This is a genomic window from Luteolibacter arcticus, from assembly GCF_025950235.1.
In the GTDB taxonomy this organism is placed as follows: Bacteria; Verrucomicrobiota; Verrucomicrobiia; order Verrucomicrobiales; family Akkermansiaceae; genus Haloferula; species Haloferula arctica.
The window spans coordinates 57,672-114,380 of the sequence record NZ_JAPDDT010000001.1 but is presented as its reverse complement, the minus strand read 5'-3'; the positions used below and the strand labels follow the sequence as shown (position 1 = coordinate 114,380).

51 protein-coding genes (2 of these 51 running past the window's edge) are annotated in these 56,709 nt (G+C 63.7%); 28 read left to right on the top strand and 23 right to left on the bottom strand.

Annotation, left to right across the window (positions count from 1 at the left end; all coding sequences use genetic code 11):
• The 4 genes from OKA05_RS00450 to OKA05_RS00435 all read right to left on the bottom strand — a co-directional run.
• Positions 1-679, bottom strand: partial view of a thrombospondin type 3 repeat-containing protein gene (locus OKA05_RS00450; RefSeq protein ID WP_264485111.1) — the 5' end (the start) only. It extends 1,640 nt beyond the left edge of the window; 679 of the gene's 2,319 nt are visible here — the first part of the coding sequence; the start codon lies at positions 677-679; the stop codon falls past the left edge of the window.
• Positions 680-1,063: 384 nt separating this feature from the next.
• Complete coding sequence (locus OKA05_RS00445; protein WP_264485110.1) at positions 1,064-2,035, bottom strand: alpha-L-glutamate ligase-like protein; 972 nt, start codon at positions 2,033-2,035, stop codon at positions 1,064-1,066.
• Positions 2,036-2,130: 95 nt separating this feature from the next.
• Positions 2,131-3,681: a UUP1 family membrane protein gene (locus tag OKA05_RS00440; RefSeq protein WP_264485109.1), complete on the bottom strand. Its 1,551-nt coding sequence runs from the start codon at positions 3,679-3,681 to the stop codon at positions 2,131-2,133.
• A gap of 18 nt (positions 3,682-3,699) precedes the next feature.
• Positions 3,700-4,521: an ATP-dependent zinc protease family protein gene (locus tag OKA05_RS00435; RefSeq protein ID WP_264485108.1), complete on the bottom strand. Its 822-nt coding sequence runs from the start codon at positions 4,519-4,521 to the stop codon at positions 3,700-3,702.
• A gap of 122 nt (positions 4,522-4,643) precedes the next feature.
• On the opposite strand from OKA05_RS00435, the gene OKA05_RS00430 reads away from it, so the two are divergent.
• The 3 genes from OKA05_RS00430 to OKA05_RS00420 all read left to right on the top strand — a co-directional run bounded on the left by OKA05_RS00430 (position 4,644) and on the right by OKA05_RS00420 (position 8,378).
• The gene (locus OKA05_RS00430; protein WP_264485107.1) at positions 4,644-6,038 is read left to right on the top strand and encodes an efflux transporter outer membrane subunit; all 1,395 of its coding nucleotides are present in this window, start codon (positions 4,644-4,646) and stop codon (positions 6,036-6,038) included.
• 85 nt (positions 6,039-6,123) lie between these two features.
• Positions 6,124-7,323 carry an efflux RND transporter periplasmic adaptor subunit gene (locus OKA05_RS00425; protein WP_264485106.1) on the top strand — a complete coding sequence of 400 codons (1,200 nt, stop codon included), beginning with the start codon at positions 6,124-6,126 and terminating at the stop codon, positions 7,321-7,323.
• 101 nt (positions 7,324-7,424) lie between these two features.
• The gene (locus OKA05_RS00420; protein ID WP_264485105.1) at positions 7,425-8,378 is read left to right on the top strand and encodes a LysM peptidoglycan-binding domain-containing protein; all 954 of its coding nucleotides are present in this window, start codon (positions 7,425-7,427) and stop codon (positions 8,376-8,378) included.
• Between the two features lie 162 nt (positions 8,379-8,540).
• Here OKA05_RS00420 and OKA05_RS00415 read toward each other — a convergent pair whose 3' ends face one another.
• The 3 genes from OKA05_RS00415 to OKA05_RS00405 all read right to left on the bottom strand — a co-directional run bounded on the left by OKA05_RS00415 (position 8,541) and on the right by OKA05_RS00405 (position 11,079).
• Positions 8,541-9,026, bottom strand: a complete 486-nt coding sequence (locus OKA05_RS00415) for an Lrp/AsnC family transcriptional regulator (protein ID WP_264485104.1) — start codon at positions 9,024-9,026, stop codon at positions 8,541-8,543.
• Positions 9,027-9,305: 279 nt separating this feature from the next.
• Positions 9,306-10,184, bottom strand: coding sequence for an alpha/beta hydrolase (locus OKA05_RS00410; RefSeq protein WP_264485103.1), 879 nt, complete (start codon positions 10,182-10,184; stop codon positions 9,306-9,308).
• Positions 10,185-10,197: 13 nt separating this feature from the next.
• Positions 10,198-11,079 (bottom strand): sugar phosphate isomerase/epimerase family protein, encoded by an 882-nt coding sequence (locus OKA05_RS00405; protein ID WP_264485102.1) that lies wholly within the window; start codon positions 11,077-11,079, stop codon positions 10,198-10,200.
• Positions 11,080-11,223: 144 nt separating this feature from the next.
• On the opposite strand from OKA05_RS00405, the gene nuoD reads away from it, so the two are divergent.
• From nuoD to nuoF, 4 genes are read left to right on the top strand one after another with little or no spacing between them, the layout of a single operon-like run.
• On the top strand, positions 11,224-12,471 hold the full coding sequence (nuoD, locus tag OKA05_RS00400) for an NADH dehydrogenase (quinone) subunit D (protein WP_264485101.1): 1,248 nt from the start codon (positions 11,224-11,226) through the stop codon (positions 12,469-12,471).
• Between the two features lie 14 nt (positions 12,472-12,485).
• Positions 12,486-13,058, top strand: coding sequence for an NADH-quinone oxidoreductase subunit NuoE family protein (locus OKA05_RS00395; protein ID WP_264485100.1), 573 nt, complete (start codon positions 12,486-12,488; stop codon positions 13,056-13,058).
• A 15-nt stretch (positions 13,059-13,073) separates the two neighbouring features.
• Positions 13,074-13,739, top strand: a complete 666-nt coding sequence (locus OKA05_RS00390) for a Uma2 family endonuclease (protein WP_264485099.1) — start codon at positions 13,074-13,076, stop codon at positions 13,737-13,739.
• A complete protein-coding gene (gene nuoF / locus OKA05_RS00385) occupies positions 13,736-15,142 on the top strand; it encodes an NADH-quinone oxidoreductase subunit NuoF (protein ID WP_264485098.1) in 1,407 nt (468 codons plus the stop codon). Before OKA05_RS00390 ends, nuoF begins: the two co-directional genes overlap by 4 nt.
• Positions 15,143-15,327: 185 nt before the next feature.
• Here the strand turns inward: nuoF and OKA05_RS00380 are convergent, their stop codons facing one another.
• Both OKA05_RS00380 and OKA05_RS00375 read right to left on the bottom strand, forming a co-directional pair.
• A complete protein-coding gene (locus tag OKA05_RS00380; RefSeq protein WP_264485097.1) occupies positions 15,328-16,146 on the bottom strand; it encodes a sterol desaturase family protein in 819 nt (272 codons plus the stop codon).
• Positions 16,143-16,565 (bottom strand): hypothetical protein, encoded by a 423-nt coding sequence (locus tag OKA05_RS00375; RefSeq protein ID WP_264485096.1) that lies wholly within the window; start codon positions 16,563-16,565, stop codon positions 16,143-16,145. The genes OKA05_RS00380 and OKA05_RS00375 overlap by 4 nt, the downstream gene beginning before the upstream one ends.
• 319 nt (positions 16,566-16,884) lie before the next feature.
• On the opposite strand from OKA05_RS00375, the gene OKA05_RS00370 reads away from it, so the two are divergent.
• Entirely contained in the window at positions 16,885-22,218 is a 5,334-nt protein-coding gene (locus OKA05_RS00370; RefSeq protein ID WP_264485095.1) for a LamG-like jellyroll fold domain-containing protein, read from the top strand.
• 91 nt (positions 22,219-22,309) lie between these two features.
• Here OKA05_RS00370 and OKA05_RS00365 read toward each other — a convergent pair whose 3' ends face one another.
• Positions 22,310-24,190 carry an ABC transporter ATP-binding protein gene (locus tag OKA05_RS00365; protein WP_264485094.1) on the bottom strand — a complete coding sequence of 627 codons (1,881 nt, stop codon included), beginning with the start codon at positions 24,188-24,190 and terminating at the stop codon, positions 22,310-22,312.
• A 130-nt stretch (positions 24,191-24,320) separates the two neighbouring features.
• Here OKA05_RS00365 and OKA05_RS00360 point away from each other — a divergent pair, with 130 nt between their 5' ends.
• The 3 genes from OKA05_RS00360 to OKA05_RS00350 all read left to right on the top strand — a co-directional run bounded on the left by OKA05_RS00360 (position 24,321) and on the right by OKA05_RS00350 (position 26,880).
• Positions 24,321-24,716 (top strand): DUF2721 domain-containing protein, encoded by a 396-nt coding sequence (locus OKA05_RS00360; protein WP_264485093.1) that lies wholly within the window; start codon positions 24,321-24,323, stop codon positions 24,714-24,716.
• A 100-nt stretch (positions 24,717-24,816) separates the two neighbouring features.
• Positions 24,817-26,181 (top strand): exodeoxyribonuclease VII large subunit, encoded by a 1,365-nt coding sequence (xseA, locus tag OKA05_RS00355; RefSeq protein ID WP_264485092.1) that lies wholly within the window; start codon positions 24,817-24,819, stop codon positions 26,179-26,181.
• A gap of 66 nt (positions 26,182-26,247) precedes the next feature.
• Positions 26,248-26,880, top strand: a complete 633-nt coding sequence (locus tag OKA05_RS00350; protein ID WP_264485091.1) for a thioredoxin family protein — start codon at positions 26,248-26,250, stop codon at positions 26,878-26,880.
• A gap of 107 nt (positions 26,881-26,987) precedes the next feature.
• On the opposite strand, the gene OKA05_RS00345 is transcribed toward OKA05_RS00350, so the two are convergent.
• The 3 genes from OKA05_RS00345 to OKA05_RS00335 form a co-directional block, all read right to left on the bottom strand.
• Positions 26,988-27,389 (bottom strand): hypothetical protein, encoded by a 402-nt coding sequence (locus OKA05_RS00345; RefSeq protein ID WP_264485090.1) that lies wholly within the window; start codon positions 27,387-27,389, stop codon positions 26,988-26,990.
• A 77-nt stretch (positions 27,390-27,466) separates the two neighbouring features.
• The gene (locus OKA05_RS00340) at positions 27,467-28,540 is read right to left on the bottom strand and encodes a 6-phosphofructokinase (RefSeq protein ID WP_264485089.1); all 1,074 of its coding nucleotides are present in this window, start codon (positions 28,538-28,540) and stop codon (positions 27,467-27,469) included.
• A 56-nt stretch (positions 28,541-28,596) separates the two neighbouring features.
• Positions 28,597-29,550, bottom strand: a complete 954-nt coding sequence (locus OKA05_RS00335) for a D-alanyl-D-alanine carboxypeptidase family protein (RefSeq protein ID WP_264485088.1) — start codon at positions 29,548-29,550, stop codon at positions 28,597-28,599.
• A gap of 418 nt (positions 29,551-29,968) precedes the next feature.
• Here OKA05_RS00335 and OKA05_RS00330 point away from each other — a divergent pair, with 418 nt between their 5' ends.
• From OKA05_RS00330 to OKA05_RS00280, 11 genes are all read left to right on the top strand, one after another.
• Positions 29,969-30,898 carry an RNA recognition motif domain-containing protein gene (locus OKA05_RS00330; RefSeq protein ID WP_264485087.1) on the top strand — a complete coding sequence of 310 codons (930 nt, stop codon included), beginning with the start codon at positions 29,969-29,971 and terminating at the stop codon, positions 30,896-30,898.
• 102 nt (positions 30,899-31,000) lie between these two features.
• Positions 31,001-31,870 (top strand): tRNA (adenosine(37)-N6)-dimethylallyltransferase MiaA, encoded by an 870-nt coding sequence (gene miaA, locus OKA05_RS00325; RefSeq protein WP_264485086.1) that lies wholly within the window; start codon positions 31,001-31,003, stop codon positions 31,868-31,870.
• 72 nt (positions 31,871-31,942) lie between these two features.
• A complete protein-coding gene (locus tag OKA05_RS00320; RefSeq protein ID WP_264485085.1) occupies positions 31,943-34,477 on the top strand; it encodes a circularly permuted type 2 ATP-grasp protein in 2,535 nt (844 codons plus the stop codon).
• A gap of 92 nt (positions 34,478-34,569) precedes the next feature.
• A complete protein-coding gene (locus tag OKA05_RS00315) occupies positions 34,570-35,442 on the top strand; it encodes a transglutaminase family protein (RefSeq protein ID WP_264485084.1) in 873 nt (290 codons plus the stop codon).
• A gap of 52 nt (positions 35,443-35,494) precedes the next feature.
• Positions 35,495-35,791, top strand: a complete 297-nt coding sequence (locus OKA05_RS00310) for a type II toxin-antitoxin system Phd/YefM family antitoxin (RefSeq protein ID WP_264485083.1) — start codon at positions 35,495-35,497, stop codon at positions 35,789-35,791.
• 3 nt (positions 35,792-35,794) lie between these two features.
• Positions 35,795-36,184, top strand: a complete 390-nt coding sequence (locus tag OKA05_RS00305) for a type II toxin-antitoxin system VapC family toxin (RefSeq protein ID WP_264485082.1) — start codon at positions 35,795-35,797, stop codon at positions 36,182-36,184.
• A 77-nt stretch (positions 36,185-36,261) separates the two neighbouring features.
• On the top strand, positions 36,262-38,634 hold the full coding sequence (locus tag OKA05_RS00300; protein WP_264485081.1) for an RNA polymerase sigma factor: 2,373 nt from the start codon (positions 36,262-36,264) through the stop codon (positions 38,632-38,634).
• A complete protein-coding gene (locus OKA05_RS00295) occupies positions 38,631-40,550 on the top strand; it encodes a hypothetical protein (RefSeq protein WP_264485080.1) in 1,920 nt (639 codons plus the stop codon). The genes OKA05_RS00300 and OKA05_RS00295 overlap by 4 nt, the downstream gene beginning before the upstream one ends.
• 53 nt (positions 40,551-40,603) lie before the next feature.
• A complete protein-coding gene (plsY, locus tag OKA05_RS00290; protein WP_264485079.1) occupies positions 40,604-41,332 on the top strand; it encodes a glycerol-3-phosphate 1-O-acyltransferase PlsY in 729 nt (242 codons plus the stop codon).
• Entirely contained in the window at positions 41,325-42,326 is a 1,002-nt protein-coding gene (locus OKA05_RS00285) for an NAD(P)H-dependent glycerol-3-phosphate dehydrogenase (protein ID WP_264485078.1), read from the top strand. The genes plsY and OKA05_RS00285 overlap by 8 nt, the downstream gene beginning before the upstream one ends.
• Complete coding sequence (locus OKA05_RS00280) at positions 42,323-43,003, top strand: DedA family protein (protein ID WP_264485077.1); 681 nt, start codon at positions 42,323-42,325, stop codon at positions 43,001-43,003. The genes OKA05_RS00285 and OKA05_RS00280 overlap by 4 nt, the downstream gene beginning before the upstream one ends.
• Positions 43,004-43,079: 76 nt before the next feature.
• Here OKA05_RS00280 and OKA05_RS00275 read toward each other — a convergent pair whose 3' ends face one another.
• On the bottom strand, positions 43,080-43,502 hold the full coding sequence (locus OKA05_RS00275) for a YlbF/YmcA family competence regulator (RefSeq protein ID WP_264485076.1): 423 nt from the start codon (positions 43,500-43,502) through the stop codon (positions 43,080-43,082).
• 107 nt (positions 43,503-43,609) lie between these two features.
• On the opposite strand from OKA05_RS00275, the gene OKA05_RS00270 reads away from it, so the two are divergent.
• On the top strand, positions 43,610-44,641 hold the full coding sequence (locus tag OKA05_RS00270; RefSeq protein ID WP_264485075.1) for an alpha/beta hydrolase family protein: 1,032 nt from the start codon (positions 43,610-43,612) through the stop codon (positions 44,639-44,641).
• 1 nt (position 44,642) lies between these two features.
• On the opposite strand, the gene OKA05_RS00265 is transcribed toward OKA05_RS00270, so the two are convergent.
• Positions 44,643-45,446 (bottom strand): glycine-rich domain-containing protein, encoded by an 804-nt coding sequence (locus OKA05_RS00265; RefSeq protein WP_264485074.1) that lies wholly within the window; start codon positions 45,444-45,446, stop codon positions 44,643-44,645.
• Positions 45,447-45,618: 172 nt separating this feature from the next.
• On the opposite strand from OKA05_RS00265, the gene eda reads away from it, so the two are divergent.
• The 3 genes from eda to OKA05_RS00250 all read left to right on the top strand — a co-directional run bounded on the left by eda (position 45,619) and on the right by OKA05_RS00250 (position 47,573).
• Positions 45,619-46,248 (top strand): bifunctional 4-hydroxy-2-oxoglutarate aldolase/2-dehydro-3-deoxy-phosphogluconate aldolase, encoded by a 630-nt coding sequence (gene eda, locus OKA05_RS00260; RefSeq protein WP_264485073.1) that lies wholly within the window; start codon positions 45,619-45,621, stop codon positions 46,246-46,248.
• A gap of 8 nt (positions 46,249-46,256) precedes the next feature.
• On the top strand, positions 46,257-47,111 hold the full coding sequence (locus tag OKA05_RS00255) for an ROK family protein (protein ID WP_264485072.1): 855 nt from the start codon (positions 46,257-46,259) through the stop codon (positions 47,109-47,111).
• 132 nt (positions 47,112-47,243) lie between these two features.
• The gene (locus OKA05_RS00250; protein ID WP_264485071.1) at positions 47,244-47,573 is read left to right on the top strand and encodes a hypothetical protein; all 330 of its coding nucleotides are present in this window, start codon (positions 47,244-47,246) and stop codon (positions 47,571-47,573) included.
• A gap of 237 nt (positions 47,574-47,810) precedes the next feature.
• Here OKA05_RS00250 and OKA05_RS00245 read toward each other — a convergent pair whose 3' ends face one another.
• From OKA05_RS00245 to OKA05_RS00215, 7 genes are all read right to left on the bottom strand, one after another.
• Positions 47,811-48,188, bottom strand: coding sequence for a VOC family protein (locus OKA05_RS00245; protein WP_264485070.1), 378 nt, complete (start codon positions 48,186-48,188; stop codon positions 47,811-47,813).
• A 72-nt stretch (positions 48,189-48,260) separates the two neighbouring features.
• Positions 48,261-49,541 carry a histidinol dehydrogenase gene (gene hisD, locus OKA05_RS00240; protein ID WP_264485069.1) on the bottom strand — a complete coding sequence of 427 codons (1,281 nt, stop codon included), beginning with the start codon at positions 49,539-49,541 and terminating at the stop codon, positions 48,261-48,263.
• Between the two features lie 18 nt (positions 49,542-49,559).
• A complete protein-coding gene (locus tag OKA05_RS00235) occupies positions 49,560-50,129 on the bottom strand; it encodes a DUF420 domain-containing protein (RefSeq protein ID WP_264485068.1) in 570 nt (189 codons plus the stop codon).
• On the bottom strand, positions 50,122-50,895 hold the full coding sequence (locus tag OKA05_RS00230; protein ID WP_264485067.1) for an SCO family protein: 774 nt from the start codon (positions 50,893-50,895) through the stop codon (positions 50,122-50,124). Before OKA05_RS00230 ends, OKA05_RS00235 begins: the two co-directional genes overlap by 8 nt.
• Positions 50,892-51,674: an SCO family protein gene (locus OKA05_RS00225; protein ID WP_264485066.1), complete on the bottom strand. Its 783-nt coding sequence runs from the start codon at positions 51,672-51,674 to the stop codon at positions 50,892-50,894. The genes OKA05_RS00230 and OKA05_RS00225 overlap by 4 nt, the downstream gene beginning before the upstream one ends.
• An 18-nt stretch (positions 51,675-51,692) precedes the next feature.
• On the bottom strand, positions 51,693-52,619 hold the full coding sequence (gene cyoE / locus OKA05_RS00220) for a heme o synthase (protein WP_264485065.1): 927 nt from the start codon (positions 52,617-52,619) through the stop codon (positions 51,693-51,695).
• A 96-nt stretch (positions 52,620-52,715) separates the two neighbouring features.
• Complete coding sequence (locus OKA05_RS00215) at positions 52,716-53,396, bottom strand: ABC transporter ATP-binding protein (protein ID WP_264485064.1); 681 nt, start codon at positions 53,394-53,396, stop codon at positions 52,716-52,718.
• Positions 53,397-53,699: 303 nt separating this feature from the next.
• Between OKA05_RS00215 and OKA05_RS00210 the strand changes: the two genes are divergently transcribed.
• Positions 53,700-54,752 (top strand): Mrp/NBP35 family ATP-binding protein, encoded by a 1,053-nt coding sequence (locus OKA05_RS00210; protein WP_264485063.1) that lies wholly within the window; start codon positions 53,700-53,702, stop codon positions 54,750-54,752.
• A gap of 107 nt (positions 54,753-54,859) precedes the next feature.
• Positions 54,860-55,345 carry a hypothetical protein gene (locus tag OKA05_RS00205; protein ID WP_264485062.1) on the top strand — a complete coding sequence of 162 codons (486 nt, stop codon included), beginning with the start codon at positions 54,860-54,862 and terminating at the stop codon, positions 55,343-55,345.
• Between the two features lie 144 nt (positions 55,346-55,489).
• On the opposite strand, the gene OKA05_RS00200 is transcribed toward OKA05_RS00205, so the two are convergent.
• Positions 55,490-56,709: the 3' portion of an NPCBM/NEW2 domain-containing protein gene (locus tag OKA05_RS00200; RefSeq protein WP_264485061.1), read on the bottom strand. The gene runs 589 nt beyond the window's last position; only the last 1,220 of its 1,809 coding nucleotides appear in the window; its start codon lies beyond the right edge, outside the window; it ends in the stop codon at positions 55,490-55,492.

Below are 56,709 nucleotides of genomic sequence, written 5' to 3'. Positions count from 1 at the left end.
CCAGCTCCATGTAGAGTTCCCCGGCATTCCCGTTCCAGGTGAAGGTATCATTGCTGATGACCGTGCCAGCCACGGTTGCCTTGACCTTGACCGGGGAGCCGTCAGCAAAAGAGGAGAAAACATACTCCAGCTTCACATGGCGGCCGAGGCCCGAGGACCCTGTCACCGGGGTGCCGATGGCCACACCATTACCGAAGCGCGTATGGGTGCCATCCTTGCCGATCTTGAAGCCATAGTCCGTCCCCGCGTGGGGCGTGCGCTCGCCCGGTTCAGCGACACTGGGGCCCGCGATGCCGATCGCGAAGCCCATCCAGTTTGCGGGCGTCGTGTCGAAGGCATACGTGATGTCAAACTCCACACACAGCCCGCCCGCGCTGGCAATATCGGGAGAAGCCGGGCTGAGGGCCGCCCAGTTGCACCAGGTGCTGGTATCCTTCTGGAAGCGCACGCGACCATTGGCCCACATGTACAATTGGTTGTTGATGTTCAGGTGCTGCTTCTGCGAGGAGCGGACCATGAGTCCGGCTTCCGTTCCGGAGCGCCGGCCTGCCAAAGGCGACGGATCCAAGTCGTATCGCGGCCCACCGCTGTCGAAATTATCCCAGAAGAGAAGCGTCTGTGCAGAGGCCGGGAGCAGCAAGGAACCCGCGATGAGCGGAAAGAGGCAAGATCGGGTCATTGTATGTGGTTGGGTAATAGAGGTGGCCGGGTTTTATTCTGTTAGAGTGGCCACGGGACTGCATTAATAGCGGATCCGGAACACTCATTGGAGGCCCGTCACGCCAGCACGATGCGTGCGTAAAGAGCCCGATTAGGGATATTTCCCTACGTCCTATACAATTCTATAGGGACTCTAGTACTTCTACCAGTGGCCCGGAAAACCTTATTCCATAAGGGTTTTCTTCGCTCCCTTGCATTCGGCATTGTCCTATCCAAGTCGCACCCCAAACCCGTTAGATCGCGATAGCGAAGTGCAGCACGTGCGTTTCGCAGTGTTCTAAACGCAGACTGACTCGCGACAGCGAAGCCCGGGCACTCAGCGGCTGTTAGAAAGCTTCACGGCTCAAGCCGCAAATGTCTCGCGCGAGAAGTCGATCTTCTGCTGATGGCTATCATGCGGATGGCTGATCCTCCGCTCGTGGGCAGGCTCAAGGCGTCGCAACAGGCCGACTCCATTTGCAAGCTGAATGGCAAGGCCCGGACGCGCATTGACCTCGATCATCAGCGGGCCCTTTTCCTCATCGATCATCAGGTCCACGCCAAGGTAGCCGAGGCCGGTCATTTCGTGACAGGTCACGGCGATGTCGAGGATGGCGTCCCAATGCGGGAGTTGGATGCCAACGACGGGAACCTTCAGGTCAGGGTGCCGTTCGATGGGGTGGCCGTGATGTACGGCGCGGATCGTACGTCCGGTGGCAAGGTCGATGCCGATGCCGACCGCCCCTTGGTGAAGATTAGCGCGGCCGTCGGATTCACGCGTCGCGGCGCGCAGCATGGCCATGACCGGGTAGCCGTGAAGCATCACCACGCGGATATCCGGCGCACCCTGAAAGCTGATCTCGGTAAGCACTCGCGCGGGATGGACGCGGTATTCGATCAACGCGACGTCACGTTTTCCACCAAGCGAAAAGAGCCCCGCCAGTATATTCGAGCAATGATGGCGGATCTCGTCGAGCGAGAGACGTGCACCGCTGGGCTTGAAGAACCAATCACCTTCCCGATGGACGATGACGAGCACGCCCTTCCCTCCCGAGCCACGCGCGGGCTTGATGACGAAGGAATCCCGAGTGCCGAGAAACTTCTGAATGACGGCGGTATCGTGCGGACTGCGGATCACCCCATAGGTCTCCGGAATGGCGAGGTTCCTTTCGACCGCGAGTTCCTTGGTGCGAAGCTTGTTATCGACGAGGTCATACAACCGGCGCGGATTGTTCGGCAGCAGGAAGCGAGCGTTGCGCATGTTGATGCCGACCACACCCATGGCGCGGAGTTCGGCAGGCGTGCGAATCCATCGGTGCCACCAACGGCGTTGCACCGAGACAGGATACAGAAGACCAGAGGCCGGGGGCGAGACGGCCCCAGGTGCCTTTTCTTCAAGTCTTGGGTCTTGCGTCTTCAAGTCTTGGGTCTTCAGGCCTCCTTGAAATCGCGGAAGCGGAACAGCTCGGACAGCCGATATCCCGTATAGCGCCCGATGAGGATAATCAGCGAGAGCAGCACAAGGAGCAGCTCCGGGAAATAGAAGGCCCAGTACTGCACCTGCCGAATGCTCATGAAGAGGAAGGCGATAACGGCCACAAACAGCGAGCCGCCGACCTGCAGGATCGCGCTGCGTTTCCCCTCCTCTTCCCAGATCAGCGACATGCGCTCGATGGTCCAGGCAAGGATGATCATCGGGAAGAGCGTGATCTGCAGGCCATCTCGCAAGCCGAGCTTATAGCTGACGACGCTGAGCACCATCATCAGCAACGTGACGATCACCACGCAGGCCGCCACCCGGGGGACGACGAGCATGTTCAGCCGGGAAAGAAGGAAGCGGAACCAAAGACCGGCCGCGACGATCACTGAGAACATAATCAGGCCGCTGTACAAATCCATCTCCAGCAGCGCCAGCGCCAGCAGGACCGGCATGAAGGTGCCCAGCGTCGCGATGCCCACGATGTTCCGCAGAACTACAACAACGAAGGCACCGAGCGGGATGAGGACGACATAGCGGAAGACCGCCTGTTCCGACGCCGGCAAGCCGAAGATCGTGGAGATCAGCAGCGGCGAGTCGCGCAGAGTGGTGAGTTCCTGCAGCGGGACCAGGTCGCGGATGACCGTGAAGGTAAGCTGGGATGCTTCCGCTTCGCCATTCACCTCGAACAGCGCCCCGCCGCCGCGGTTCCAGACGAACATCTTCTCGGGATCGAGCGTGGACTCTGGTTCGTCCGGGTCGCGGACTTTCCAATCCGCGCCATCGTAATACTCCACGAGGCGGGTCGGCTGCTGGCCGCCACGGGCTTCCTCCAGACGCACCCCATAAGCGAGGCGTGCGGGCACTCCGGCGAGATTGAGGAGATCGACGCCGAGCACGGGAATGGCGCTGCTGCGCCCCCCCGCTTCGTCCTCGTAGCGTTTGCGAAGCAGGCCGACTTCCTGCGAGGCATCGATGGCGTTGATCGAACTGAAGATGCCGACAAAGAGCGAGTCGGGGTCGGCCGAGACAGACTTGGCGCGCTGGACCACACGCTTGGCGGCGGCTTCGGCAGCACCAGAAAAGCCCGGATCTTCCGAAACGGGCAAGCCGCCTCCAGAGTGGGTAATCGGCTCGCCACCGCTCTTCTGGCGCTTGGGAAAACTGACGCGGTAGTAGATGGCCTGATTGCCGGCCTGTTTTTCGGACGCCCAGATCGCGGTGTATTCGCCGCGGTCCTTTTCGACGTAGTAGTTGTAGCCGACCGAGCCCGCTTCCTGGCCGATCCCCTCCTCCACCGCTGCGGCGGGCAGCGACAGGCGGGCGCTGACTTTCCCTCCCTCGGGAGCGGCAAGGAAAGTGATCTTGGCCTCGACTAGCCACTGCTCGGGCAGCGCGCCCGCGCGCAGGGGCAGGCCGAGTTTGACGTGCTTGTAGGCGGCGATGCCGCCGCCGATCGCCGTGAGAATGATCACGACGAGGAGAAGTTTGACGCGCGATGCCATGCAGGTGGCGAGCTCCGCTCAGCGCAGGATCTTCTGGTCCGCCAGATAGGCGCGGGAGGGATCCACCCACCCGAGTTCCTTGATCGTGGTGCGGCCGATGAGCACGGGGCTGAGCATGTTGCTGCGGTTGTTGAGGGTGAAGTCCGCGCGCAGCTTGCGCTCGCCGAGGGTGAAATTGAGCCGGACCACCTCGCGGGCCTCGGATTTCCCGCCGGGATCCTTGATGTGGGCGATGCGGACCAGCGGGGCTTCGATGCGGGTGCGGGGAGAGTTCTTTTCGCCCGGGTCGGTGACGATGAAGCGGACCCACTTCTTGCCATCGCGCTCGAAGAGTTCCTTTTCCTCGGCGTGGATGGAAGAGGTCAGCGCCCCGGTATCGAGCTTGGCGGCCAGCTTCATCTGGGTCTGACCGACGAGCACCCACTCGCGCCAACCGTAAACTTGGACGGGATCGGAGGAAACCGGACGGGCAACGGCGGTGCCGGCATCGGCTTCCTTGCGCTCGGCGGCCGCTTCATCGTCCTCCGCGGCGGGAGGCGGCGTCGGCACGCCCTCCTTGGTGGCGGGCATTTCGGTGGCTGGGACCGTTTCCTTCGGTTCGGTGGGTGTGGTGGGAACTGTTTCCTTGCCGTTGGCAGGCTTGGCCGGCGGGGTGACCTCCTTGCTATTGGCCGGCTTGGCCGGAGAAGGTGCGGGCTTGGCAGGCGGGGTCGCCTCCTTGTCCTTGCCGGTGGCGGGTTTTACCGGCGCTTCTTCCTTGCCCTTGGCCGGTGCCTCCGCTGCCTTTTCGGGCGCGACCGGCTTGGCGGTCTCCGGAGCCGCGAAAAGCCCCACGGGCATCGGCAGACAAAGCGCCAGCAGAAGGGACGTAAGGGCTTTTCTCTCTAGGGTCACGCGGGCCGACTATCAGCAACAGAGCTCAGGAAATGCAACGGAATTCCCGATCCCAAAGCCTCCCCGGAATGCGCGGTGTCACCATCGTCACGATGACCGCTGCGGCGCTCGTTTCGTGCGAGGCGCTGCACGTCGATTCACCGCGCGAAAGGCTGGAGGTATCCGCCCCGGCGACGTGGCAAGCAGCCTCGGCGGGCAGCGACGGCAGGATTAGCAGCGGCTGGATCAGCGAGTTCTCCGACGCCGGGCTGACCCGGTCGGTGAATGAGGCGATGGCCCACAATCAGGATCTCAAGGCGGCTTCGGCGCGGATGCGCCAGGCGAAGGAGTCGAGCATCGCCGGAAAGTCCCGCACCCGGCCACGGGTCGCAGCGGGCGGCTCGGCGGGCTTCGATGTGGATGAGAATGGCGACGGCGCGGCGTCGGAAAGCGAGCGCTACGGGCTGTCGCTCGCCGCATCCTGGGAGGCGGACTTGTGGGGACGGCTGCGCGATTTGAATGCCGCGGACGATGCCGACTACGATGAGGCCCGCGCCGATTATCGCGGTGCCCGGCTATCCCTCGCAGGAAATGCCGCGAAGGCGTGGTGCAACCTCATCACGGCGGAGCAGTTGTTAGAGCTGGCGTACAGCACGCTCGATTCGAATGAGCGGGTGCTGCGCGCCGTCGAGCGGCTCTTCAAAGGCGGAGCCGGCCAAGGCGCGCTCGATGTCCAGCTCGGCCGGACCAACGTCGCATCCTCCCAGCGCGCGGTGAAGGCGGCGCAGCTCGCCCGCGACAATGCGGCCCGCGCCTACGAGGTCCTGACCGGCCGCTATCCATCCGGCAAAACGTGGGCCTCGCGGGAACTGCCGGAGCTGAAACGCGGCGTGCCCGCAGGCCTGCCGGCGGACTTAATCGAACGGCGACCCGACCTCGCGGCGGCGCGGGCCAGGCTTTTCGCCAGCGCCAAACGCGCCGATGCCGCCCGCAAGGCAATGCTGCCCAGCGTCGCTCTCACCGGCAGCACCGGCACCCCGGTCGGAGACTTCTCGAACCTCCTCAACCCCGCGTATCTCGCCAGTTCCGTAGCCGCGAATTTCGCCCAGACCATCTACGAGGGCGGCGCGCTTTCCGCCGATGCCCGCGGCGCGCTCGCGGCGAACGAGGTCGCCGTGCACGCCTACTCGCAGGCCGCGCTCGAAGCGTTTCGCGAGGTCGAATCCGCCCTCGGGGCCGACGCCTCGCTGGCCGAGCAGGAAACCTACCTCGTGACCGAGGTCGAGCAGGCCGCCCTCGCCCAGAAGCAGGCCGCCCGCGATTATTCGGACGGCGTGAATGACGACATCCTGCGCGTTCTGGAGTCGCAAAGCCGTGCCACCAACTCCCGGGCCGGCCTGATCCGCCTCCGCAACGAGCGCCTGCAGAATCGCATCGACCTCCACCTCGCGCTTGGCGGCGACTTCAGAACCGAAGCCAAGTGAAGAAATCGGGAGCAAATTCCGCTCCCGGGCTTCGTATTTGGCAAACCCGTTTCCCCGGTCCATCTTCCTGCCCCGATTTTCCCTGATGCTTCTGCGCCTCCTCATCCCTCTGATCATCCTCGCCTTCGGCGGACTCGCTGCGTGGCGCTTGGGCGTCCGCGTGGAAGCACCGAAGCCGCAGCCCGCGCCGCCGCAGGTGCTCAAGACGGAGATCCTGGAACTCCAGCGCAGCGATTACCAGATCACCATCGACAGCCAAGGCAGCGTCCGCGCCCACTACACGACCACGCTCACGGCGCAGGTCGCCGGGACCATCGCGAAACTCCCCGATCGTTTTGAGGACGGGGCGTTTTTCAAAAAGGACGAAATCCTGGCTGAGCTCGATCCCGCGGATTTCCAAGTAGCCGTGTCCGCCGCCGACTCCCGGGTCGCCCGCGCCGAGGCGGTGCTGGTGCAGGAGGAAGCCCGCGCCAAGCAGGCCCGCCTGAACTGGCAGGACCTCGGCTATGACGAGGAACCGTCCGAGCTCGTCCTGCGCATCCCGCAGCTCAAGGAGGCCAAGGCCTCCGTCGATGCCGCCAAGGCGGAGTTGGAACAAGCTCGCCGCGATTTGGAGCGCACCAAGATCCGTGCGCCGTTCGATGGCCGGGTGCAGACGCGCGTCGTGGGTCTCGGCCAAGCGGTCGGTGCCTCCACGCCGCTCGGTGAAATCTTTGCCACTGACTTCGCGGAAATCCGCCTGCCGCTCGCACCCCGGCAACTCAATTTCATCAACCTCCCTTCCCATCCCGGAGATCCGGAAGTGCCGGTAACCCTCTCCGACGCCATCGGCCAACACCATGACATGCAATGGGATGCACGCATCGTCCGGACCGAGGGCGCGCTCGATGAGTCGTCGCGCGAGCTGTTCGCGATCGCCCGCATCGACGACCCGTTTGGCATCGTTTCCGGCAAGCCCCCCCTGCGCATCGGCCAGCCGGTGCGGGCATCGATCCGCGGCACCATTCTCAAGGACGTCTTCGTCATCCCCCGCTACACCATGCGCGGCGTGAACCGGATTTACCTCGTCGACCGCCAGAATCCGGCCATCCGGCGCACCACCATCGAACCCGTCTGGTCCACCGCTGACGTGTTGGTTATCAAGGACGGCCTAGAGTCCGGACAGTGGCTCGCGACCACCCGGCTGCCCTACGCACCGGACGGCGCGCCAGTGGAAATCGTCGAGCGCCCGGTCGCCGCCGAAGCCCCTCTCCAGGGCAAGGCAGCGAAGGCCAGCGGATCCTGATTTTCCCGTGCCCTCAGGGAGAATCACTTATAGCCTAATAATTAAGGTTTATTAAATTTTCCTTGTTCGGCGTCGGAATTTTTGAAATTCCTAAGCCCGTCATGAGAGCACTTCCGTTCCTCGCCGCCCTGCTTTGCACCGCCCCGATGGCGAACGCTAAATCCGAGCTGGAGCTTCTCCAGAGTCGCTGCGCGGAGATGGAACGGCAGATCCGGGTACTGGAAACCGAGAACAGCCAGCTCAAGTCTCAGGCCTCCCTCTCGACCAAGACCGTGATCGAGACCGCCAAGCCGGCACCGGCACCAGCCTCCGAGGCACCTGCCCCCGCAGCCAAAACGCCGGCCGCCAAAACTTCTGACGTCGCTCCTGCGCCAAAGGCCGCCGGTCCTTCCTATGCCACCGTCCGCACCGGCGACACACTGGCCGCGGTCGCCAAGCGCAATGGCACCTCCTCCGCGACGCTGATCAAGCTCAACAAGCTGAAGAATCCTTCGCTGATTCGCCCCGGCCAGAAGCTGCGCCTGCCCGACAAGGCTCCCGCCGCCATCGCCAAGGCCAAGACCGCTTCCCCTGCCCCTTCCGCTCCGGCACCCGCCCCGCATGGCGGAACGCACATCGTGAAATCGGGAGAGACCTTCTACAGCATCGCCCGCCACTACGGCTTGAGCTCGGAGGCCCTGCAAGCGGCCAATCCGCAGATCAAGTCGGACAAGATGCGCGCCGGCCAGACGCTCCACCTGGGTGCCAAGCCCGAGCCAACTTCCACCGCATCATCCCGCAAGCCAACCAGCGAGGCCTCACCCGCCCCTGCCCCGGCTCCAAAGATGGCGGCCACCGCCTCCACTGAGCAGACTGCGCCGGAATCGGCCAGCCAGCCGGTGAGCAACGTCCCCAAGCTTCGCCTGATCGTCGTCAACGATCCCATCGATTTCGGGGCTTTTGCCGCAGCACACGGCACGAGTCCCGCGAAACTGAATGCCCTGAACGGCCACAACCTGAATCCTAGTACAGTCCTTGCAAAGGGATCGGAGTTCTACGTTCCCGCCCAGCCTTGAGAATTCAAAGCTCCGCTTCCTTGGGTTGATGGCCGCAAAGGTCATGGCACCCCGTCCGGGATTCGTCCCGGGCGGGTTTTCCTTTTCTGAAGATGCAAGAATTGAAGGCAAAGGCCATCACGGCCTTTCTCTTGCGTCTTGGGTCTTCCAGTCTTGCGTCTCTCAAGGCGACACCGCCAGCCGCTCCGGACCTTGGGTTTCCTCGAAGATGAAGCCGTTCTCCTTGTAGGTCTTGAGGCGGAAATGGGTGGCCGTGGAAATCACGCCATCCATCGTGCTCAGCTTCTCGGAGACGAAGCGCGCGACCTCGCGCAGGTCAGTTCCCTCCACCACCACCATCAGGTCGTAGCCACCGCTGGCGAGGTAGCAGCTCACCACCTGGTCGAAGCGAGCGATCCGCATCGCCAGGCGATCAAAGCCACCGCCGCGCTCCGGGGTGACCTTCACCTCGATGAATGCGGACACGTCGTCATCGCCCGCGGCCTCCGGATTGATGACCGCTTGGTAACCGAGGATCGTGCCGTTCTTTTCCCACGCAGCGAGACGCTCCGCGACCTCTGACTCGCTGAGCGACAGGACTTCAGCGAGCTCCTTGTGGCTGTAGCGGGCTTGACGGCGGAGAAGTTGCAGGAGCGGGTCGATCGACATGACGGCGGCGGTTCTAGCGGGCTGATTTCGTCACCGCAAGGCTCGCGCCGGGCAACCGTGATCTGGTTTCGGAAGACGGAAACCGCAGATTGCGCAGATAAACGCAGATTTTGAGATCGGCCTGAATGTGAACATCACATCGTTCGCGACGTTCATCAGTTTCCACTTTCCGCTGCTTGATCTGTGCAAATCTACGAAATCTGCGGCTCAATCCTCCTCGATTATCGGGCGAGCCGGTCCAACAAAAAGAATGCGCACGCCTTGAAGGCGAGCTGACGCTCAAGGGTCGACCACGAGGAAATCGATGGCCGCCGTGTAGGCCGACTCCGGGAGATCCCACATCACGTCGCCATGGCCGAGATTGGGGAGCAGCAGCCGCTTCCCCTGCCCTTCCTCGCATTCGGAAAGCAGCCGGGCCGATTGATCGGGAGGGATCACCCCATCACGCGCGCCATGGATGAAAAGCAGCCGGGCATCAGTGCGCCGGACGCTATCGATGGGCTTGATCTTGCGGGGATCGAAGCCCGCGGTGCTCCGGACATTCGAGCGGACCCAAGGGAGAAACGGGACCATCGCACCGCTGTAAATCTGCCCGGCGTGGTGACGCATGATCTGGCTCAGATCCGCGAACGGCGCGAGCAGCACCGCCGCTTCGGCGCGGGAATCCTCGGGCAAGGTCTGCAAGGCGACGGCCGCCCCCATCGAGTAGCCCCAAAAGACCTCCTTGCCCCGCGGGCGAGCGTCGCGCTTGCGGGCCGCCTTGATCACCCGCAGCGCATCATCCACCTCGCGCATCCCGTAGCTGGCGCGCTCACCGCCGCTCTTGCCATGACCGCGCGAGTCCCACGCGATGCAGCGCAATCCCGCGGCGGACAGGCGCTTGGCGATCGGAAGCATCTGCTCCTTGGTATTGCCGAAGCCGTGGAAAAGGTACGCGGTGCCGAGCTTCGACACGGCGGGGCCAGCCGGAAGTTCGAGCGCGGAGAGCTGGACGCCATCCACCGCCTCCACTTCAAAGCGCGCCGGCTTCGTCGCCGTCTCCTTCTCCCAATGACCCGCCTCCACCACACGTCGCGGCACGGTGAGCACGTCTGCTGCACGACGCGTGAGGCAGCCGCTTACCGAAATGGCGACAAGGATGACGACAAGCCGTCGCATGTACGAAGCCCTATCAGAGCTTCCCGAGGTAGGAAATGCTCTGCTTGATGCTGGCCATCGGGTCGGGCGAGTGGTCCTGCTCCACATGGCAGTGGACGACGCCGGCCTTTTCCGCGGCGGCAATGATCGGCTCCATCGGGATGATGCCGTTGCCGAGCTCCTTGAAGGCCTCCGGCGGCACGCTGCCGAAGTTCGGGGTGGTGATGCCGGCCTTGAGATCCTTGAGGTGGAGTTGGGTGACGCGGCCCGAAAGCTTCTCGATGAAACGGGCTGGCTCCAGGTTCGCCATCTGGACCCAGAAGACGTCGATCTCGAACTTCATGTCCTTGGAGAACTCCTCGATGAAAATGTCGTAGCCGCATTTTCCGTCCTTCTTCGGTTCGAATTCGAAGGAGTGGTTGTGATACGAGAGCTGAATTCCCGCAGCCTTGGAAAGCTCGGCCGCCTTGTTCGCGTTGGCCGCGATCTTCTTGTAGTCATCGAGCGTTTTGCGCTCGCCGTCCGCCAAATACGGGATGACCAGATGGCTGAGTCCGACCTCCTTGGCCTTCTCGACGATCTTCTGGAAATCGCTCATCGCCGCATCCTTCGGGCTGACCACGCTGGCCCACTCGAAGTGAGAGGAATTCAGGGCGAGGCCCGCGGCTTTCGCACCATCGATCAACGGCTGGCAATTCGGGAAACCATACGCTTCGACCTGCTTGTAGCCGGCCTCGGCGACGGCCTTCAGGGTGCCGCCCGGGTCTTTGCCGAGCGCATCGCGCAGGGTGTAAAGCTGAATGCCGATGTTCTTGCGATACTTGTTGTCCGGAGCGAGGGCGGCGAGCACTTGGCTGGCGGGGGTGAGGGCGAGCGACGAGGCAGCGGCGGAACGCAAGAAGGTGCGGCGTTTCATGGTCCCGAAGCTCGCGGGATGAGCACGCCGTGGCAAGCGCTCGCGGCGGCATCTGCCGGATGCCGGGGACTTTGTGAAAATTTTCACAAACTGCCTTGCCCGAGGGGCGGAGTTGGGGCCTGATTCCGCGGCCGGGATTCCCCAATGAGTAGCACCACGACCGAATACCAAGCCCCCGACGTGGCCGCGAAGGCCGCCGAGTACCACGAGGAAACGACGGACTTGATGGGCGAAAAGATGGTCCTGAACATGGGCCCATCCCACCCCGCCACGCACGGCGTGCTGCGCCTGATCCTGGAACTGGATGGCGAAATCATCACCAAAGCGGACCCGGACATTGGCTTCCTCCACCGCGGCGACGAGAAGATCGCGGAAAACATGCACTACAACCAGTTCGTGCCCTACACGGACCGGCTGGACTACCTCGCACCGCTGGCGAACAACGTCGCGTACGCCTGCGCCGTGGAAAAGCTGATGGGCTGGGAACTCCCCCCCCGCGGCCAAGCCCTGCGCGTCCTCTGCTGCGAGCTGGCCCGCATTTCCTCCCACCTGCTCGGCGTCGGCGTCTGCGCCATGGACGTGGGTGCGATGACCGTTTTCCTCTACACCTTCACGGAGCGGGAAAAGATCTACAATCTCTGCGAGCAGCTCACCGGTGCCCGCTTCACGACCTCCTACACGCGGGTCGGCGGCCAGCTCCGCGACATGCCACCGGGCTTCGATCAGGCAGTGCGCGTCTTCCTCGGCGAGTGCGAGACGACCATCGACGAGGTCGCCAAGCTGCTCGACAAGAACAAGATCTTCCGCGACCGCATGTGCGACATCGGGATCATCTCGAAGGAAGCCGCGATCGCCTGGGGCCTCACCGGCCCGAACCTGCGTGCCTCCGGCGTGCCGCGCGACTTGCGGAAGGATCGCCCCTACCTCGGCTACGAGAAATATGAGTTCGACGTGATCGTGGCGGATGAGGGTGACTGCTTCGCCCGCTACCAGGTGCGGATGGAAGAAATCCGCCAGTCGATCAAGATCTGCCGCCAGGTGCTCGACACCATGCCAGAGGGCCCGGTGAACCTCGCCGATACCAAGAGCATGCTCCCGAACAAGGAGAAGGTGCTGATGTCGATGGAAGAGCTGATCCACCACTTCATCGTCGCCACGCAGGGCATCGATGCCCCTCCGGGCGAAGTCTATTTCGGCGCGGAGAATCCGAAGGGCGAGCTCGGCTTCTACATCCACTCCACCGGCGGCGGCGTGCCGCACCGGCTGAAAATCCGCAGCCCCTCCTTCTGCAATCTTTCCCCGCTGTCCATCCTGCTGCCCGGGCACATGATTTCCGACGTCCCGGCCGTGCTCGGGTCGCTCGATTTCGTGATGGGCGAGTGTGACCGCTGAACGTATTTTCCAACATGTCCGCCTCGATCCTCGAAGACAACGTCGCCTCGCCGGAGACGCCCGGCTCGAAGTTCTACCCGCCCTTCGTGCCGACTGCGGCGCTTGAAGCCGAGGCCGACAAGCGCCTCTCCCAGTTTCCCGAGGATCAGAAGCGCTCGGCCGTCTTGCCGATCTTGCATTTCATCCAGCATCACCACGGATTCATCTCTGCAGAGGCGATCGAATGGACCGCCGCACGCCTTGAGATCCAGCCCGTGAAGGTGCTGGAAGTCGTGACCTTCTACCCCGGCTTCCGCCAATCGGCCCCGGGAAAGGTCCACTTCCGGGTCTGCCGCACATTGTCCTGCGCGATGGGTGGCTCGCACGAGCTGATGGAGAAGCTTTGCGAACTGACAGGCATTGATCGCTCGCATTCCGACTCGCACCATCACCCGGTGACCGTGTCGCCCTGCGGCAAGTGGTCGGTCGAATTCGCCGAGTGCCTCGCCTCCTGCGGCACCGCACCCGTTTGCCTCGCGAATGACGATTTCCACGAAGCCGTCACCGCCGACAAGGCGTCCGAGCTGCTGGCCAAATACGAGGCCTGAGGCTATTCTCCGGTCATGAGCCTGACTCCGGATCTTTTGGAACGCCCGACCCTCGCCTTGGAGGTGAAGGAGATCGCTGCGTTTCTGGCCGAGGAAGGAAAAGCTCGCGAGGCGTTTCGCGACAAGATCCAGCCACACGAGAAGGGCGAGTTCATCAACGGTGAAACGGTTATGCACTCCCCTGCTAGAGACGCGTACAATACCACAGTGGCGCTGATCCAACAAAGCATCCGGGTCGCCATTCAGGCGGGCAAGATCGGGGGGCATGTGGTTTTCGAAAAAGCCCTCTGTGCCTTCACCCGCAACGACTACGAGCCGGACGTGGCTTGGTTCTCTCCAGAAAAAGCCAAGCTCATCCGCCCCGACACCACGATCTATCCGGTCCCTGATTTCATCGCCGAAATCCTCTCTCCCGCCACCCGCAAGCGCGACCGCGGCGTGAAGTTCGACGACTACGCCGCCCATGGCGTCGCCGAATATTGGATCGTCGATGCCGACGAGCGCACGGTGGAGCAATACGTGATCGGCCCCGATGGCGTCTATCAGCTCGCCGAAAAGCGTGCACACGGCGACATGCGCCCCCAAAGCTTTCCCGGTCTGAACGTCCCGCTCGCGGCCTTGTTCGACTCCGCCGCCAATTTCGCCTTTCTCAAGACTCCTTCTCTGACCGCCGCCCCATGATCACCTACAAAGCCGGCAAGCAGCCCGACTCGCGCGAGTACCGACTCATCTTCAAGAACGTCGACCGCGAAAGCTGGGATCCGTCCATCGACTGCTACCTGCGTGATGGCGGCTACGAGGATCTGAAGAAGGCCATGGGCATGGAGCCCAAGGCGATCACCGAAGAAGTGAAGAAGTCCGGCCTGCGCGGCCGTGGAGGTGCCGGTTTCCCGACCGGCCTCAAGTGGACCTTCATCCCGCCGAACAACACCAAGCCGGTCTACCTGATCTGCAACTGCGACGAGTCCGAGCCAGGCACCTTCAAGGACCGCTACATCGTCCACCAGGATCCCCATCAGCTCGTCGAGGGCATGGTGATCTCCTGCTTTGCCGTCGGTGCGAAGGTTGCCTACATCTACATCCGCGAGGAGTTTCCCGAAGCCGCGCTGATCCTTGAGAACGCGATCGCCGAGGCAAAAGCGAAGAACTTCGTCGGCACGAACGTCCTCGGCTCCGGCTTCGACGTGGAAATCTACGTTCACCGTGGTGCCGCCGCCTACATCTGCGGCGAGGAAACCGGCCTGATCGAGTCGCTCGAAGGCAAGCGCGCCTACCCGCGGATCAAGCCACCTTACTTCCCTGCCGCACTCGGGCTCTACATGTGCCCGACCATCGTCAACAACGTCGAGTCGCTGTGCCACGTGAAGCACATCGTCCGCATGGGCGGCGACGAATACGCCAAGCTCGGCGTGAAGAACAACACCGGCACCCGCATCCTTTGCGTGTCCGGCGACGTGAAGAAGCCCGGCTACTTCGAGGTCGAAGTCGGCAAGGTGACCATGCGCGAGTTGCTCTACGACATGTGCGGCGGACCCAAGGACCGCCGTGAATTCAAGGCCGTGATCCCCGGCGGATCGTCGGCCAAGATCCTGCGCTGCGACGAGAGCTTCACCCTCAAGGGCAAGGGCCCGGAAGGCGCCGACCTCAAGATTTCGTTCTGGGACATCCCGATGGATTTCGACTCGCTCGCTGCCTGCGGCTCGATGGCAGGCTCCGGCGGGGTGATCGTCATGGACGACACGCGGAAGATGTCGTGGGTGCTCAACAACCTGAACACCTTCTACGCCCATGAATCCTGCGGACAGTGCACGCCCTGCCGCGAAGGCTCGATGTGGATGAAGAAGATCTCCGACCGCATCGTCGCCGGCGAAGCGTCGCCGAAGGACATCGCCACCTTGGAAAGCGTCGCCTATCAGATCGACGGCCGCACCATCTGCGCGTTTGGCGAAGCGTCGTCGTGGCCAGTGGAAGCGATCATCGCGAAGTTCCGCGACGAACTTCTCGCCGACACCAAGCCGGAGAACGAAGAGGTGCCGCACAACGCGGAAGCGCAAGCGCAGCAGCGTTACCTGCAGCACGCGTGAGCGGCGCTTGGCGAGTAGACAGCCACCCGCTCCGGTGACCATCTAACAGCACAGCGCCTACAACCATCTAACAGCACGAGCTCCAGCGACCGCGTAGCGGTCAAGGATGGTAGCCGTGGGCTTTCAGCCCACGGACCCGGCAGCGGAGCGCAACGTGTCGCGTAGCGACACCGGAACCTGCAGGGTTATGCCGTCTTCCCAAGTTGCGTCTGCATCGCCTTCTTCCGAGACCCACGCTTTCTCCGCCGGAAAGGATGCAGCATCTGCCCGAGATACCCGCGTGGCATTTCCTCATGCACGCCGAATGCGTCGGGCTCGTGGTCAGGGCAGCAATACGTGCCGAAGGCGAGGTCCATCAGCGGAGAGATGTTCGCATAGTTCCCCGCATCACGTGCCCGGTCGTGGTGCCAGTGATGAAGCTCCGGCGCGCCGACGAACCAGCGCAGCGGACCGATCGGCAGGCGCACGTTCGAGTGAATGTAGATCGCCCAGATGCCACGGAAGGCAATCAATCCCGCCAACGTCTCCAAGGGGAATCCGAGCAGGAAGGCAGGCAGATTGATCAGACCCATCGTGTAAACGGTATCGAGCGGATGCTCACGATGAGCCGCCAGCCAATCGAGATGCTCGGCACTGTGATGAACCGAATGGAAGCGCCATAGGAACGGCACGCGATGCTGAAGCCGGTGGCCCCAATAGACGAAGAAATCGCTCAACAGGATCACCTCCACCGCCTGCAGCCACCACGGCTGCCCCGCCACGGCCGCACGGAACGTCGCCGGCACCACGCCATCGATCCAATCTCCGAAGCGACTCAGCAGCCACAGCACCAGTGCGCTCCACAGGAGATACTGGCCGAGGAAAAAACACAGGTCCAGCCACCACGCCGGCCGAAAGAAGCGCTGGCCCGGTTTGGCAGGAAAGGCGCGCTCCAGCGGGACAAAGACAAGGCACAGGAACAGGAGGCTTCCGCCGGTGGCGAGCAGCATCGAAGGCACGTTCATGGCTCCTCCTCCGCTTTGTCAGGCGACAAGATCGGGTCGATGCTCTTCGAGCCGGGCAAGACGGTCCGCAGCTTCGGCGGTGGCTCTTTTTTCTCGTCGTCCGGTGGCAGAACCAAACCCGATTTCGAACCCGGAAGAATGGTGCGCCCTGGTTCATAAGCGGGAACCGGTTGGATGGAGTCGGCATTCGTCCGGGGATCCTCGGGCAGGTCCAACTTCAGCCCGCTTCCCTCTCCTGATATCCCCGCACTTTTCGGACCCGGGAGAATCATTCTCTCATACGCTTCCGCCTCCTTGGCCCGACTATCCTCGGACTTCTTCTGGCTCCACCACACATAGCCGCCGCCAAGCGCAACTGTGCTGCATAACGCGAGGACCTTCAGCAAACCACCGGAGCTTCTCATCCCGATCGCATACATCGGAGCGGTGATCCGCATCAAGCTTCCCCGTCTCGGTTTACGACAAGTTTACACGACGAGCTATCCCGGAAAGGGGCGATAGCCATTCGTCCGGTTGATCCGAATCTAAGTAAAAGCTGGGGATTCCAACGAAAGGCATTCGCCTGGGTATGAATCCCCCACCCTCGGCAATCCGATCATAGCCCGAAACGACGTACTACGCTTTCAATCAAGGAGTCGCGAAACCCACTCCTCCTGCCAGAGCGACGTACCTGCAAAAAACGCCATGAATTCCCGCCGGACCCACGGGCTCGTTCCGCTCGTACACGCTTTGGCCGCCGTGTCACTTTTGACGGGGGGCCGTGCCGATCTCGTCAATCGCTGGTCCTTCAACAACGCCGTCGGCAATGCCCCCGCCGGCACCACCATCGCCGACCGCGTGGGCACCTCCACTGCCGCCGTGGTAGGCCTCAATGCCTCCTTCAATGGGAGCTCGCTGGTCGTACCCGGAACGACCACCGGTAATCAGACCCCTGCGAACATCGCGGCGTATGTCGACCTTCCCAACGGCCTGATTTCAACGAAGACAAACCTCTCCGTGGAGATCTGGGCCACGCCGGTCTCGGTTAAGAACTGGCAGCGGCTGTTCGACTTCGGACGGATGGGCCAGCTTCAATCGGGAGTCCGCGGCGGCATGCAGGTCCCCGCGGGAGAGATTCAACCCAACGCTACCCAAGCACCTAACGACGCCTCCTCGAGCGACGACTTTGCCTTGGCGATTCACCGGACCAGCACTGCCAACACCCAGCGGATGATGGGGCGCCTGGACGGCTTGACCGAAACCGGCAGCAACACCGGCGCAAGTCTGGCGGCGGGCACTCAGTATCACTTCCTCTGCACCTTCACCGATGGTCTCGGGACCTTCGGCTCTTCCGGCGGACAGATGGCCTGGTATCTCAATGGCACGCTGGTCAGTACCCTCGACGTCGATTTCCATCTCGCCGAGGTCCAGGACCGGAACAACTGGCTGGGCCGCTCGATGTACTCCGCGGACAGCAACGCCAACGTCGCTTACAACGAGGTGCGTCTCTACAACCACGTGCTGACACCCGCGGAGATCACCGCGAACATCGCGGCCGGCCCCGACAATCTCGGCGAGGCTGAGCCCGACCCGCCACCGGTGCCGGACAACCTCTGGGCCTTCACCACCCAGGCCGATTCCGAAGCCGAGTCCGGCACCACCTTCGCCGATAGCATCGGCGGCGTGGTCGCAACCCTGCGTGGCAACGGAGGCTCGCTCACCGGCGGCTCCGTGGTCCTGCCTGGAAGCACCACCGGCAACCAACCGGCCTCAACCATCTCCGCCTACCTCGACTTGCCGAACGGGCTCGTCACGCAGACTCCCAGCGTAAGCTTCGAAGCATGGGCCAGTCCGCTGTCGTCGAAGAGCTGGCAACGGCTCTTCGACTTCGGTCGTTGTGCGGCCAGTCATGGAACCGGCGGGGCGACCGGCGAGATCCTCGACACCGCCATCGCACCGGGCAACACCGCAGCTTACGACAATCTCAGCCTCACCTTCAACAACGCCGGGAACATGAATTCCCAGCAGCTCGAAGGACAATACGACGGCAATCCCGCGCAATACACGTTCACCACCGCCGCGACCACAGCCGGCACCAGCTATCACTACGTGCTGGTCGTTGAAGATGGCATCGGCACCTATGGGTCCAATGGCTGCCAGGCGCGCTGGTATCGCAATGGCGTGCTCCAGAACTCAATGGACTTCCAATTCCACCTCAGCGGGATGGAAGACGTGAACAACTGGATCGGCCGCTCGATGTACTCCGGCGACTCGAACGCGCACATGGCGCTCGATGAATTGCGCATCTATCGCCGCGCCATCACGCCGTCGGAAATCACGGCGAGCTTCACGGCCGGCCCGGATCCCGCGGTGGGACCACCCGAGCCCCCTGCCCCGGCACCCGTTCCCACGCGTCGCTGGACCTTTGACACCACCGCCGGCAATGCACCGGCCGGCACCATCTTCCTCGACATCGCCACCGGTGAAGTCGCCACCGTCCAAGGCAATGGCGCGACCCTCACCGGCACCCAGCTCCTGCTGCCAGGCACCACCACCAATGGCAACCAGACCGCCGCTAACATCTCCGCCTACCTCGACCTGCCGAATGGCATCCTCTCGTCGCGACCCGACCTCACGTTCGAGGCATGGGCCACTCCGGTGTCTTCGAAGAACTGGCAGCGTCTCTTTGACTTCGGCAATTCATCGATCACCAGCGGCCCCGGTGCGGAGACCGGTGAGATCATCGACTCCGGCACCGCGCCCGGCGCCTTCGTCGCCAACGACAACCTCTTCCTCTCGCTCAACAACGTCGGCACGCTCGGCTCCCATCGCCTCGAAGCGAAGCTCGCCGGCGACCGCACCGTGACCAACAACGCCGACCTCTCCTCCGCCACCACTGCGGGCACCCAGTATCACTACGTGATGACCGTGAAGGACGGCGGAGGTGCCAGTGGGGCCACGGGCTGCCTCGTGAAGTGGTTCCGCAACGGCACTCTCATTGGCTCGATCGACCTGCCCTACCGGCTGCCCGACCTTCACGACGTGAACAACTGGATCGGCCGCTCGATGTGGGCCGCGGACATGAACTCGAATCTCTCCCTCGACGAACTCCGGATCTACGACCGGGCCATCACCACCGCCGAGGTCGCTTCGACTTTCACGGCCGGACCTGATGCCACCTTCGCACCGCCGGTCGCGGGCAATGACCAAGCCACCATCCACGCGAATCAGAAGGTGCTGATCGACGTGCTTGCCAATGACACCGGCGAGCCCGTCAGCGGCAGCTTGCAGATCGTCAACCCGCCGTCGGCGGGAGTGGCCACCCTTTCCCACGGCAAGATCCTCTACACCCACACCGGCAGCAGCGCGGCACCCGTGGTCTTCACCTACAGCATCTCGAATGTCAGCGGCACCACGGTCACCGGCACCGTGACGATCGACTTCGCTTCCTCACTGCGCCTCACCAACCCGGCGCTCGCGATGCCCGCGGCACCACCAGTCACCTCGTGGCAACTCGTTGAAGCCCTGCCCGGTCTCGTTTTCAACCGCCCCGTCTCCCTGACTTCAGTCCCCGGCGATGCGAACCAGCTCTACGTCTGCGAACAAGGGGGCATCATCAAGCGCGTGGCCGATGTCACATCGCTCACACCTGCCACTAATGTCTTCCTCGACCTCTCTGCTCTGGGCGGTGGCTTCAACATCGGCCCCTTGTTAGCCGGGCAACCTGAGAACGGCCTGCTCGGCCTCGCCTTCCATCCGAACTACGCCACCAACGGCTACTTCTACGTCGCCTACACGGTGAGCTTCAGCGGCGACTACTTCCAGCGCGTTTCCCGCTTCACCCGTGACACCTCCAATCCCACCATCGCAAATCCGGCCAGCGAAGAAATCCTCCTCCACATCGACGACTTCGGCCTGAATCACAACGGTGGCGACCTCCACTTCGGACCCAACGACGGCTATCTTTACTACGGAACGGGCGACGGCGATAACTCCAGGTTCGGCCAGGAAAGAAGCCAGAAAATCGATGACGACTTCTACTCCGGCATCTTCCGGATCGACGTGGACAAGAAGCCGGGAAGCCTGCCGCCGAATCCTCACAACTCCATTTACACCGACGACGACGACGGCGTGGCCGACTTCCACGTACCGCCCGACAATCCGTTCGTCCACACCAGCCTCAGTCCCAGCGGCACGTGGAATGGCACCTACAATGGAGTCGACTACACCGGCTCGCTGGGCTCGGTGCGCACCGAGTTCTGGGCCACCGGCATCCGCCACGCCTGGCGCATGTCCTTCGACCCGGTCACTGGCGACCTTTGGGAAGGTGATGTCGGACAGAATACCTACGAGGAAATCAACAAGATCGTAAAGGGCGGCAACTACGGCTGGGCCTACCGCGAGGGCGCCCATAACCACAACGGCGCACTCGGCACCGCGCCTGTCGGCTTCACTTCGATCAATCCCGTCTACGAATACGTCCACACCGGCGTCGCCGGCGGTGACGCCGCCTACAAGGGGAACTCGGTCGTCGGGGGCTATGTCTATCGCGGCACTCGCTATCCATCGCTCGCAGGCAGCTACGTCTTCAGTGACTCCGTGTCCGGCCACGTGTGGCAGATGAACACGACCACCGGCGCGACGACGCGCCTCACCGGCCTGCCCGGTGCCTACGGCGTCCTATCATCGCAGGGCGTGGATCCCTACAACAAGGACCTGCTGTTCTGCGCCTATCTCACCGGCAAGATCATGCGCCTCGGCACCGGCAGCACGGTCGCCGGCAGCTTCCCCACCACGCTCAGTGAGACCAGCCTGTTCGCCGACCTGACCGATCTCTCGCCGTCGCCCGGCCTGCTGCCCTATCAGCCTAACCTCGCCTTCTGGAGCGACCACGCGATCAAGCGCCGCTGGTTCACCATCCCCAACGCCTCGGACAAGATGACCTGGAGCAAGGACGGCAACTGGACCTACCCGGCCGGCACCGTGTGGGTGAAGCACTTCGATCTGGAGATGAGCCGCGGCAACCCGGCGACGAAGAAGCGCATTGAAACCCGCGTGCTGGTGAAAACCGACACCACGGTTTACGGCGTCAGCTACCGTTGGAACGAGGCCCAGACCGAGGCCAATCTCGTCGAGGATGCAGGCACCGACTTCGATCTCGCCATCGATGACCACGGCACGCCACACACGCAACGCTGGCAGATCCCCAGCCGGTCGAGCTGCCTCACCTGCCACACACCGCAGGGCGGCCACGCGCTTTCCTTCAATACCCGCCAGCTCAACCTGACCAACACCATCAACGGCTACAGCGGCAACCAGCTCGACGTGCTCGCGGCAAACAACTTCCTCTCTAACACCCCGGATCCCGTCGCCACCCTCTCCCGCCACCTCCGGCCGGATGAAACACAGTATCCGCTCGAACAACGCGCCCGTTCGTACTTCGCGGTGAACTGCTCCTACTGCCACCAGGCGGGCGGCAGCGTCAGTGGCCTCTGGGATGGCCGCGCGCATCTCACGCTGGAGCAAACCGGCTTGATCAACGGCGTTGCCGAAAACGACGGCGACAACCCGCTCAACAAGTACATCGTGCCGGGCGACACCACCCACAGCATCGTGCTCAACCGCATGGCGGCGACCAATGGCTTCGGCCGCATGCCCCCGCTCGGCACCAGCGAAGTGGACCCGGCGAACATCCAGCTCATCACCGAGTGGATCAACAGCGACCTGCCGAACCGGCCGCTCTATGACCAGTGGCGCGACGGCTTCTTCGCAATCAACAATCCCGACGGCATCAAGTCCGCCGACCCCGACGGCGACGGCGCGAGCAACTACGACGAGTACTTGTTAGGCAGCTCACCCGTCGCCGGCAGCGACGCATGGCAGGCCTCGATCGCCGGTGGCTCACTGCAGTTCTTGAGAAAGTCGCACCGCTACTACGCCATCCAGACCAGCGACGATCTCTCCTCGTGGCAGCCGTGGAGCATTCCGGAAATCGACAGCGCCTATCAGTCCAGCGACACCCTCACCGAGATCCCGCTGCCTGCCGATCCGGATGGAATGAAGTTCTTCCGCTTCCAAGTCACCGAACCGTAAGCCCACTGGGACCGCGGGATTTATCCCGCTTGGACGGTAGGTTCGCCGGTCCGGTGCAGCGGAACAAATCCCGCGCTCCCAGTCGACCATCTCAGTGCCGCTGCATCTCCAACAGATTCCGGAACAGGTCGTGCTTCTCCTGAAGTTCCTGGAACGTGCCATCGCCAACAATTTTACCTCCATCGAAAACAAGGATGCGGTCCGCAATCCGGATCGTGCTGAAACGGTGCGCAATGATGAACGTCGTGCGGCCGCGGGTCAGGTCGGCGAGTTCCTCCTGAATCCGCGCTTCCGCCTCGGAGTCCAACGCTGAGGTCGCTTCGTCGAGGATCAGCACCGGCGCGTTCTTGAGGAACGCACGCGCAATTGAAATCCGCTGCTTCTGCCCGCCGGAGAGCTGGGCACCACGTTCACCCACTTGGGTGTCGTAGCCCTGTGGCTGCGCCATGATGAAGTCGTGGGCATGGGCCTGTCGTGCGGCTTCCTTGACCTCCTCCTCGGTCGCACCCATCCGACCCAATTTGATGTTCTCAAGAATGGTTCCCGAGAAAAGCACCGCCTCCTGCGGCACAATGGTGATGTGGTCGCGCAGGTCCTTTAGCCGCAGCTCGCGCAGGTCCACGCCATCGAGCAGGATCCTGCCCTCCACCGGATCGTAGAATCGCGGCACCATGCTCGCGAAGGTCGTCTTGCCCGCGCCTGACTTCCCTACCAGCGCGATCACCTGACCGGCGGGCACATCGAGCGTGATGCCGTTGAGAGCGGCATTATCGCCGTAGGCAAAGTTCACGTTCTCGAATACAACACGGCCTGCGACACGGTCGATGGTCACCGGATTCGGCGGATCGGTCACCCCTTCCTCGGCATGAAGAATGGTTTCCAACCGGTCGAGCGAGGCCTCGCCCTGCTTCATGCGGTTGTGGATTTCCCCCAGCTTCTTCATCGGGTCGTAGCACAGGTAAAGCGCCGTTACCACGCCCATGAAGCGTTCTAGCGAGAGCCCCTTCGAGGCACCGTAGCCGAGCGCGAATGCCACCACCGCGGCCGCCACCATCTCGATGATTGGCGGCGTGAGGTAGCGGTACTTGATCACTTTGAGGTGAAACTTCGTCCACCGGCCGATGCCTTGGAGGAAGCGCTGGCCCATCATCTCTTCCAGGTTGAAGGCACGGATCTCGCGCGTGGCGCCGAGGGTTTCCGCCAGCACCGCCGAATTGTCACCGGACTCGCGCTGCATGTGCGCGGCCTTGCGCATCAGGCGTTTGCCCAGGAAGCGGATCGGCACCACCACAATCGGGATGCTCAGCAGGCAGATGATGAGGAAGAACGAGTCGCTGTTCTCGACACTGTCGGTGATCAGGAAGGCCAGCGCGCCGATCAATGTGAACGGCTGCTTGATCAGGTCGTTGGAGATCGTCGTCACCACCCCTTGCAGCATGTTCGAGTCGGTGATCACCCGGCTGATCAGGTCGCCCGTCTTGCGGCCGCTGAAGAAGCCGAGCGGCAGCCGCTGCAGTTTCACGAAAACCGACTGCTGGATATCACGCAGCACGTGGAGACCGGCGGCGGTGACGAAATAGACGTTCAGGAAACCGGCGAGACCGCGCAGCAGGGCCGCCAGCGGAATGATGGCACAGGCGGCGATCAGCACCGCACGGGGCGCATTCTCCACTCCCAGACTCTCGCTGAAGAAGGTTCTCACCTTTTCCGTCTTCTTCAGGTTCGCCATTTCCTCCCCGAACGCGCCATTCAGCAGTTCGTTCGCCTTTTCCGGCCCGACCGAGTCGTTCAGGGTCCGCTGCACCTCGGCAATCCTCTCGGTCTTGCCGAAGATGATCGGGAAGGCGGTCTTCACGACCAGCGGCATGCCGAAGCCGCTGACGATCGCGAAGACGATGCCGGCGATGACGCCGGTAATGAAGGTGCTTTTGACGCCCTTGAGGTAGGCGAAGTAGGGATAGAATCGCTTCATCCGTGTGGGGGCGGAGATTCTCCCCCCCGCACCCCGGCGGCAAGCCCGGAACACAGCCTCCCGAGGCACGAAAAAGCTTGCCAAAGCGACCGCGGTTGCCACCCGGCACGCCGCCCGCTAGACCGTTCGCGTGACCTTGGAAGTCTCCACGCCCGCCCTGCTGTTCCCCGCGATCAGCCTGCTCTTCCTGTCCTATACCAACCGCTTCCTCCACCTGTCCGCCCTGATCCGCCAGCTTCACAAGGACTGGCTTCAAGACGGCGAGGACCTGCTGCGGGCACAGATCGACAATCTGCGGCGGCGGCTCACGCTGATCCGCCTCATGCAGCTCTTCGGCGCCTTCAGCCTGTTTCTCTGCGTGATCGCGATGCTCGCCGTGATCGCCGGCACGCAGACCCTCGCGATTCCCTCGTTCATCATCGCGCTGGCGCTGATGGGCTGCTCGCTGGCCTGCCTCTGCTACGAGGTCTGGATTTCCGGAGGAGCGCTGCGCATCCTTCTCAACGCCGTGCAGGAAAAGCGCTGACCCCTGGGAGCGCGGAGCCTCCGGCCCGCAAAAGCACCTTTAATCTCCCGCTTCCCCCCGACAGCCCGCGCCACCAGCTTTCCGCTCTTCCGCCTCTGCCATGGACGATCTCTTTGCCCCAAAACCCGCCCCCGCTCCCAAGGCGCTGTCCGTCACGCAGCTCGTGCGGCGGATGAAGAACCTGCTGGAGATCGAACTCGGCGAGGTCTGGGTCGAGGGCGAGGTCTCCAACTTGAAGAAGCAGGCCAGCGGCCACTGGTATTTCTCACTGAAGGACGATGGCGCGCAGATCCAGTGCGCGATGTTCGGCGCGCGGAAACGCCCGGGCGCCGACGTGCTGGAGGACGGCGTAAAAGTCCGTGCCTTCGCCGAGCCGAGCGTTTACGAGGCCCGCGGCCAGCTCCAGCTCATCGTGCAGCGGGTCGAGCGCGCCGGTGTCGGCGAGTTGCAGGCACGCTTTGAAGCCCTGAAGCGCAAGCTCCAGGCCGAAGGCTTGTTCGATGCCGAGCGGAAGAAGCCGATTCCCTCCTTTCCCCGGGTCGTCGGCATCGTGACGTCCGACACCGGCGCGGCGGTCCGAGATATCCTCAACATCCTCGAACGCCGTGCCCCATGGGTGCAGCCGGTGCTTTATCCGGTCCGTGTCCAAGGCCGGGGTGCCGAGCTCGAGATCGCGCGGGCGATTGAGCGAATGTCGCAGCCGGAGAAGTACGGCATTCCTCGTAGCGACGTCCTGATCGTCGGTCGTGGTGGCGGATCGATCGAGGACCTGTGGAACTTCAACGAGGAGGTCGTCGCCCGAGCCATCGCCGCGTGCCCGATCCCCATCATCTCCGCGGTCGGCCATGAGATCGATTTCACCATCGCCGACTTCGTCGCCGACCTCCGTGCCCCGACACCCAGCGCCGCGGCGGAACTCGCAGTGCCCGATGGCGAAGAGTTGAAGGCACGGCTCGGCATCCTGAAGCGCCGCCTCTCCCGCCGGGTCCATGACCGCACCGAGCGACTCGCGATGATGCTCGAAAACCTCCGCCGCGGCGTCTTGTCCCGTGGCGGCGAACGCCTGCTCCGCGAACCCGTGCTACGGCTCGATTCCCTACGTGGCCGGCTTTCGTCCGCCGCAGAAGGCGATCTCCGCCATCGTGAACAACGGCTCAAGGAACTTGGTCGCACCCTCGCGGCGCATCATCCGGCACGACAGCTCGAGATCCGCTCCGAGCATCTTGGCCGCCTGCGCGGCCAATTTGAACGGGCAGCATCGCGACAGTTGGAAGAGTCCAGCCAACGCATCCACCGCCTGCGCTCGCTGCTTCGCACGCTCGGCCCAGCTTCTGCCTTCGAGCGCGGCTTTTCCATCGCCCTCGATACAACCGGCCGCATCATCCGCTCCACCGCCGACGTCGCTCCGGGCGAGGAGATCCACACCAAGGTGAAGGACGGGGTGATCCGGAGCACGGCGAAGTAGCCGCCCGACCTTTGAATGAAAGACGAAAGCCGGGCAGAGCGTCGCTTTCCATCTCATTCCTTTCCCATGAAAACGTCCGCATTTCTCCTCATTTCCGTAATCTCCACGATCCTGCCCGCCACCCTACAAGCCAGGACATGGAAGGAAGCAGGATCCGACCGCACGATCGAAGGCGATTACGTCCGCACCGAAGGTGATCAGGTCCTCATTCGCAAACCGGGTGGAACTACATCGAAGATCGCCCTCTCCAAGCTCAGCGAGGACGACAAGAAATTCGTGGCCGGACAGGCACCTGCGAAGGAAGCCGCCGCTGACAAGGACGTCTTCAAGTGGGAGACCGACTTCGAATTGGCCAAGCAGCGCGCCAAGGATGAAAAGAAGGACCTCCTCGTCGACTTCACCGGTACCGACTGGTGCGGCTGGTGCATCAAACTCAAAAAGGAGGTCTTCGACCAGCCGGCCTTCCAGGAATACGCGAAGAAGAACCTCATCATGGTGGAACTCGACTTCCCTCGTAAAAAGGTCCTGCCCGAAGAGTTGAAGAAGCAGAACGCGGAACTCGCCAAGAAATACGAGATCCGAGGGTATCCCACGATCCTGCTTCTCAATTCGAAGGGCCGTGAAGTCGCCCGCACCGGCTACCAGGAAGGCGGCCCCGACAAATACATCGAGCACGTCAAGGAACTGCTCAAGAAGTGAGCGGTCAGATGGATGCGCTGGGTTTACCACCAGCTTGAAACGCTGGCATGAGAATACCCTCGTCTGGACGAGTCGGACCGACGTTTCCTCCGGATGAGGATATCCATCTATGGGTCGTCGGTCGAAACGGCATCGGCCGCCCAATAGGTCTGCTTGTGTCCCCTCGCCTCTAGCTCCGCCTGGAGGTTCTCGGCATGGGATTTCGTTAGATTGGCCTCCACCAGAAACGAGTTACCGTGGTCATCCTGACGCCATACCGCCCATGTCGGGAACTCGATCGCTTTCACCACCGCCCACCAGCCAATACCATCGCAGCCCCACTTGACGCCGAGGCGCGATGCAATCGTGCGGAGCAACTCGATCTCCGAGGCTTCCGCTCCCGCGTCTAACAGACTTCCGGAGGTCGGCTTGCCCTCTGCGTCACAGAGAGTGATCGGTAAAACTCCGACAGGACAACCGGGCCCTCCCGGTTCGCCCAAGCGGTGAAAGGGTCCGTGGTTTTCGCTCATGGCGCATACCCGAAAAAAGAAGCGGGCACCCCTTGGGTTACCCGCTCCTTGAGAAACTTCAATCCGTCAATTCGCGATCAATCGCCCAGGCAAATGCCCACAGCCTTCGCGGCCTTGACCATTTCACCATCGGGCTCGACGAGGCGGAGCTGATTGACCGCTTCCTCGATCGGCACGGAGTCCACGTGGTAGGCTTGATAGCTCACCATGCGGCCGAAGCGGCCTTCCTCGGCGAGCTTCACGGCCATCACGCCGAAGCGGGTACCAAGGATCCGATCGAGCGCCGTGGGAGCGCCACCGCGCTGGAGGTGGCCCAACGTACAGGAGCGGGTTTCCTTGCCAGTCAGGCTTTCGAGACGGCGCGCGATGATGTCGCCGATACCGCCGAGACGGACTTCACCGCCGGCATTCTCCGCCACGGTGGCTAGGTCGCCGTCCGGCAGGTGCGCGCCTTCGGCCACCACCACCAGCGTGCTGTGATGACCTTGGGAATCGCGAGCCTTGATGAACTCCGCGACCTTCTCGGTATTGAAGGGAATTTCGGGAAGCAGGATGACATCCGCTCCACCGGCAATGCCACCCCACAACGCGATCCAGCCGGCATGGCGACCCATCACTTCGAGCACCATGATGCGCTTGTGGCTTTCGGCGGTGGTGTGCAGACGGTCGAGGCCATCGACCACGGTGCTGACCGCGCTGTCGAAGCCGAAGGTCATGGCGGTCGCGCGCAGGTCGTTGTCGATGGTCTTCGGCACGCCGATGACCGGCCAGCCTTCGCGGAAAAGCTGCAGGCCGGTGGTCAGCGAGCCGTCACCGCCGACGATGACGAGCGCGCGGATCTCTAGCAGATCCATTGTCCGCTTAGCCTTGGCGACGATGTCGGCGGGCACTTCGGCGATGTCGCCCTTGCCGACCTTGGCGGCGAAGTGGCCCTTGTTCGTCGTACCGAGGATGGTGCCGCCGAGCTTGAGAATGCCCTGCGTGTCCTGCGGCTTGAGCACCTTGTAGTCACCCGGGGGAAGCAGGCCTTCAAAGCCGTCCTTGAACCCGATGACCTCCCAGCCGAGCTGCGTCGCCGCACCGACGACACCGTGGATCACTGCATTGAGGCCGGGGCAGTCGCCGCCGCTGTTGAGAATACCGATACGCATCGCGTCTGGGTTTGGTGGTTGGAGACTGGTTCGATAAGTCAAAAGAGTGCCATATTTCAGCGTGGATTCGGCACGTTGAGAATTTCCTTCTCGCGATCTTGGATCGGCGCGCCAGCCGCGACCCAGCGATCGTAGGAATCCCAGCCTTGGCGAAGCAGACCGCGAGCCCGGTTGAAGCGGTCCGGGTTGTTAAGCACCACCACGATGAGGCGGCGCGGTGTGACCGCTTTTTCACCGTCCGGCTTGTCGCGAACGAGCGGGTCGCGGTCGGAGGCGACACTCACGCATGGCCCCGCGGCATTGGTGGTGCCGGTCTTCACGCCCAGGATGCCGGGCTCGCCGACCAGTTCGTTGGTGTTCTTCACATTGAAGGAACGCGGTCCGGCCGGGCCCTGGACGGTCACCTGGCGATCCTTCTGGCGGGTGATGAAGGTGAAGCCCGGCTTCCGCATTGCATAGACGGACAGCTTGGCCACGTCAGCGGCGGTGGAGAATCCGTTCTGCTTTGGCAAGTCCAGCCCGTGGGGGCTGGCGAAGCGGGTCTTGGTGAGGTTGATCGCCTTGCCGAGCTCGTTCATCTCAGTGACGAATGCAGCCACGCCGTCGCCAGTGCGACCGCGGGCGCGCAGCATTTCACGGCCAACGTGATCGGCCACGGTCATCGCGGCGAGGTTGTCGGAGCCGAGAAGGGCTGCATAGAGCGCGTCACGCAGCGAAATCCGGTCGCCGGGCTGGAGCGCCATCGGGTTCGGACCGCCGATCGCCTGCACCGAGGCCGGCACGGTCGCCTCCACCTTGCTGAGATCCGCGCCGGTGGCGTCTGCCCAGTCCACGATGATCACGCCGGTGGCGATCTTGGTGAGGCTGGCGACCGGGCGCTTCACCACCGAATTCGCTGCGGAGATGACTTTTCCCGAGTGGGCCTCTACCACCATGAACGCTTCACCCTGCTGGGCATGCGAGACGGCGGAAACGAGGGTGAGGATAAGAATCGAAAACGCGCGTTTCATGAGGCGGGCGGACTCTACCGGGGTGGGGCCGTGGCTCAACCCAAAACCCGCCATTTCGCGCCTTGCCTTTGATTCCGAGGGCGGTAGACTTCCGGCGTCAAGCAGCCCCGCACCCATTCCGGCTGCCCGCCGCCGGCCAGAACGCAGTTTTTGGCAGCAGCGCTCCGCTTGGGCGGACGCAATCGGACCTCGGCGGACCCCGGAGAACGCGGAAATGCCTGCCAAACCGGGCCAACGCGCGATAACCGCCTTTTCCCGGGTCCATGGAGACTTCCAGCCCGTCCCGCATCGAGTGGCGGAAACTTCCCGGCACCAAAAAGCCGGCGACCCGGAAAATGGCAGGTCGAGCCTGCAGCCCCGCCCGAACGCGGGCGGCTGCCCGCCGTCGCAAGAACGGCCCGCCAACCGAAACGAAAACATGTCGAACGCCACACCTGACACCCGCGGCACCGGCGACGGAGAACGTCGCCGCCGTCGCTCCCGCGGAGGCAAAGGCCGGAATCGCACCCGGCAAGACCAAGACCCGAACAACTCCAGCTCCAGCCCGAATCATGGCGGCCACAAGCGCTCCCATGGCCATGGCGGCGGTGACCGTAACCGGTCCGACCGCGGTGGGGAACGAGAAGAGCGCGGTGATCGCGGCCCTCGGCCGCCTCGCAAGGAGTACAAGGAATACAAGCCCGCCCCGCTGACCCTCTGGCAGAAGATTCTCAAGATCTTCGGCCTCTATAAGGAGCCGCTCCGCCCGCGGAAGGAACCCATCCGCTTCGAGGAAGGTTCGCCCCGCGAGCCGAAGTCGAACGTCCGCATCGCCAAACAAGCGCTGGAACAGCGTCCACGCGAAGAACGCCCTCCTCGCGAGGAGCGTCCACCCCGCGAGGAACGCCCGCCGCGGGAGGAACGGCCCCCTCGCGAAGAGCGCCAGCGCCGTAGCCCGGAGCGCGGCGACGTCGCCAGCGCCCGCATCTATCTCGGCAACCTGTCCTACGATGCCACCGAAGAAGACCTCCGGGACCTCTTCAAGGGCGTCGGCACCGTCCGCAACGTCGAGATCGTCTACAACCGCCGCACCCACAAATCGAAGGGTTACGGATTTGTCGACATGCTCAATCTTGAGGAAGCCAAGCGCTCCGTGGAGGTCCTCCACGATCAGTTCTTCATGGGCCGCCAACTCGTCGTCAGCGGTGCCAAGACCAAGGAGCACGAAGACGCGCTGAAGGAAGAGACCGCCGCTCCGGCTGAGTCCACCGCCCCGGCAGCCGTTGCCGCGGCGACCATGACCCCGACCGAGCCCCTTGCCACGGCTGAACCTGCCGACTCGACCAAGCCGGAAGAGCCCGCCGCCTGAGCATAGCCTCTGCGAATCATTCCCCGCCCCGCCCGGAAACTTCGGGCGGGGCGTTTTTGTCTCACTTGATAGGACCGATCGGCCCCATAAGGCCTATTTCAGATGACCCTGCCCGCCCCCGAGCATCTGTTCTTTGTCTGCGGCCCCACGGCCTCAGGCAAAAGTGCCCGCGCCTTGGAGATCGCCGCGGAACTCAACGGCGAGATCGTCAATGCCGACGCCTTCCAACTCTACCGAGGCCTCGAAGTCCTCACCGCCGCGCCGCCAGCCGAAGACCGGGAAAAGTGTCCGCATCACCTCTACGGCGTACTTTCCCCCGACCAACCCATCGAAGCCATGGCCTACCTGCGGCTGGTGGTCCCGGTGATCGGGGAAATCCTCGGCCGCGGAAAAACCCCGGTCATCACTGGCGGCTCCGGGCTTTACCTGAAATTCCTTTCCCACGGCCCCTCGCCACTGCCCCCGGGCGAGCCGGCCTTGAGAGCCGAACTCGACGCCGTCCCGCTTGAGGAACTGGTCGGCCGCCTGCAAGCACTCGACCCCCTCGAAGCCGCCCGCACGGATCTGCAGAACCGCCGTTACGTCTCCCGCGCGCTGGAGGTTTGCCTGCTCGCCGGAGTCCCCTGCTCCACCCTCCGCGATGACTGGGAAGCCGCCACCGCCGCCCGGGCCAGCAAGCTCCGCGGCATCCTGATTTCCCGGCCCCGCCCGGAACTCCACGACCGCATCGCCCGCCGCACCCGCCAAATGCTCGACGGCGGGGCGATCGAAGAGGTCGCCCGCCTGCAAAACCCCGCCCCCGGCCTGGAGAAAGCCATCGGCTACGGCGAAATCCGCCGCCACCTCGCCGGCGAGATCGACCGCGCCGAATGCGAGGCCCTGATCAATGCCGCCACCCGCCAGTACGCCAAGCGCCAGGACACCTGGTTCCGCCGCGAACGCTGGTTGAAGGAAGATCGGCACGGCATCTGATTCAGGGGCGCGATGACGTGCCCGGAGTCCCCGCCATTGCCAAACCAAGCGGATGCGGGCATACCCTCGGTCATGCCGGCTGCGGTCACCCCGAGAAACATCCTCCCACCCGGCTATGCCCGCGGCGTCTGGGACGAAATGCTCGCCACAGATGGCAGCGTGAACCCGTCGTGGTCGCACGTCGCCTCGTGGCTCGGCGGCCTCACGCCGGAGCAAGCCATCGCTACCAATGCCGAGATCTCCCGCTCGCTGCGTGAGAATGGCGTCACCTACAGCGTCCACGGCGCACCGGACGGAGAGCACCGCGCATGGCAGATCGATGCCGTCCCGTGGGTCGTCTCCGAGCAGGATTGGAGAGTGATCGAAGCCGGTTTGGTCCAGCGGGCCGAGCTGCTCGACCACATTCTGACCGACCTCCACGGCGAGCAGCGGCTCATTACCGAAGGCTGGCTGCCGCCGGAACTCATCCACGCGCATCGCGGCTACCTGCGGCCGTGCCATGGCATGCGGCTCGCGTCGAAGCGCCAGCTCATCCTTTACGCCGCCGACCTTGCCCGTGGTCCCGACGGCCGCATGTGGATTGTTAACGACCGCACCCAAGCGCCGTCCGGCAGCGGCTACGTCGTGGAAAACCGCGGCGTGATGACCCGTGCGATGTCGCGACTATTCCACCGCACCGGCGTGCGGCGAATCGCAGGCTTTTTCCGCACTCTTCGCGAGACCTTGGAGTCATTTCCCACAGCCAGCGGCGCGCGCGAACCGCGTGTGGTCATCCTCACGCCGGGCCCACAGAATGAGACCTACTTCGAGCACGCCTTCCTCGCCTCCTACCTCGGCTACTCGCTGGTCCAGGGCGACGACCTCACGGTGCGCGATGCCCGCGTGTGGCTGCGCTCGCTCGGCGGACTGGAGCCGGTGGATGTCATCATCCGCCGCGTCGATGCATGGTTCAGCGATCCGCTGGAACTGAAGGAAGACTCGCAGCTCGGCGTGCCCGGATTGCTGGAGTCCATGCGCGCTGGCAATGTCGCCGTGGTGAATCACCCCGGCAGCGGCGTGCTGGAGAATCCGGCTTTGATGGCTTTCCTGCCGGGGATCTCCCGCCATCTGCGCGGTGAGGAGCTGATCCTACCTGCCGCCGCGACCTGGTGGTGCGGCGAGAAACGCACCCGCGACCACGTGCTCGCGAACCTCGACAAGCTGGTCGTGAAATCGATCCACCGCGCGCCGACCTTTGGAACGGTCTTCGGCGGGACCCTGAGCCAGGCGGAGCGGGAAACCCTCCGCGCCAAGATTCTCGCCGCACCGGAGTGCTACGTGGGCCAAGAGCAAGTTGGCTTCTCCACCCAGCCCTGCCTGACCGGCACCGAGATCGAAGCCCGCCGCGGCGTGCTGCGCGGATTCGTGACCTCGACGTCCGACGGCCGCTATATCGTGATGCCCGGAGGACTGTCCCGCATCGCCGCCTCGTCGGAAGCGCAGATCGTTTCCAGCCAGCTCGGCGGAGCCTCGAAAGATACCTGGGTCCAAGGCACCGATGCCGAACCCTTCGTCAGCCTTTGGAACGACAACGCCGAGGCCGCCGGTGAGGCGGACTCGCGCAACGTGCCGAGCCGCTCCGGTGAGAACCTCTTCTGGACCGGCCGCTATGCCGAACGCGCCGAAGGCACGGCCCGCCTGCTGCGCCGCGCGGTGATGAGCTTTGTGGAATCGATCGGAGACGATGAAGGCCAACTCAGCCGTCATCGCGAAATTCTCATGGGCGGCTTGCTGGGAGTCACCAACGCGATGCCGATCCACGAGGACGAGGACCATGCCGTCGTGAGCGACGAGGAAGAGGTCATGTCCCTGCTCAACCAGCCGGGCCGCGTGGGCTCGTTGGCCTACAACCTCCGCTCGTTCCGCAATTCCGTCTACGCCGTCCGGGACCTGTGGTCACCGGACTCTTGGCGTGTGATCGAGGCGATCATCCGCGAGTGGGTGGAGGAATGCGGTCCCATCACCCGGGATCTCGATGATTTCACCGATCCGCTCAACCGTCTGATCCTGCACCTCACGGCATTGTTAGGTCTGAATCTGGAGAGTATGACCCGCGACGCTGGCTGGCGTCTGCTGGACTCCGGCCGCCGCATCGAACGGGCGCAATTCCAACTCGCGGTGATCCGCCATTTCCTCGTCGAAGGCCGCGCTCCGGAGGAAGAACAGCTCGTAATGGAGACGGTGCTCGCCGCCTCCGATAGCCTCGTCACCTACCGCAAGCGCTACCGCACCTATCCACGAATCGAGCTGGTGCTGGAACTCCTCTTGTTAGAGCCGAACAACGCCCGCTCGCTGCTCTATCAGATCCAGCGGCTGGAAGGAAACATCGACCGCCTGCCCCGCCAGGCGAAAGGCGCGCGCCTCACCACCGAGCAACGTATTCTCGTAGAGACATCCAGTCGCTTGCGCCTCACCGACATCGCGACATTGGCGAGCACCAATGGCGGACGTCGCCGCAAATTGGAGAGCTTCGTCGATCACATGCTGTCCTCTCTCGGCCAGCTTTCGAACGCGCTGACGCTGACGTATTTCCGCCACGCCGACCGGCCGCACTTCCTGCATGGGTAAGCTCGCCGATGGCAGATCGTAGATGGCAGATTGAAGAAAGCCGCTACCCGCCTGCATCTGACATCCACCATCTTCCATCTGCCATCTCCTTCATGCGCTACCGCATCCGCCACCGGACCACCTACCGCTACGACACGCCGGCGAACTTGTGCCACAACGAGGCCCGGTTGCGCCCGGTGGATTTGCCAGGACAGCGCTGCTTGAAATGGAAGCTGAGCATCGATCCGCAGCCGGAGTTTCACCGCAATCGCCGGGACTCATTCGGCAACCACATCGACTACTTCTCCATTCAGCGGCCGCATCCGGAGTTGGTCATCACCGCGGAGAGTGAAGTGGAGGTACTTTCTGCCGGCCAGCTCCCCCTCGAAGCGGGCGGACCGTGGGACCGGTTGTTAGAACAGCTCCGCACCTCGAAGGACCCCGCATCGCTCGACGCCCGGGCTTTCGCGCTGTCATCGCCGCTGATCCCCGTGCTGCCGGAATTGGCGGAGTTTGCACGAGCCGATTTCACACCGGGCCGCTGCGTGCTCGAAGCCGTGTCGGCGTTCAATGCGCGGATCTTCCACGAGTTCAAATTCGATCCCGACTTCACCACCGTCGCCACGCCGGTGCTGGAGGTGCTGCAGAACCGCCGCGGTGTGTGCCAGGACTTCGCGCAGTTGATGATCGCCTCACTGCGCTCGATCGGGTTGCCGGCGCGGTACGTCTCCGGCTATCTGGAAACCCTGCCACCGCCCGGCAAGGCGAAGCTTGTCGGAGCGGATGCATCGCACGCCTGGGTTTCGGTTTTCGTGCCCGGGCAGGGATGGCTGGACTTCGATCCCACCAACAACGTCCGCCCCGGCGAGCGCCACATCACCGTGGCAACCGGCCGCGATTACCGCGACGTCTCCCCCTTGCGCGGCGTCACCGTCGGCGGCTTGAGCCACACGCTCAAGGTGTCGGTGGATGTGACGCCGATTTAATTCGGGGTGTATTTTCCCTTGCAACGAATTCAGACCCGACTAGTCTGACCCCATGAAAGAAGTGGGTCTTTACGACGCCAAAACCAAGCTCTCGGCTCTCGTTGCGGAGTTGGAGAGCGGCGGTGAAGCTATCGCCCTCACGCGGCATGGGAAGATCGTGGCGGAACTCCACCCATACCGCCCCGCACTTGCCCCCAAGCGTGGCTGTCTTAAGTCGGCGGATTTCTATATCTCTCAAAGCTTTGAAGACTCCGAAACTGGCTTTGAGGACTTCTTTGGCGACTTCGAGCCGCCTGCACTGAAGGTGGCGGAAGAGCCCATGACCAGGCCCCTGAAAAAGCAGCCCTGAGCCATGGATCACTTGGTCGATACCTGCACCCTCATCTTCTTCCTCGAAGACAGCCCGCGCCTTCCTGACCGGGTCGCGCGACGCATCGAAGACCCGGCGTCCCGCTCGCTGGTCTCGCTCGCCAGCCTGTGGGAGGTCGCCATCAAGACCTCGCTCGGCAAGCTCCAGGTTGACTGGGGAGACCGCGAAGATCTGCCCGAGGTGCTTTCCAAGATCGGCTTCGAAATGATTTCCCCCGGCTGGCAAGCCATGCGCCGGGCCGCCTTTCTCCCGCAGCATCATCGCGATCCTTTCGACCGCCTGCTTGTCGCCGAGTCGCAGATCCGCGCTCTGCCGGTGCTTTCCTGCGACCAGAAGCTCGATGCCTACGGCATCACCCGCGTCTGGAACTGAGGAAAAAATCTCCGTTCACGGAAGATTCCTGTCGTGTGACCATCACGGCGGAGACGTACATGGGAAAAGCGATACCCATGCCCGAAGAAAAGGACGACCGCAGTTTATTGGAATGGTTCCGCGACACGCGCAGCGAACCAGCCTTCACCGAACTCGTCCGGAGGCACTTGCCGCTGGTCTTCCAAGTCGCGCATCGGCGGTTGGGATCCGCGGCGCTGGCGGAGGAAGCGGCGCAGCATGCCTTCGCCCGTCTGGCGATAAAAGCAGCGGCGGTCGCCCGCCATCCTGAGCGCCTGCGGGCCTGGCTGCATCGCACGGCCTACTTCGAAGCCAGCACCCTGGCGCGCAAGGAGACCCGGCTTTCCCGCCTGCCACTCCAACCGGAACCCGAAGCGATGAATCGTCCCGAAATCTACGACCGGCTCGACGAGGCGCTCGACAAGCTGCCGGAACTCGACCGCGAACTGGTGCTCCGCCACTGCTGCGGAGGCGAGGATTACCGGCAGATGGCGACCGCCGTCGGCAAGTCGGAAGCCGCCTGCCAGAAGCGGGTCGAACGTGCGCTCGCCCGCCTCGCCCAAGGGCTGAGTGGCACACGGACCACTGCCGCCGTTGTCGCCGCTTTCGCCGTCTCGTCGGCGAAGCTTCCGGCAGCAGAACAAGTCGCCGCTGCTGCCTTGAAACAGCAAGCCATGGGCGGCGCGGTGGCCGGAGCGATCTCTGGCACCAAGGTCGCTGCGTGCGCCGCGCTGGCCTTGGCCGGCGGAGCCCTTGGCTGGCAGGGCGAGCGCAAGCCGCTTCCGCCTCCTGTCGTGGTCTCTGCGCCAGCTTCCATCTCCGAGACCTCTTCGCCGAAGACGGTGGCTCAGCCGACCGGTATCGCTCTTGCCCCGCGACCGGTCCGCATGGAGCGCTCACTGGATCAGGTGCTGGAAAGCATCCTCGCCGGACGCCTCGCGCCATTGGTCGAGTTTCTTCCCCAAGCCACCGTCGCCGACCTGCGTGCCATCATGGCCGAGGATGACATCGGCGATCTTTCCGAGGGCATGGGCACCTTTGGCACAGCCTACAACCTCGCGGCACGACGCTGGGTCGAACTCAAACCAGCCTCCGCTTTTGAATACGGGCTGGACCGCTCGTCGTCCCTTGCGACACGGATGCTCGTCCGCTGGCTTGAGATCGATTCGAAGGCCGCCGCCGCTGCCTTCCTGGCGATGCCGTCCGTCGACCGGCAAACGCTTGCCCGCGACATCCTTCGACAAAATGACGACGTCGCCGGATTGCTTGCGGCGATCGATCCGTCCGTCGCGTGGGCCATCGAGGACGAGGGCCACCTTTACCCCAATCCAGTCCTGAAATACGAGAAGGCGCATCGTCTGGTAGAGGCGCTTCTCAAGCGGAAGCCGGAGGACGAACCGAAGGTGGGTGAGCTGGAGGAAATCCACATGGCCTTCTGGCAACTGGCACAGAAGGACCGCCAGCAAGCAATCAAACACGCCGGGGCTCTTCCATGGCCTGTGCTCCGTGCACAAATGCTGACGGTGGTCGGCCAGCCGCCGGCATCGGAAACCCTTCCTCCGGGGAAAATCCGCACCGAAACCGTCAGCCGCGAGACCGGGCAACTCGCAGCGACCGATCCCGAAGCAGTGATCCGCCACCTGCAATCCACCCCACCGGGACCCGAGCGCGATGCCATCTATGAAGTCATCTCCAGCGGTCTCTCGGCCAAGGATCCGTGGCGTTTGTTAGAGACCGTTCGATCGCTTGAGGGCTCCTTCAATACCTACCACCTGGCTCCGGCACTCAGCTTCGCCGCCAAGGAAGATCCGCAGCGAGCGCTCGCGCTGTTGCCCGATCACTCCGCCCGCTTCACCCACTATCGCGGCATCCGCGGGCTTGCGGACGACGTCCTTTCCGGTTGGCTGGAAAAGGATGCTCCGGCCGCCATCCGCTGGGCGGCAGAGGCGGACATCTGGCTTGGCACGGAAGAATTGGGAAAGGCCACCTGCACGCCGGAGGCCTTGCTCGAATTGTTCTCGGACGAGAACGCATCGGTGCGCACCATGGCCCGCAATGCACTCCATCAGCACCTTGAGGCAGGACTTGGCGATGGCACCGCGCAGGGCCTGTTAGACAAGATCCCCCGGGAGGCGGCGGACGACATGCTGAAATGGATCGCGGCAGATGCCTGCGGACGCGGCAGCTACGAGGAAGCCATGAACATCGCCGCGTTGGCCTCCGCTGAAGCACGGGAGCAAGAGCTGCTTCCACAAATGGCGCTCCGGGCGTTGCGGGATGACTCCGCCGCCGCGGTGGAGTGGTTGAAATCGCTTCCCCCTGCCGACCGGCGCGCCGCCGTCGGAGGCCTCCAACGCCTCGTGGGCAATCCAAGCTATGGCGGCGGAGACGTTCCTCAGATCCGCGAAGCCCTCCAACAAATCGCCCCATGAAATCCTTCCGCTCCTTCCTGATCCCGGTCGCCTGCTTCGCGGCCACGTGGGTGCTCACCCGCTTCGCGGCCGGGCACTTTTCCCACCCTGCGGCTCCCGTGGTGGCCCTTCCCATGGCTCCGACGAAAACGAAGCGTGAACGCCCCGATCCGCGGAAGACTTCGATCGAAGCGCTGGCCGAAGATTTCGGGATCCGACCCATGAACCAGTGGGCGGACCGCTGGGACGAGTTTGCCAGCGAGACCACGGCAGAGGATCTGCAAAGGCTGCCCGCGCTCTTTGCCAAGCGGCGCGATGGCCACCCGGTACAAGGTGACGATCTCTTGCAGGTGCTCGCCCGGGAAGAACTTGCCACCCGCACCGGCCGACCGGTCGATCTCACTCCCGAGTCGTTCTCCGCGCTGGCGGATATGAATGCCGCGTCGGCTTGGGACCAGCTCGCCGCGAACCATCGTGCAGACTTCGCCGTGGCGGCCTTGCGGACCTTGGCGGGCAAGGCCCCCGCGGAGGCACTCCGCCGCTATCGAGCCATGCCGAAGGCCGCGCCCGAACCACTCGGCGATGGCAGCAAGGCGGAAGGCAGGCGAGCCGCGGTCTGGCACACCCCGATTGGCTCGATCTTCGGCGCTTGGGCGCGCCAAGACCCCGCCGCTGCCGCCGCCGCGGTGATGACCCTGCCCCCGGCCGACCGTAGCCAAGCCGCCAATCATCTGGCCATGACTTGGGCCTTCCGCGATGGGCCTGCGGCGATCCGCTACATCCTCGACTTCGATAAATCCGGCGAAGGCTTCACCTCGCGGCACCTGCGGCTCGACGTGATGTTGCGCGCCTCGTTTCGCACCCATCCGGAGGAAACCGCAAAGCTCATGGCCGGGAATGCCATGCTGCGCAAGGTGATCGGCGAGCCACCCAATCTTTACGTGGCCGTGAAGCCCTGGCTCGCGGCGGATCCGGAGGGCGCTCTCGCGTGGCTGTTAGATCCATCTAACAAATCGAGTAAGGACGCCATCTACTGGCTTCGCCTTGATCGGCAGCCCGGGATCGCCGCCCGCATCGTCCGAGCCCTCGCCACGACTGACACTCCCACGGCCCTCGATCTCCTGATCACGATGTATCGCCGCGAACCCGAAGCAGCCTTGGCGCTCGCCGATGAACTGGCGATTCCCCTGCGCGAAAGCCCCCGGCTGGAGGCGATCCGCATCGCCGACAATCCCGAGCACGCCTGCGAACGCTGGCTGGCGGCCTTGCACGAGCACGACGATCCGAAAGAGGCCCTTGCTGCCTTGGGCTGGACCGGCGAGATGGCCTGCGAGCTCGCGGCCCAAGCCGCCCGCGCCTTTCCCGACAAGGCCGCCCTGCTCTCCAAGCGGGTGCCAGCGTCGTCACTCGACGCGACCAATCTATGGCGCCGCAACAACCGGGAGATCGCGAACTACTGGCCGGAACTGGCAGGTGCCCTCGAATACCCGGTCCCGGCAAACGCCAAGCCGCCGTTTCCCGAAGCGAGCTTCCGCTTTGACCCCGCTGCCGCGGCCGAAGCCTTGCTCGACACCGATCCGGGCGTCCCAGAGGTGGCCCAGGCGATCAAATTGTGGGCCCCCTACGATCTGCCCGCGGCCCGGAACTGGCTTTCGCGCCTGCCGGATGGCCCGGCCCGACAGCAAGGCCAAGTGGTCCTGGCAGGAATCCAGGTGTCCGTCGATCCGGAGGCCTCGCTGAAGATTCTGGAGGCCTCCGCTGGAGCCGCGAACACCGGCCAGCTTTGGGAATCGGCCGTCCGCCGGCTTCTCTACACAGGCGGCGACTGGCAGGGCTGGCTCGCCCGGGCCCCTGAAAACGGCCGCAGCCGGCTGGCCGACGAGCTTGCCCACGAAGCCAAGCTGCTCGATCTGGCCCGCCGGGCCTCTCGCCGGTAGCCGGGATTCGGGGGGTGACATCCCCCGCCCTTTCGACTACCCAAGCCGCGCCCATGCAGCTCTGGCTCTGTCCGCTCATCGCGTTTCTCCTCGGCTCGATCCCGTTCGGCCTGTTCATCGCCCGGATGAAGGGCATCGACATCCGCCAGCACGGCTCTGGCAATATCGGCGCGACGAACGTGCTACGGGTCGTCGGGAAGAAGCACGGCATCACCTGCCTGATCCTGGATGCGCTGAAGGGATTCATCCCGGTCGTGATCGCCCTGAATCTGGTGCAGATCGAAGGCCGCAAGGTCGGCATTCCCATCCCCGCGCTGGATGCATTCGCACTCCACTTGCCTGCGGCGGAACAACTCACCGGCCAGTTGGTCCATGTGGCCACGGCGCTCCTGGCCATCCTCGGCCACAACTACTCGCCGTGGGTCGGCTTCAAGGGGGGCAAAGGCATCGCCACCTCGGCCGGTGTGCTGCTGGGCCTGATGCCGTTCGCCGTAGTGCTGCTGATCGCCGTCTGGCTGCTGGCCTTCGCCATCACCCGCTACGTCTCCGTTGCCAGCATCGCCGCCGCCGCCGCGCTGCCGCTCCTGACCCATGTCGGCGCGCGTTTCCACAAGGGCCCCGATGGCCGGACCTTGTGGGAAGCCGGCACTTGGAACAAACCGCTCTTTGTCTTTTCCGTCGTGATCGCGGTATTGGCGATCTGGAAGCACCGGGGAAATATCCAGCGTCTGATGAACGGCACCGAGAACCGGTTCCAGCCCAAGAAGAAGTCCAATGCCTGACGCCTTTTCTTCCGCCGCCATCCTGGGCACCGGCTCCTTTGGCACCGCGCTGGCGGTCCTGCTCGCGCCGAAGCTTTCCGCGCTGGTGATGATCGGCCGCGACGCAGCCGTGGCGGAGTCGATCAACGCGCATCACCGCAACCCACGCTATCTCACGGAGATCGTGCTGCCGGAGAATGTTCGGGCCTCGACCGCCCTAGCCGATGCCGCTGCCCATTCACTGGTCATATTCGGCGTGCCTACTGCCGCCACCCGCCAGTGCGCCAATGACCTCGTCGGCCTGCCGCGGGAAACGGTGCTGCTTTCCTGCGCCAAGGGCATCGAGCGCAATACCGGCGAGCGGATGAGCGAGATCCTCCACGATGTCTTCCCGGACAACCCGATCGCGGTGATCTCCGGCCCGAACCACGCCGAAGAAATCGCCGCGGATCTGGCGACCTGTGCGGTCATCGGCGCGACGGACGAAGCGCTCGCACGGAACCTCCAGGAACTCTTCACCGCCCCGCATTTCCGCAGCTACACCAGCGACGATCTCGCCGGCATCGAGCTCGGCGGCGCGATCAAGAACGTCTATGCCATCGCCGCGGGCATCGCCTCGGGACTTGGTCTGGGCGACAATGCCATCGCCGCGCTGGTCACCCGCGCGCTGGCCGAGATGACCCGCCTCGGCGTGGCGCTCGGCGGCCGGGCGGAAACCTTCGCCGGCCTCTCCGGCGTCGGCGACCTGATCGCCACCTGCTTTTCCCGGCACTCGCGCAACCACCGCGTCGGCCTCGCCCTCGGCCACGGCAAGTCGCTTGAAGAAGCGACCACGTCACTCGGCATGGTCGCGGAAGGAGTGCCGAACACGCTCTCGATCCACGATGCCGCCAGCCGCGCCCACGTCCGCACGCCGATCATCGACTCCGTTTACTCGATCCTCTACCAAGGCAAGCCCGCCGCCCGTGCCATGCACGAGTTGCTCAGCCGCGACCCCCGCCCCGAGAACACATGAAGGAAATCATCGATTTCATCCTGCACATCCAAGAGCACCTCACCCAGTTCACCAGTGACTATGGTGGGTTAGTCTATGCGCTGCTGTTCCTGATCGTCTTTTGCGAAACCGGCCTCGTGGTCACTCCATTTTTGCCGGGAGATTCACTCTTGTTCGCCGTCGGAGCCTTGGCCGCCGACCCGAGTGCCGGCCTGAACGTCTGGATCGCCGCGATCGTTCTCCTTGTAGCGGCCATCCTCGGAGATACAGCGAACTACTGGATCGGCCGCAAATGCGGGCAGTGGATGATGCGAAAATTCCCGCGCATCGTGAAGCCCGAGCACATCGCAAAGACCAACGAATTCTTCGTTCGATACGGCGGCAAGACCATCATTCTCGCCCGCTTTGTCCCGATCGTCCGCACCTTCGCTCCCTTCGTAGCCGGCTCGGGCGAGATGGATTACAAGCGGTTCATGTCCTTCAACGTGATCGGAGCAGTCCTCTGGGTCGGCCTTCTCTTGCCGGCCGGATGGTTCCTCGGGAACGCGGAGTTCACGATTGGCGGACGTCACATCGTGGTAAAAGACCATTTCGAAATCGTCGTTCTCGCCATCATCGGGATTTCGGTGCTCCCAATCATCATCGAGTTTGTGAAGGCGAAGATGAAGCCGAAGGCCGTTCCGAACGCGGCTGAGTAGTCCCACAAAAGCATCGGGCGGCTTCCGTGAAGAAGCCGCCCGGGCGACGAAGAAATTAGCCGGATAGAGACCGGGCTCAGCAGCCACAGCCGCCGCCACCGCAGCAGCCGCCTTTTTCGGACTCGGCGATGTCTTGCTCGGTCGGCACGCGGCCGAGTTCGAGGGTCATGTTGACATACTTGCCGATGGTCTTCTGGAGCGACTCCAGTTCGTCCTGGGCATCGAGGAAAGCGGCGGCGACTTCGTTGCTCATCAGCGCGTCGCGGGCGGCTTCGAACTCGCGGATCTCGGTCGGGGCGAGCTTGACGCCGGAGTGCTGCTTGTGGTGCAGCTCCTCGCCGCGCTGGTGCACGGTCTGATACATCAGGCGCGCACCGTCGTCGCTCAGGAAGCGCTCCACAGCCTGCTGGAGCTTCGTGAAATGCGCGTCATCGGCGATGGCGGCGCAGAGTTCACGGGTCTTGGTCATCACGGCGGACGTCTCGGCGAGCAGAGTCATGGGCATCCCCTAGTCGCCACTGTCGTTTCTGGCAAATGCGATCTTGCAAATTTCACGGGAGTCGCGCTCGGATTTCACGTAGGCCGGATGCTCTCCTCAGCCATCAAATGAAGCGCTTCCGCCGGGTCATTTTCCGCTTGTTGATCGTCGCCCTGCTGCTGGTCGCAGCCGCGCTCTTCGCCACCGGCTGGTGGGGCTCCGGGCGGCTGATCTCGCCGCAGCGGCGTGCCTTGCAGGACTACCACCGCGAAATCCTGGCCCGTCCGGCGGAGTTCGGCCTGAGGGTGGAGCCATTCACCACCGCGGACCAGACGCCCTGCCTGCTGGTCACCGGTGTGAAGAAACCCGGCAAGGCGGAAAAGGGCCGCCTCGTCCGGGATGAACTCCAGCGCCGGGGCGTGGCCCTGCCGCCGTGGGGAGCCCAATTGGGGACCATCGTGATGTTCTACGGCCACAGCGGCCGGAAGGAGGACCACCTGCCGATCTGCGAGCGCTTCTGCGCCGCCGGTTTCCGCTGCCTGCTGATCGATATCCCGGGCCAAGGCGACCATCCCGGAACGATCGGCACCTTTGGCCTGAGCGAATCCGAGCTGGCCGGGCAGGCGCTAGCGGAAGCAGCCACCAAGTTCCGCTTTACAGCCACGCCCGCCTGCCTGTTCGGCGTCTCGCAAGGCGGCGCCATCGCGCTGCAGGCAGCGGCGCGCGAGCCGGCGAAATGGGCGGGCGTCGCCAGCGTGGCCACCTTCGCCTCGCTGGATCGCCCGGTGCGACGCGCGGCGGAGTCGATCTTGCCGAAGCGCTTCCACTTCTGCTGTACGCCGGTCGCCCTAAGCGTGAGCTGCGTGACTAGAATGCGGGCCGGCTATTGGCCCGCCGACGTGAAGCCGGTCGAGGCTGCGGCGAAACTCCACCTGCCGGTCATGATCGCCCACGGCGACCGCGACCGCTACATCGGCATCGAGCAAGCAAAGGAGATCTTCGCCGCCGTGCCCGACCGCCGGAAGCAATTCCGGGTAGTAAAGGGCGCGGACCACAAACAGGTATTGGCCACCGGCTCGCACGCGCTCTACGCCGACCTGTGCCAGTTCTTCCTCAGGTCGCTGGAACCCGCGCCAATGGCCTTCGAGCGGACTGAGTGACTCAATCGCCACCTCCCCCGCCGCCGCCCCCGCAGCCCGACGAGCTGCATCCGGAGGAACCGCACCCGGAAGAAGATCCGCCATCGCCCCCGTTGCTGCCGCAGCCGGATGAGCCCCCGCCGCCGCAGGAGGAAGTCGTGCCGCCGCCGGAGCCACAGCCATTCCCACCCCTTCCTCCCCTTTTCGAGACGACGACAATGACCACGAGGAAGAGCGCCATGCCGAAAAAGCAAAACAGCCCCTCCGGACCCGTCGCAGCGAGAAGGTTCGTGCAACCGGCCAGCGCCGGAAGCGTCGCCACCGCGGCCGAGCCGAGTAGCACCCGCTTGGCGGTCCGCTTCGGGACGATCCAGTGCGTCGCGGCGTCCACCTTGCGGGTCGTCGCGGGACTGAAACGGATCGCCAGCGGCGGCCAGATGTCGGCGGGTGGCTCCTCGCCGAAATGGGCGCGGTAGCTTTCCAAGGTCCGCGCATACCAGCCGGCGAACTTCTCGTCCTCCCTCTTCCCACCCTCGGTCGGACCGTGGTGGAGCGGCTTGCCGAGGATTCCACCGCACATCCCATCCCAGTAGGAGCGGGTGTAGCAGAGGTGGAGGTGCCACGCTTCATCGACCTCCTCGGACGGGGTCACCGGATGACCGGCCCGAATGGCCAGCCATACGAAGCGCTTGTATTCCGCCATCACGCGGAGGGCGAAGCCGCGGGTCCAGCCGTTTTCCCGCGCCAGCCGGGCGCTGAAGGGAAAGGTGGCACCGGGTTCATCGATTTCGAAGGACTCCAATCGCAGAAGCAATTCGTCTTTCATGCGGTGGCATGCGAGCAGGTCCGTGCGCCACCGTCGCCTTGAAAATCCGGCCCAGTATGGAAGTGCCAGGTGGACGGATTTCCGCTCCTATGACACGACCGGGTTTCCACGTTTAGCTTCCGCTGGCACGGAGCGGTCTTGGCAGCTCCGTCTCGCCCGCAGACTCTTGGACATGCTCGACCGCATCCTCTCCAAGCGCATCGTCCCCGTCGTCGTGCTCGACCGTGCCGATGACGCCGAGCCATTGGCCGTAGCCCTGCTTGCCGGTGGCCTCGACATCATGGAAATCACCTTCCGCACCGCCGCCGCGGAGGAGTGCATCAAGCGCATCGCCGCGCGCTTTCCGGAGGTGCTGTTAGGTGCGGGCACGCTGCTTGAGGACGAGCAAGTCCAGCGCGCCAAGGACGCCGGTGCCGTCTTCGGCCTCGCGCCCGGCTTGAATCCGCGGACCATCGCCAAGGCCAATGCCATCGGCCTGCAATTCTCACCGGGCGTGATGACCCCGAGCGATGTCGAGCAGGCGCTCTCGCTCGGCTGCAAGCTGCTGAAATTTTTCCCCGCGGAAACGGCGGGCGGCACCGGCATGCTCAAGGCCCTCGCCGGTCCCTACGGCCATACCGGTGTGAAATTCATCCCGACCGGCGGCATCACCTCGGGCAACCTAGCGAACTACCTCAAGCTGCCGGTCGTCGCGGCCATCGGCGGCTCGTGGATGGTGGACAAACAACTCGTCAACGAGGGCAAGTGGGATGAGATCACGCGACTGACCCGCGAAGCCTTGGCCGCCGCGGCGGCCTGTTAGACTGAATCATGATTGCAGGTATCGAACTCGGCGGAACGAAAACCGTGGTGGCCACCGGCACCGCGGTCGGCGAGGTGCGTGAAGAGTGGCGCTTTCCAACCACCACGCCTGCGGAAACGATCGGCCGGGCGATCGAGTGGCTGCGCGAACGCGGCGAACCACAAGCCATCGGCATCGCGGCCTTCGGCCCCTTGGGCGTCGTTCCCGGTCGCCCCTCGTATGGGAAGCTGCTCGCCACTCCGAAACCGGGATGGGCGGGATTCTCCATCATCGACTCATTGGCCGCAGCTTTTCCGCAAGCCCGTCTAACACTGGAAACCGACGTGAATGCCGCCGCCCTTGCCGAGGCTCGGCTCGGTGCGGCCCAAGGCCTGGACGATGTGGCCTACATCACCATTGGCACCGGGATCGGTGCGGGGATCTTGAGCGGAGGTCGCTTGGTTCACGGTGCCCTCCATCCCGAGTCCGGGCACTTCAAGGTGCCGCGTGCTCCGGGTGATGATTTCGCGGGCGTCTGTCCGTTTCACGCCGATTGCCTTGAAGGCCTGGCAAGTGGTCCATCGATCGCAGCGCGCTGGGGCAAGCCCGCGGCGGAATTGCCCGCCGATCACCCGGCATGGGAAACCGAAGCATGGTATCTCGCCCACTGCGTGTTGGCCCTGTTAGGCATCGTCTCGCCATCGCGCGTGATCATCGGCGGCGGCGTGTCGCAAGCAGATGGCTTCCACGAGAAGACCGAGCGCATCCTCGGCGAGATCGCGGCCGGATACTTTTCGCCGATCGAAGCGAAGCCCTACGTGGTCCCTCCAATGCTCGGCCAGCAGGCCGGAATCAAGGGCGCTTTGTTGTTGGCTGCCGGGTAGCCGCCTTCGTCTGCAATTCGCAGCGACTTCACCGGAACTTCCGGAGCATCACATCGGGGAGTGACTCGATGGCGCATGCTACTGAACCGTCGCCACTTCCTCATCTGCTTTGTATCGGCGTGCATCGCATTCGTGCCCGTCATCTATTTTGGCGGCTTGATCGTCTGCATCGAACCGGTCTCCGCGCTCATGCTCCACATCGGCTCTGGTCTGCTGTCGATTTGGATAGCGATTCATGTCCTGATCTACACCGCTGCCTTCCTCGGAATTGGAAGCGCCAGCTACGCCATCATCCGGCGAATACCATCGAAGCTGGCTCGCGAATTCTCAGTGGTAGCGCTCCTGACCCTGCCCATCTGGAGTTCGTTCGCTCGCGTGATCACCTATAGCAGCCTCCAAGGACGCGGAGGCACCTACAACTTCTGGGAAGCGGTGGACCGATACGTTGAGAAGCGCCACTAACGCTTTGCGCGGCTCTCTTTTCGGGAGTAGGGAGCAGCGACCTTACTGTCGCTTTGGACAGACCGGCCTCTTCGCCTCGCCTCAAGACGTCGTGGGAAAAGTGTGCACGGGAATCACCGGGACAGTAAGGTCCCGGCTCCTTATGGTTGAAAGGCTCCGCCTTTACTGAACGGCCAGCGCCCGTGAGATCCTGTCCGAATCAGAGAACACGGCCCTAGCAAACCTGACGGAGAGCCCTTAGTTTCTCGTCCGGTGGCAGATTTCAAAACGATTTCCATCGGGATCCTCGAAGAACACCGCGTAGTAGTAGGGCGCTTCGTAGCCGGGTCCTTCGACATTGTTGCCTCCGCTCTTGATCACGATCTCAGCCAATCGATCCACTACCGCAGGAGAAGCCGCCCAGAAGGCAATCCGGTTTTGCCCCGGCACATGGTCATGTGACTCGGTGACCGCAAAGTAGTCCGCTACGCCGCCGTCCTCGCTTTCGAACTCAAGCCACTTCTCGTTGCTGTCGTCCCGCGTGAATCCCAGCGCGGGCAGCAGCGACAGATAGAATGGCCGTGCCACGGCCAAGCTGCGGACTCTCAGGTCGACGTGATCATAACGGCGCGCCACGCGATGACGCTAAGCAAGCCATCGACGAAGGCGAGTTGGAAAGCGACTCTTCCCGATCCAAGCGAAACCTACTCACTCGCACCGGATCGCCGTCGAGCGACCGTGTGCATCCAGCCCCTCGATGCGCGCGAACTCCTCGACCACGCCCAGCGACTTTCTCACCGACCTCTTGTCGAGCTTCACGATGCTGGTGCGGCGTTGGAATTGATCCGCGCGCAAGCCGGAGAACGAACGGCCGCTGCCACCGGTCGGCAAGGTGTGACTGGGACCGGCAAGGAAATCCCCTACCGCCACCGGCGAGTCATTGCCGAGATAGATCGCACCGGCGGTGCGGATCTGCGGCAGCCACTTCTTCTCCTCCGCACAGATAAAGGACACGTGCTCGGCGGCGAAGTCATTGGAGATCGCCACAGCCTCGGCCATGCTGCGGACCTGCATCATGAAGGTCGCCTGCTTGAGCACCTCGCGGATGTAGCGGGCGCGGCTCAGCGTTTCGAGCTGGCGTTCGATCGCCTTCACGACCTTGCCAATGAGCGCTTTCGAATCAGTGATGAAGCCGATCACGCTGTCGCCGCCGTGCTCGGCCTGGGCCAGCAGGTCGGCGGCGATGTAGTCCGGGTTCCCCGTCTTGTCGGAAATGATGAGGATCTCGCTGGGGCCGGGCAGCAGGTCGATCGACACCGCACCGAAGAGCTGGCGCTTGGCCTCCACCACGAAGCGGTTGCCGGGGCCGAAGATGCGGTCCACCGGGCGCACGGTCTTGGTGCCGAGCGCCATCGCGGCAATCGCCTGGGCGCCGCCGATCTTGAGGATCTCGGTCACACCCGCGGCCTTCAGGGCGTAGAGAAGTTCGGGATTCACCGTGCCATCCGGTCCGCAGGGCGTGGCCGCGAGGATTTCCGGCACGCCTGCGGCTCTTGCGAAACCAGCGGTCATCAGCGCGGTGGAAACGAGCGGCGCCTTGCCACCGGGCACATACACGCCGACGCGGTCGAAAGGCTGGAAGCGCTCGCCCACAATCGCGCCCTCGGTATTCCGCATCGACCAATCCTTGCGCAGGCCCTTCTTCGCGAAGGCGGTGATGTTCTTCAGCGACGCGGCAATCGCCTTGCGGGTCGATGGCGCGACCTTGACCGCGGCGAGTTCGTCCGGAGTGAGGAAGAGCTGCTTCTCCTTCAGTAGCACGTTGTCGAAGCGCTTGGCGTAGGCGACCAGCGCCTTGTCTCCCTGACGTGCCACCGCGGCGATGATCTCGCTCACCAGATCGCGGACATCATGCGTCGGCAGGGCGCGGCGATTGAGGCGCTTGACGAAGGAGTCGTAGTCGGCGTCGCGATATCCGAGGATTTTCATGGGAGTGGAACTACTGCGTCAGTAGTAGGGCTTGAGCATCAGGTAGCAGATCGGGCCGGTGACGGCCACGTAAAGCCACAGCGGGAACACCCACTTGGCGAGCCGGCGGTGAGCGGCGAAGCGATTCGTCCAACCGGCGATGAAGGTGAGCAGGATGCAAGGCAGGCTGATACCGGCCAGCGTGATGTGGGAAATGAGCAGGAAGAAGTAGATGCCGCGCATCGCGCCGGTGCCACCGTAGCGGGTCTCCTCGGTGGTGAAATGATACGCCACGTAGCAAAGCAGGAACGCCACCGAGAGGCCCATCGCGGCGAAGATGGCGTTGCGGTGCAGTGAGATCTTGCCCTGCTTCACGGCTACCAGCGAGATGACCAGTGCGATCGACACCAATGTGTTCAGCACCGCATGGACTGGCGGGAGAAAAGTGAAGCTCCAGCCCTCAGGAAGCGGGATGCGCAGGTTCGGCTGCCGCATCAGTCCCACCAGAATCAGCACCGCACCCGTCAGGATCCAGGCGACCACCACCAGTTTCTTTGAAAGTGCCTCTTGTGGCGGGCGTGAAAGCCATTCCTTGCGTTCGTCACTCATCGTCAGGGATCACATCGTCGGCCGGCTCTTCTTCCAGATTCTCGATGCCGGCGGTTTCGTTTTTCTCGAGTTCTTCGCTCAGGCGGCCGGTGAGTTCCGCCTTCATCCGTTCATACGCCTCGGGGTCCTGCTTGCGGCCTTCTTCAGAACGCGCACCGTAGAGGTTCCACTTGCCGATGACATTCCATTCGCGGTCCACCAGCGAGATGGACATGTCATGCTGGAATCGCCCATTGGCTTCGCGGTCTGCTGGATCCAGCCGCTCCTGAACCCGGATGAACTTCAGCTCCTTCTCAAGATACTCGTGAGTCTCCTTCTCGTTCGGGTGGCTCATGAACCACCAGCGCGCGGGATCCGCACCAAGAGCTTTCGAGTATTCCACCAGCCGCTCGGGCGTGTCCGTCGTGGGATCCACCGAGATGCACGTGATGTGGAAATCGGGGTGATCCTTGAACTCGTCGAAGAGTGACTTGAGCTCCTGTCCATTGCGGACGGCACAGTGCGGGCATACCGCGAAGAACTCCGCGACCAGCCAAACCTTGCCCTTGAGGTCGGAGAGCTTGACCTGCTGCCCGGCCTGATTGACGCCGGAGAAGTCCTTTGGGATTTGGAAAAACGTCTCCACCTTCTCCGCACCCGCGTCGTGGAAGACCGGCTGCGGCTGCTCTGGTACCTGGTTGCCGAGGAACATCGCGGTGCCGATGATCACTGCGGACAACACGGCCACGGTGCCGTAGATCGCAAAGATTTTCCCTCGGTCGTTCATGGCGTCACGGGTTGGGCGAGAAGCTCCTCGATGGTCTGCACCAGCAGGAACTCGAGTTGCTCGGTGTTGGTCTTGTCGATTCCTGTCTTCTTCCCCGCGGCATCCCACTCGGCGGCCTGGGCAAAATCGAAGGCGGCGACGTAAGGCGGTCCACCACGCTTTTGCGGAACGACCGCGCGGCGAATATGACGGTCGCGGTCGATCAGCGTGACCGACGAATCATAGACCCACTTGCCGTCCTTCTGGTGCGGCATGATGCCGAGCTTGAGCTGGTTCTTGAGGAACTTGTGGACGTATTGCTCCCCCGCCCCGACGAACCACCAGTTCGGCAGACCGGCGCCGATCTCCTTCGCCGCGGCATCCAGCACGGCCGGATCTTCCTGATTCGGATCGACGGTGAAGCAGACGATGCGGAAGTCGTCGCGACCCGCGTATTTTTGGTTCAGCCGCAGCAGCACCTCGCGCGTAGCCTTCCAGGTGTCCGGCTGTTTGACCGAGACCCCGCACACGACCCATACCTTGCCGAAGAGGTCGGAAATCTTGGCACCGCTGGCATCCTGACGCACCACGCCGAATTCCGACTTGTTGTCGATTCGGCCGACGATGCCCGGCCGCGCGTGCTCCGCCTGATCCTGCGCCTGCCGGTGGCCCCATTTCACATAGGCCGTGTAGATGCCGATGCCGCTGGCGATCATGATGACAAATAGCCACAGCGCGGTCTTCCGCAGCTTGCGCGGGTCGCGCTCGGCGGGGACCAGTGGTTCAGCAGGCGTCCTCATGGGGCGGCGGAAACTAGACTAGCCCCACGCGATGGCAAGCAATCCAAGCTCCAGCGGCAGATAGAGCAGCGTGAACAGGAAAAGCCGGCGGAACGACGGGCGTTCGCCATCCCGCATGAAACGCCCCGCAAGGGCCGCCATGACGAGACCGGCCAGCACCCCGCCACCGAGGGCCACGTGACCTTTCCACCCCGGCGTCCAACCCGCGAGCCACGGCCACACCGGCAGCGCGGCAAGGCCCAGCGAGAAAATCGCCGCGAGCAGACCGCTGCGGCGGCCGCTGACGTCGCCATCCGACCACATCTTGTAGCCGGCATTCTCGTATTCCTCGCGGCACAGCCAGTTGATCGCCACGAAGTGCGGGAGTTGCCACAGCGCGAGCAGCGAGAACAGAAACCACGCGCCGCCATCGAAAGCCCCGCCCGCCGCGGTCCAGCCGATCATCGGCGGAATCGCCCCGGGAATGGCACCGACCAGCGTGTTCGTGCTGCTGATCCGCTTCAGCGGCGTATAAACGAAGACGTAAACGGCCACCGTGATCGCCGCCAAAACGGCGGGCCACATGCCGATCTTCACCGCGAGATGAATGATCCCCGCGGCCGAAAGCATCCAACCCACGCCGAAGGCGAACAGCGGATCCATCCGCCGCGAGGGCAGCGGGCGATTCGCCGTGCGCTTCATGCGGGCGTCCAGATCCACCTCCATGAGCTGGTTGAAAGCCGCCGAGCCGAACGCCGCCGCCGCGGTGCCGATCAACGTGTGGACCAGCCGCCAGAAATCAAGGCCGTGGCCGCGCGAGGCGAGCAGGAAGCCGAAGAAGGTGGTGATGAGGACGAAGACATTCAGCCGCATCTTCGTCAGCACCATCATGTCCCGGCGAAATCCGGGCGCTGGCTCCGGGGATTCCGGGGCGGCGGGGATTTCGGCAGGAGCATCTTCGGACATGGGGTGCCCGAAAGAAGGAGAGCACCGCCCCGAGGGCAAGTGCGATCCTTGGCGCTCGATTGCCACCATGGGCAATCGCCAAACCGAAATCGCTGCTTACGCCGGTGATTTCACCGCCGAGCCGTCGGTGATCGAGCCATCCTTGATCACCAGCTTGCGATCGCCTCTGGTGGCGAGTTGCTCGTCGTGGGTCACCACCACCACCGTCGTGTCGCTTTCGGCGGCCAAGCCAAGCAGCAGTTCCATGACCTCCGCGCTGTTGCGGGAGTCCAGGTTTCCGGTCGGCTCGTCGGCAAACAGCACCGGCGGGTGATTCACCAAGGCGCGGGCGATGGCCACCCGCTGCTGCTCACCGCCGGAAAGCTCGGCCGGAAGGTGCTCGGCGCGATCCGCCAGCCCGACGCGAGTCAGCGCGGCCATGGCCGCTTCACTGGCGTCCCGACCGCCGATCGCCCCGGGCACGAGCACGTTTTCCAACGCGGTCAGTTCCGGCAGCAGCAGGTAATTCTGGAAGATGTAGCCGATCTTGGCATTGCGAAAGGCGGCCTGCTTCTTCGGCCCCAGCGAATAAAGATCGGTGCCATCGATATTCACCGCGCCTTGCTCGGGGCGCTCGAGACCGGCCAGTGTGTAGAGCAGCGTCGTCTTGCCCGCCCCGCTGGGCCCGCAGAGGAAGACCCGCTCGCCCCGCGCGATGTGCAACTCGATGCCGTGCAGCACCTCGATGCTCTTTTTCCCGATGCGGTAGCTGCGGTGCAAATTCGTGGCCTCGATCACCCGGCCAGCGTTCCGGCTCCCCTCTCCCGCGTCAAGGCCCGTGCCTACGCGATGGAACGAACCGCGGAGACGCGGAGGTCGCAGAGGAAACGCAGAGATGAACAACGAAACCGGCGAAACGAACGAAATGAAATCCGGGCCAACCCGGAGACATTCAAATTTCGCCAATTTCGCTCGTTTCGTTGTCGATCCATTTTCCCGGCCTCCGCGATCTCCTCTGCGACCTCCGCGTCTCGCGGTTCGTTCTTTTGCGTCTCCCCCCGGGTTGACAGGACGGGAGAACGCGCCCTTGCTTTCGCCGCCGTGAGTCCCGAATTCATCAAGGAAGCCCTCCGCCACGTCCGCTACCCCGGCTTTTCCCGGGACATCGTCTCCTTCGGCCTCGTGAAGGACATCCGTCACGAGAACGGCGTGCTGAACGTCCGCATCGAGATCGCCACCAAGGACCCGAAGGTTCCCGAGCAGATTTTCAAGGAATGCCATGCCATCCTCGATCCCCTGCCCGAAGTCGGCACGGTGAAAATCGAGATCGAGGTCAAGGAGCCCCAAGGTCAGCAAGGCGGCGGCAGCGGCGATGTCCAGGGCAAGTCCTCCATCCCCGGCGTGAAGCGCATCATCGCCGTGGCCTCCGGCAAGGGCGGCGTCGGGAAATCCACGGTCGCCGCCAACCTCGCGGTCGCCCTTGCCAAAAGCGGCGCCAAGGTTGGCCTCTGCGATTGCGATCTCTACGGTCCCTCGGTCGCCCAGATGTTCGGCAGCCACGAGCGCCCGATGGCGAACGCGCAGGACGAGATCATCCCGATCGAGGCCTATGGCCTCAAGCTGATGTCGATGGGCTTCCTGCTGGAAGACCGCTCGCCGGTCATCGTCCGCGGCCCGATGGCCACCCGCTACACCCAGCAATTCCTGCGTCAGGTGGAGTGGGGAGAACTTGACTACCTGATTCTCGACCTGCCGCCCGGCACTGGCGACATCCAGCTCACCATCGTCCAGACGGTAGCGGTCGATGGCACCGTGATCGTGACCACGCCACAGGAAATGGCGCTGATCGACGCGCGCAAGGCGGTGGCGATGTTCGCGAAAGTGAACGTCCCCATCCTCGGCCTCGTGGAAAACATGGCGTGGTTCGAGTGCGATCATGGCCAGCGCTACTATCTTTTCGGCGAAGGCGGCGGCGTGCGCGAAGCAGCCACTCTGAATGTCCCGCTCCTGGCGCAAATCCCCATCGACCCGCAGACCCGCGAACGCGGCGATGCTGGCACCCCGGTCGCGCTCATCCCGCCCGCCGAGCATCCGGTCTCGGCCGCCTTCCAACAAATCGCCACCGCCCTCAGCGAGAGGCTACCCGTCCGATGAAGTGCGAAGTAAAAAGTTCCAGGTTCCAAGCAACCGTCGATAGACCGAATGCCATTTCTGCCTTTCTTGGCACTCGGAACTTTTAACTTGGACCTTCAATCCTCCGTATGCTTCGCACCCCGCCACAGCTCTTCGAAGACTTCGAAGCCGGGCTGATGACCCGGGAGCAGTTGCATGCGGCAATGGCGTTTCACGCCCGCACCTTGATCGAGGAAGTGGTGGAGGCGAGTGAGAACCCGCTCGCCGCTTGGTGGGAAGGCCTGCTGGCAAAGAAGACCGCCTCACGCCTCGCCGGACGGCATGGCGAAAAAAGGATCCGCGCGATCTTCTCCGCCCTCGCAGACGTGCCCGATTTTTTCCCCGCGCAGTGGCTGTGGAACGCCCATCATCCGGACGTGCCGCTGTTCTGCTTCCTCCGCCTGCGTAAGGAACCGGTCTTCCGCATCCTCAGCGTCACCAATGACGCCGGCGTCGTAACTGTGCGCCTCGAATATGGCTCGAATGAAAAGCACGAGACGACCCGCGAGGAATTCGTGCTTGGCCACAAGCTCCACGGCGGCCTCGAAGTGACCGCGCGGCGCACAGCGACGTGACCGCGCTCTCCCTAGGTCGGCCTCTCAGGAATGAGATACTAGGATGGATGGGATGGATGGGATTTTGAAATTCGCTGCGGCATCCTGCCGCGAGCCTAGCTCTCCTCCTATCCTATCCATCCCAGTCCCAAAAAACTCCCGACCTTAGCGAGTCAGTTCGGGATCGAACCAGCAGCCCCAGTCGGAGCTATTGCCGTCCCCGGCATTGTCGACTTCCAGCTCAAGCGTGTTCACGCCTTCCACGTTAAGGTTGAAGCTCCGCAGCGTGCCTGATTCAGTCTTCTTGGAGCGCCACAGCTCCTTGCCATCGGCTTTCACCACAAAGACGCAGGAGCCGCCATCGTTGCCATCGGGCAGGCCGGCGTGTCCGTTCAAGGTCTTCCACTTCCCGCCGAGTTGCCAGGTGTGAACGGCCGGCGCGTGGGCATAGATGCCGCGGGCGAAGAGCCGCGAACCGCACGAGAACAACAGATCGCTGCCGGGCAGGATGTTATAGGCAGGCCGCCCCCAACCCACATTGGCAGATGCGGGCCGGGCATCGGAAAGACGGCAGACCGTGGCTGTTTTTTCCTCGGCGGGCGAAGGCCCGGGCGTCGCCGAGAGCGTGCCGGCGCGAACCTTGGCAGCTTCCAACACAGCCGGCGTCGGCTTCGCGAACTGAACCGCGGCCAAGGCGCTCGCGGCAGCCGCAGCGTCGCGCTTGTTGACGGCCTCGATCAGGGGCGAGAGCTGCAAGCGGGCCTGGCTCGCCGAAAGATCGACCTCGCCGTCCTTCGCCACCAGATAGGGATACGTGAATGGCGTGCTGGCTCCGGCGAACGAACTCGCGGCACCGTTCGCCTGCACCACCACCACGCGGAAAACACCGGGCTTGCCCGCCGCGAGCGCGTTGGCCTGCAGCGTGAATTTCCCCGAGGCATCCGGGATTGCGGTGCAGGTCGTAGCATCATAGTCGCCGCCGCCTTCGGGGTCCATGTAACCGAGCACGGCATACGGTGGCGGATCCGCCGTGACCGTTCCGCTGAAGGTGAAGGTGCTGCCCTGGGTAGCGATGGCCACATCCTTGAGGGCGGCATTGGCCGGGCGCTCGATCCCCTTGACCGAGCCGCAGAAGATCGGGTGGGAGGCCAGCTTCAAGCCGTGGGCAAGCGTGAGGAACGAGCCCTTGCCCTCGCCGCGCAGGTTCTCGCCGTAGCTGCGGTTGCCGCTACCCATCAGCGCCGTGCCGAAGGCGGTCTCTTCATCGGGACGCTGCTTGTTGTGAGGGAGCCCGAGGGCGTGGCCGAGTTCGTGGCAAACCCCGCCGATGAAGATCGAATTGTAGCGGCCGATGGAAATGTCGCCGTACTGGCCGTCCTTCACCC

Excerpts from the sequence above, each read along its gene's own strand:
- OKA05_RS00440 (WP_264485109.1), bottom strand. The coding sequence starts at position 3,681 with ATGGCATCGCGCGTCAAACTTCTCCTCGTCGTGATCATTCTCACGGCG.
- OKA05_RS00435 (WP_264485108.1), bottom strand. The coding sequence starts at position 4,521 with ATGCCCGTGGGGCTTTTCGCGGCTCCGGAGACCGCCAAGCCGGTCGCG.
- OKA05_RS00430 (WP_264485107.1), top strand. The coding sequence starts at position 4,644 with ATGCGCGGTGTCACCATCGTCACGATGACCGCTGCGGCGCTCGTTTCG.
- OKA05_RS00425 (WP_264485106.1), top strand. The coding sequence starts at position 6,124 with ATGCTTCTGCGCCTCCTCATCCCTCTGATCATCCTCGCCTTCGGCGGA.
- OKA05_RS00420 (WP_264485105.1), top strand. The coding sequence starts at position 7,425 with ATGAGAGCACTTCCGTTCCTCGCCGCCCTGCTTTGCACCGCCCCGATG.
- OKA05_RS00415 (WP_264485104.1), bottom strand. The coding sequence starts at position 9,026 with ATGTCGATCGACCCGCTCCTGCAACTTCTCCGCCGTCAAGCCCGCTAC.
- OKA05_RS00410 (WP_264485103.1), bottom strand. The coding sequence starts at position 10,184 with ATGCGACGGCTTGTCGTCATCCTTGTCGCCATTTCGGTAAGCGGCTGC.
- OKA05_RS00405 (WP_264485102.1), bottom strand. The coding sequence starts at position 11,079 with ATGAAACGCCGCACCTTCTTGCGTTCCGCCGCTGCCTCGTCGCTCGCC.
- nuoD (WP_264485101.1), top strand. The coding sequence starts at position 11,224 with ATGAGTAGCACCACGACCGAATACCAAGCCCCCGACGTGGCCGCGAAG.
- OKA05_RS00395 (WP_264485100.1), top strand. The coding sequence starts at position 12,486 with ATGTCCGCCTCGATCCTCGAAGACAACGTCGCCTCGCCGGAGACGCCC.
- OKA05_RS00390 (WP_264485099.1), top strand. The coding sequence starts at position 13,074 with ATGAGCCTGACTCCGGATCTTTTGGAACGCCCGACCCTCGCCTTGGAG.
- nuoF (WP_264485098.1), top strand. The coding sequence starts at position 13,736 with ATGATCACCTACAAAGCCGGCAAGCAGCCCGACTCGCGCGAGTACCGA.
- OKA05_RS00380 (WP_264485097.1), bottom strand. The coding sequence starts at position 16,146 with ATGAACGTGCCTTCGATGCTGCTCGCCACCGGCGGAAGCCTCCTGTTC.
- OKA05_RS00375 (WP_264485096.1), bottom strand. The coding sequence starts at position 16,565 with ATGTATGCGATCGGGATGAGAAGCTCCGGTGGTTTGCTGAAGGTCCTC.
- OKA05_RS00365 (WP_264485094.1), bottom strand. The coding sequence starts at position 24,190 with ATGAAGCGATTCTATCCCTACTTCGCCTACCTCAAGGGCGTCAAAAGC.
- xseA (WP_264485092.1), top strand. The coding sequence starts at position 24,817 with ATGGACGATCTCTTTGCCCCAAAACCCGCCCCCGCTCCCAAGGCGCTG.
- OKA05_RS00350 (WP_264485091.1), top strand. The coding sequence starts at position 26,248 with ATGAAAACGTCCGCATTTCTCCTCATTTCCGTAATCTCCACGATCCTG.
- OKA05_RS00345 (WP_264485090.1), bottom strand. The coding sequence starts at position 27,389 with ATGAGCGAAAACCACGGACCCTTTCACCGCTTGGGCGAACCGGGAGGG.
- OKA05_RS00340 (WP_264485089.1), bottom strand. The coding sequence starts at position 28,540 with ATGCGTATCGGTATTCTCAACAGCGGCGGCGACTGCCCCGGCCTCAAT.
- OKA05_RS00335 (WP_264485088.1), bottom strand. The coding sequence starts at position 29,550 with ATGAAACGCGCGTTTTCGATTCTTATCCTCACCCTCGTTTCCGCCGTC.
- OKA05_RS00330 (WP_264485087.1), top strand. The coding sequence starts at position 29,969 with ATGTCGAACGCCACACCTGACACCCGCGGCACCGGCGACGGAGAACGT.
- miaA (WP_264485086.1), top strand. The coding sequence starts at position 31,001 with ATGACCCTGCCCGCCCCCGAGCATCTGTTCTTTGTCTGCGGCCCCACG.
- OKA05_RS00320 (WP_264485085.1), top strand. The coding sequence starts at position 31,943 with ATGCCGGCTGCGGTCACCCCGAGAAACATCCTCCCACCCGGCTATGCC.
- OKA05_RS00315 (WP_264485084.1), top strand. The coding sequence starts at position 34,570 with ATGCGCTACCGCATCCGCCACCGGACCACCTACCGCTACGACACGCCG.
- OKA05_RS00310 (WP_264485083.1), top strand. The coding sequence starts at position 35,495 with ATGAAAGAAGTGGGTCTTTACGACGCCAAAACCAAGCTCTCGGCTCTC.
- OKA05_RS00305 (WP_264485082.1), top strand. The coding sequence starts at position 35,795 with ATGGATCACTTGGTCGATACCTGCACCCTCATCTTCTTCCTCGAAGAC.
- OKA05_RS00300 (WP_264485081.1), top strand. The coding sequence starts at position 36,262 with ATGCCCGAAGAAAAGGACGACCGCAGTTTATTGGAATGGTTCCGCGAC.
- OKA05_RS00295 (WP_264485080.1), top strand. The coding sequence starts at position 38,631 with ATGAAATCCTTCCGCTCCTTCCTGATCCCGGTCGCCTGCTTCGCGGCC.
- plsY (WP_264485079.1), top strand. The coding sequence starts at position 40,604 with ATGCAGCTCTGGCTCTGTCCGCTCATCGCGTTTCTCCTCGGCTCGATC.
- OKA05_RS00285 (WP_264485078.1), top strand. The coding sequence starts at position 41,325 with ATGCCTGACGCCTTTTCTTCCGCCGCCATCCTGGGCACCGGCTCCTTT.
- OKA05_RS00280 (WP_264485077.1), top strand. The coding sequence starts at position 42,323 with ATGAAGGAAATCATCGATTTCATCCTGCACATCCAAGAGCACCTCACC.
- OKA05_RS00275 (WP_264485076.1), bottom strand. The coding sequence starts at position 43,502 with ATGACTCTGCTCGCCGAGACGTCCGCCGTGATGACCAAGACCCGTGAA.
- OKA05_RS00270 (WP_264485075.1), top strand. The coding sequence starts at position 43,610 with ATGAAGCGCTTCCGCCGGGTCATTTTCCGCTTGTTGATCGTCGCCCTG.
- OKA05_RS00265 (WP_264485074.1), bottom strand. The coding sequence starts at position 45,446 with ATGAAAGACGAATTGCTTCTGCGATTGGAGTCCTTCGAAATCGATGAA.
- eda (WP_264485073.1), top strand. The coding sequence starts at position 45,619 with ATGCTCGACCGCATCCTCTCCAAGCGCATCGTCCCCGTCGTCGTGCTC.
- OKA05_RS00255 (WP_264485072.1), top strand. The coding sequence starts at position 46,257 with ATGATTGCAGGTATCGAACTCGGCGGAACGAAAACCGTGGTGGCCACC.
- hisD (WP_264485069.1), bottom strand. The coding sequence starts at position 49,541 with ATGAAAATCCTCGGATATCGCGACGCCGACTACGACTCCTTCGTCAAG.
- OKA05_RS00235 (WP_264485068.1), bottom strand. The coding sequence starts at position 50,129 with ATGAGTGACGAACGCAAGGAATGGCTTTCACGCCCGCCACAAGAGGCA.
- OKA05_RS00230 (WP_264485067.1), bottom strand. The coding sequence starts at position 50,895 with ATGAACGACCGAGGGAAAATCTTTGCGATCTACGGCACCGTGGCCGTG.
- OKA05_RS00225 (WP_264485066.1), bottom strand. The coding sequence starts at position 51,674 with ATGAGGACGCCTGCTGAACCACTGGTCCCCGCCGAGCGCGACCCGCGC.
- cyoE (WP_264485065.1), bottom strand. The coding sequence starts at position 52,619 with ATGTCCGAAGATGCTCCTGCCGAAATCCCCGCCGCCCCGGAATCCCCG.
- OKA05_RS00205 (WP_264485062.1), top strand. The coding sequence starts at position 54,860 with ATGCTTCGCACCCCGCCACAGCTCTTCGAAGACTTCGAAGCCGGGCTG.